Genomic DNA, 55,837 nt, shown 5'->3' on the forward strand with positions numbered 1-55,837 from the left:
ACGCGGAGGTGGCGCCGGACGGCGCCGCCGAGGGCCGCATCAGCCTCGACGGGCCGGCGATCGACCTGCCTTCCGAGGTCGCGGTGCCGATCGGGATGGCGATTCACGAACTCACCACCAACGCCGCCAAGTACGGGGCGCTGTCGAACCGCACCGGGCGCGTCGCGGTGGAATGGTCCCTGGAACCGGGCGGGCCGGCCGGGATCCTGCGCTTCTCCTGGCGCGAGACCGGCGGTCCCCCGGTGGAGCCGCCGAGCCGCCAGGGCTTCGGCTCGCGCCTGCTGCAGCGGGTTCTGATCACGCAGGTCCAGGCCGAGGTGACGACCGATTACGCCCCCGGCGGCTTCGCCCTGACCATGCGGGCGCCGATCCCGCCGCGCAACGACAGCCTCAACCCGCTGGTGTGAGCCGGGTTCGCGAGCGCGGGCTTCGGTTCGGCCGCCGTCCCTGCCAACGCTGATTTCGAGGTGCCGCGGCAGCGGGCCTCGAAGGAGGGCGCGGCCGGCCGCGCGATCCCCGGCGGGTTCCGTCGAGGCCTGCGCGGCGGCACCTCGGGGTGAGGGCGGGGGCTGGAGGGCCGCCCGCCCGAGACGTCGGTGTCGTCAGGCGGCGCCGCGGGTCCCGGCTTCGCCGCCGCCGTCCACGAACGCCTTGAGTTCGTCGAGCGACGCGAAGGTGAAGCGGCCCTGCGGCGTCTCGGCCTCGATCGAGCCGTCCTCGAACATCACGTAGGTGTTGCCGCCCGAGGCGTAGCGCCCGACCACGGTGCGCGTCACCGGTTTCGGGGTCGGATCGGGCACCGGGTCGAGGCTCGAACGCAGTGGCGGGGCCTTCGATCCCGGCTGACCTTCGGGCGCGGCGAACAGATCGTCGTCCGACGCGATGGCGCTCGGGGGCATCGACGCCTCAGGCCGGGCCTCGCCGACCGGGTCACGCGCGACGGGCGCCGGGACCGGCAATTCCGGCTCCGTCCGAAGGGGCTTGGTCAAGACCGGCATGGATGAAGTCGACGGGGATGAGGCCGGTTGGGGAGACGCCGACGGGGATGACGGGGAGCGCGCGGGGGCCGAAACGGGTTCGCGCGGACCGTCCACCCGCGGCTCCAGGCTCGGATCGAGCCGCGACCGATCGGGATCGAAGGGCGGCTCCACCACCGGCGGGACGAGGAAGGCGGGGGCAGCGGGCAGAACCGGCGGCAACCGGGTCCGGCCCTCGTGGGCGGATCCCGCGTCGGCCTCCGGTGCGCGCACCGCGGGATTCCGCCCGATCGCCCGCTCGACCTTGCGGAAAGCGAGGGTGAGCACGCCGAGCCCGAACAGCACCGCGCCGGACGAGGCCGCCACGGAGCCGGCGATCACCATCGCCAATCCGCTCTCCAGGCGTACATACGGGAAGCCCTGGATCACGGCGGCGCAGCCCCCGATGACCATGGCGGCGGCGAGCGCGAACAGCGCAGCGATCATGATACTCTCTAGCACGGGCCGGCTAACCGCCGGCGCTCAAGGCGGGGCGCACAGTAAGGCCTAGCCGCCATATTGCAAAACAGCGTCGTGATCGCACCCGGGATACCGGATATCAACGATTATCCGCCGGGCGAACCCGGGGCGGGCCGTTCCGCCGGCGTCTCGACGTGCCGCTCGGCGATCCGGCCCGATATCCCGCGACTTCGCGCGTGGTCGGGCCGGAACGGCGTTGCCGTCCCGCGGCCCCCGACTTACCTAGCGGGCACTCGACTCGGGTCCCCAGCCGGGGACGAGGCCGCCCCCTGCTAAGCGGAGACAGACGCCATGACCTTCACCCTGCCGGAACTGCCCTACGCCTACGACGCGCTCGGGCCGTACATGTCGAAGGAGACTCTCGAGTTTCACCACGACAAGCACCACAAGGCCTATGTCGACACGGGCAACAAGCTGCTTGAGGGCACGGATCTCCAGGGCAAGAGCGTCGAGGAGATCGTCAAGGCCGCCTACAACACCAATCAGCCGCTCTTCAACAATGCCGGCCAGCACTACAACCACATCCACTTCTGGCAGTGGATGAAGCCGAACGGCGGCGGCGCGATCCCGGGCGCGCTCGCCAAGAAGATCGATGAGGATCTCGGCGGCGCCGAGAAGTTCAAGGCGGACTTCATCCAGGCGGGCATCGGCCAGTTCGGCTCCGGATGGGCGTGGCTCGCCGTCAAGGACGGCAAGCTCGCGATCATGAAGACCCCCAACGGCGAGAACCCGCTGGTCCACGGCGCCAAGCCGATCCTGGGCGTCGACGTGTGGGAGCACTCCTACTACATCGACTACCGCAACCGCCGCCCCGACTACCTCAAGGCCTTCATCGAGAACCTCGTGAACTGGGAGCACGTGGAGAAGATGTACGCCGAGGCGAACGCCTGAGGCGTCTCCGCTGGTGCCGCGGGCGCTGTGTCCGCGGCACCCTTGAGATGGCCGACGAAACTGGCTCTTGATGCGCCCGACGCCGGACGACCCGGTGCAAAAGGGTCCGGCTATTTTCTTCCAGCGCGACGATACCCTCTTCACGCTCTCCCCCCGCCGCGGGGGCGGGCGGCCCCTGCCTCGGCAGGGGTCGGGCCGGGCTGAAATCCCCGACGGGGGGAGCCCGGCTCCAGGGTGTGGTGCCGCCTCCCTGAGCGCCGGTGCGCCTTCCGGCACCGTCGCTCCCCGCTCCCGACCGGCTTCGCAGGCCCTTCGGCCCGGCAGCGAGACGAAGGGGAGGCGCGGGGCGGGTCGTTCCGATCGCTCGGCCTCGGATCTTTCCGAAGCCCGGCAAGGCGGATCGCCACCGTCCGGGCGGCGTGTCCCATGATCCGCTCCATCCTCTCCGTGGGCGGCTGGACGCTGGTCTCGCGGGTCACCGGCTTCGCCCGCGACGTGGTGATGGCCGCGGTGCTGGGCGCCGGGCCGATGGCCGACGCCTTCGTGGTCGCGTTCCGGCTGCCCAACCATTTCCGCGCGATCTTCGGCGAGGGCGCGTTCAACACCGCCTTCGTGCCGGCCTATGCCGGGCTCGCCGAGGCGGGCGCGCCGGGTGAGGCGCACCGCTTCGCCGACCGCGTCTTCACCCTGATGCTGATCGTGCAGCTGGTGCTGCTCAACCTCGCCCTGCCGGCGATGCCCTGGGTCGTCCACGCCCTGGCGCCGGGCTTTCCCGAGGACGGGGAGCGCTTCCAGCTCGCGGTGGCGCTGACGCGCATCACCTTCCCGTACCTGCTGTTCATGACGCTGGTGACGCTGCTGTCGGGCATCCTCAACGCCCACCGGCATTTCGCCGTGGCGGCGGGAGCGCCGGTGCTGCTCAACCTCGCCATGCTGGCGGCGCTCTCGGTGAGCTTCCTGTTCCCGAACGCGGCCTACGCCGCCGCCTGGGGCGTCGCGGTCTCGGGTCTCCTGCAGTTCGGGCTGCTGTGGTGGGGCTGCCGCCGGGCCCGCGTGATGCCCGATCTCGCCGTGCCGCGCCTGGATCCGGCGCTGAATCGGTTCTTCGCCGTGCTCGGGCCGGCCGTGATCGGCGCGGCCGGGTTCCAGATCGCCGTCTTCGCCGACACGATCATCGCGAGCTGGCTGCCGGTCGGGGCGGTCTCGGCGCTCTACTACGCCGACCGGCTCTACCAGCTTCCCTTCGGCGTCATCGCCATCGCGGCCGGGACCGTGCTTCTGCCCGAGATGAGCCGGCGGATCGCCGCCGGGGACGTCGCCGGGGCGCATGCGGCGCAGAACCGGGCGGCGGGGTTCTCCCTGGCCCTGTCGGCGCCGTTCACCGTGGCCTTCCTGACCATCCCGGGCCTGATCATGGCGGCCCTGTTCCAGCGGGGCGCCTTCAGCCCGGAGGATGCGGCCCGCGCCGCCTCGGTGCTGGCGGCCTACGGGCTGGCGCTGCCGGCCGTGGTGCTGGTGCGCAGCGCGGTGGCGAGCTTCTACGCCCGCCAGGATACCAAGACCCCGCTCTGGGCCTCGTTGACGGCGATCGCGGTGAACGTCGCCCTCAAGCTCTGGCTCACCGGCCCCTACGGCGTCACCGGGCTGGCGCTCGCCACGGCGGTGAGTCAGTGGGTCAACCTGCTGCTGCTCGTCGTCCTGGCCAAGCGCCGGAACTGGACGGCGCCGGGGCGCACCCTCGGGCTCACCGTCGCGGGGGTCGCGCTCGCCTGCCTCGCGCTGGCGGCGGTGGCCCTCTACGGCCAGGGTCTCGTCCAGGCGCTGGTGCCGGCCCTGCCGCACGGACGCGACCTCGTGGTCCTGGCTCTGCTCGGCATGATCGGGGCGGCAGTCTACGGCGGCCTGCTGGCCGGCCTTCTGCACCTCTTCGGCCTGCGCCTGCGCCGGACCTGAGGAGATCCGGCCGGGCTCGCATTCCCGCGGTCCCGGCCCCAAGATCGCGCGACATCACCCGGAGAGGAACGCCATGACCGACGCACCAGGACCGCTCGCGGGCGTGAAGGCCGCGGTGTTCGACGCCTACGGCACGCTGTTCGACGTGAACGCCGCGGTCCAGCGCTACGCCGAGGCGGTCGGGCCGGATGCGGCCCATCTCTCCGAGGTCTGGCGCAACAAGCAGCTCGAATACAGCTGGACCCTGTCGCTGATGGGCCATTACGCGGCCTTCTGGGATCTCACCGTGCGGGCCCTGGATTACGCCCTGGCGGTCCACCCGAACGTCGATCCCGGGCTGCGCGAGCGGCTCCTCGACGCCTACCGCGACCTCGACGCCTATCCCGAGGTGCCGGGCGTGCTGGCGGCCCTGCGCAAGCGCGGGATCCGCACGGCTGTGCTCACCAACGGCAACGCCGCCATGGTCGACCGGGCTGTGGCCTCGGCGAACCTCGCCGACCACCTCGACGCGGTCCTGTCGGTGGACGACGCGCAGGTGTTCAAGACGCATCCCGACGCCTACCGGATCGCCCTGACCCGACTGGCGGTCGGGCAGGGCGACGTGCTGTTCTGCTCGTCGAACCGATGGGACGTGGCGGGGGCGGGGGCCTTCGGCTTCAGGACCGCCTGGGTGAACCGCAAGGGGCTGCCCGACGAGTACGCGGCCCTGGCGCCCACCGTCGTGGTCGGATCCCTCGACGGGCTGCTCTGACGGGCGGCCCGCTCAGCCTGCCCGCAACACCGCCCTCCGATGCTGCGCTGCCCCGGGGGGCCGTCGCTGCCCGCACGGACCGGAGCGCGTCGCGGCAACCGGCGGGAATCGCGGAACCGGCATAACGGGCGCACGATTCAATCGTCCCACTTCGGGGATTCTTAATCCTCCCGGTGTTGGATCATCCTCAACACGAACGGGAGATGTTTCGCGTGTCCTTGAACGGTTCCTTCACGACGATCCGCGCTGGGGCCGCAGCCCTCGCGGCAACCCTGGCGCTCGGGGCCGTCGCCCCGGCCGCCGCCCGCGACCAGACGGGTGCGATCGTCGGCGGCCTCGCGGCCGGCGTCGTCGGCGGCATGGTCGGCGGCGCCCTCGTCAACGGCGCGAACCAGCCGCCGCCCCCGCCCCCCGAGTACCGCCCGCGCCGCGTCGTGGTCGAGGAGCCCGAGACCATCGTGGTGCGCGAGCGTCGCGGCCCGATCTGCCACTACGAGCGCCGCAAGGAGTGGCTGGGCGACGGCGAGTTCACCTACCGCCGCGTCGAGGTCTGCGAGTAAGTCACCCGCGCGGTGACACGATCGGCGCCGCGTCCCCCCGGGGGCGCGGCGCTTCTCATTTCACCACCAGCCAATCCTCGACCACGAGGGCGTCGAGGCCGGTGGTGTAGAACATCAGGATCGCGTCCTCCGCGCCGTGGAGGATCGGCTTGCCCATCACGTTGAAGCTGGTGTTGAGCAGGATCGGCACCCCGGTGATCTCCGCGAAGGCGCCGATCAACGCCGCGTAGGCCGGGTTTCGGTCGGCCGTGACGCTGTGGAGCCGGCCTGTGCCGTCCGCGTGGACGACCGCCGGCACACGGGCGCGGACCGCGTCCCGCCAGACCAGGGTGCGCTCCATGTAGGGGCTGTCGGCGTAATCCGCGAACCAGTCCGGCCCGGCCTCCGCCAGGATCGACGGCGCGAAGGGGCGGAACGCCTCCCGGTATTTCACTTTGGCATTGAGGGCGTCCTTGGCGCCCTCCGGCCGCGGATCCGCCAGGATCGACCGGTTGCCGAGCGCCCGCGGCCCCAGCTCCGCCCGGCCCTGCACCCAGCCGACCAGGCCGCCCTCGGCCAGGATCCGTGCCGCCGCGCGGGTTGCCTCCGCGTGACCGACGTGCCTGGCGCGGGGTTCCTGCTCGGCGAGCCGCTCCATCGGGGCGGTCGACACGGGGGAGCCCAGATAGGGGGTGAGCGGTCGCTGCGCCGGCGGCGGCCCGGCCCAGCCCGGATGATCCTCCGCGTAGGCGAGCCACGCGGCTCCGACCGCGTTGCCGTCGTCGGCCGGCGCCGAGGGCACGTGCAGCCGCGTGAAGCCGGATCGGCCGAGCACCCGTCCATTGTAGGACGAGTTGAGGCCGCATCCGCCCGCGATCACGAGATTCTCGGACGGTGCCAGGGCGTAGGCCTCGGCCACCAGCGCGTCCATGAGGGTGCCGAAAAGATCCTGGCCGCAGCGGGCGAGGTCGGCCCAGCCGTTCTCCAGGGCGTCGGCGGGACGGCGGGCGCGGATCTCCGCGGCCACGGAGCGGATCGTGTCCGTATCGCCGTAGCGCAGGCGGAGGCCTTCGACCGTGCAGAGCCGGGCCAGCAGCGCGACGAGGTCCGGATCGGGGCAGCCGTAGGAGGCGAGGCCCATGATCTTCCACTCCTCGCCCTTCACTTGGTCGAAGCCCGCGAGATCGGTGATCAGCCCGTACAGGAACCCGAGCGAGCCGCGCCCGCGGTGGCGACGCAGCTCGGTGATCCGGCCGCTCTCCAGGCGGTGGATCGCCACCGCACCGGTCTCGCCCATCCCGTCGACCACCAGGGCGGTGGCTGCGTCGAAGGGGCTGCCCCAGAGGCCGTAGGCGGCGTGGCAGAGGTGGTGCGGGTAACGCCGCTGCCCTGCGATCGACGCCCGGGGCGCCGCGCCGGTGATCCGCGCTTCCTGGTTCAGGGCCAGCAGGGTGCCGTGCCCGGCCCGCTCCTGCGCGCCGTGGAGATCGGCGATGAACACCCGTTCGGCCTGCTCGGGCACGAAGGAGCGGTTGAGGGCCGTGGTGTGGGCCGCGAGCGCCATCAGGTCGAAGGCGCCGGCGCCGGCCTGCCCGCGCAGGAAGTCGGTGAATTGCGCCCCCCAGGTCGAGGCGACGACGAGTTCGGAGCCCGGCGGGACGTACTCCTTGAGCAATGGCGCCATCACGGCCGGGAGGTCGGGCTCGCAGTTCGGGGCGCGCTTGTACTGGAGTGCGCGCTCCGCGGCCTCGGCGAAGAGCAGGGTGCCATCGGGCCCGACCAGGGCGACGGCGGGGTCGTGGAAGGTGGTGGCGAGGCCCAGATAGAAGCGCATGTCGACGCTGGGGTAGCGCATTTTCGCCCCGGGCGGATCCCGGTTCGTGCGAGAGGCGTCCTCCGGCAGCGGCTGCGCCTGGACTTCGGGAGGGGGCGAGACCCAGGCGCGGATCGCGCAGGCTGCCGCCGGCCTGTCGACCGGTCGGCCCGTCTCCGCGAGCGCGGCGCAGCAAACCGGGGCGGCGCGGTGTCGGCGCAGGGGCGCCGCTACGCCCTCGCGGTCCGCGGCTTGGCCAGCATGAGAATCGCCGCGCCGGCCAGCCCCGACAGGGCCGAGCCCGCCAGAACGCCGAGCTTCACGGCGGTCTCCTGCTCCGGATCCCGGAAAGCGAGTCCGCCGATGAACAGGCTCATGGTGAAGCCGATGCCGCACAGCACCGCGACCCCGTAGACCTGCCCCCAGCCGGCCCCGGCCGGGCGCTTGGCCAGCCCCAGCGCCACCGCCAGCCGCAGGCTCGCGAACACGCCGGCCTGCTTGCCCAGGAACAGCCCGGCCGCGATGCCGAGCGTCACCGGCTGGAGCAGGGCCTCGGGGGTGAGGCCGGAGAGGTCCACGCCGGCATTGGCGAAGCCGAAGACCGGCACCACCCCGTAGGTGATCCAGGGGGCGAGGGCATGCTCCAGCCGGTGCAGGGGCGAGTGCGCGTCCTCCGGCCGGCCCGGGCTGACCCGGATCGGGATCGTGAGCGCGAGGAGCACGCCCGCGAGCGTCGCGTGGATCCCGGAGCGCAGCACGAGGACCCAGAGCACGAGGCCGAGGAGGCCGTAGACCGGAAGCGATTCGATCCCCGCCCGGTTGAGGCCGTAGAGGCCGGCGAGCACCAGCGCGGCGAGCCCCAGCATCGTGAGATCGAGGCCGGCGCTGTAGAACAGCGCGATCACCACGACGGCGCCGAGGTCGTCGACGATGGCGACCGCGCTGAGGAAGATCTTGAGGGAGACCGGCACGCGGGATCCGAGGAGCGCCAGGACTCCGAGCGCGAAGGCGATGTCGGTGGCCGCCGGGATCGCCCAACCGCGCAGGGTGCCGGAACCGAGATTGGCCAGGGCGTAGAAGGCGGCCGGCACCGCCATGCCGCCGAGCGCCGCGAAGCCGGGCAGGACCCGGTCTGGCCAGGTGCGCAGCTGCCCGTCGAGCGCCTCGCGCTTGATCTCCAGCCCGACCAGCAGGAAGAACCCGGCCATCAGGCCGTCGTTGATCCAGTGCTGCACGCTCATCGGCCCGAGGGCGGCGTGGAGCGCGTGCGCGTAGGGCTCGGCGAACGGCCCGTTGGCGACGAGGAGGGCCAGGGCGGCCGCCGCCATCAGGATCAGCCCGCCCGCCGCCTCGCCGGCGAGCAGCGTGCGGATGATCGAGAGCGGGCGCCGGCCCCGCTTCGGCGACTGGTCGGGGGAGGGGGACATCATCGCGGCAGGCCTTGCCGCGCATCCGAGGCGGGTGCAAGCGCCCCGCCGTACCCGACTAGGACGTCCGCCCCAGGGCCGCGCGGATCAGGGCCAGCCCGTCCGGGCTCGCCCACGCGGCCGGCCCCTTCATCACCCCGAGGGTGCAGCCCTGCGCGTCGACCAGCAGCGTGGTCGGCAGGCCCGGCGATTGCGTGTCGCGCTGGATGACCGGCAGCACGCGCCCGCCGGGATCGGCGTAGAAGGCGAGGTCGTGGATGCCCGCCTGCTTCAGCCATTCCGGCGGCTTCTCGAGGTTGCGCGTGTCAACGTTGATGGCGACGACCTGGAAGTCGGGCCCGCCGAGCTGCGCCTGGAGCCGGTCGAGGGCGGGCATCTCGGCCTTGCAGGGGGCGCACCACGTCGCCCAGAGGTTCACGAGGAGCAGCCGGCCCTTGAGGTCGGCGAGGCCGATCTCGGTGCCGTCCGGCCCCTTGAACCGGATGTCGGGGGCGGGCCGGGCCTGCGGCAGCGCCTGCATGGCGGCGACCTCGCCCCTCGCGGCGGCGTCGACCCGGGCGAGCGTCGGCTTGGCGGCGGCGCACGGCCCCGAGCCCGCGCCCGTGTTGCCGGGCAGGAGACCGCTCCCGTATAGGGCGAGGCCGAGGACGGCGAGCGCGGCGACGCCCGCGCCGGCCAGGATGGGCGTGCGGCCGGGCATCAGGCTCGGCCCTCGGGACGGTCAGGGCGCGGAAGGATCGACATGAGCAACCGGATGTGGGGCGGCCGCTTCGCGAGCGGCCCGGCGGAGATCATGGAGGAGATCAACGCCTCCATCGGATTCGACAAGCGCCTCGCGCCCCAGGATATCCGCGGCTCGCTGGCGCATGTGGCGATGCTGGGCGCTGCCGGCATCCTGCCGGCGGAGGATGTGGCCGCAATCGAGGTTGGGCTCAAGTCCGTCCGCGACGAGATCGAGGCCGGCACCTTCGTGTTCAAGCGCGAGCTCGAGGACATCCACATGTCCGTGGAGAGCCGGCTGACCGAAATCGTCGGCCCGGCCGCCGGGCGCCTGCACACGGCGCGCTCGCGCAACGATCAGGTCGCCACCGACATGAAGCTCTGGGTGCGCGACACCCTCGATTCCCTCGACCAGCAGGCCGCCGACCTGCAGCGGGCCCTCAGCCAGGCGGCGCTGAAGCACGCCGGGACCGTGATGCCGGGCTTCACCCATCTCCAGTCGGCCCAGCCGGTGACCTTCGGGCACCACTGCCTCGCCTACGTGGAGATGCTGGCCCGGGACCGGGGCCGGTTCCGCGACGCGCGGGCGCGGCTCAACGAATGTCCCCTCGGCGCCGCGGCGCTCGCCGGCACCTCCTTCCCGATCGACCGCCACGCCACCGCGGCGGCGCTCGGCTTCGACCGGCCGACCGCGAACTCCCTCGATTCGGTGGCCGACCGCGACTTCGCGCTGGAATCCCTGGCGGCGGCCTCGATCTGCGCCGTCCACCTGTCGCGCTTCGCCGAGGAGCTGGTGGTCTGGACCTCGGCCCAGTTCAACTTCGTCCGGCTGTCGGATGGCTACACCACCGGCTCGTCGATCATGCCGCAGAAGCGCAACCCCGATGCCGCCGAGCTGGTGCGGGCCAAGAGCGGCCGGATCATCGGCGCGCTGACCGGCCTGCTCATCGTGATGAAGGGCCTGCCGCTCGCCTATTCGAAGGACATGCAGGAGGACAAGGAGGGGACCTTCGACGCTCTCCAGGCGCTGTCCCTGTGCCTCGCCGCCCTGACCGGCATGGTGCGGGACCTGGAGCCCAACGCCGAGGTGCTCGCCCGGGCCGCCGGCTCCGGCTACGCCACCGCCACCGACCTCGCCGACTGGCTGGTGCGCGAACTCGGCCTGCCGTTCCGGCAGGCCCACCACGTCACCGGTCGTCTCGTGGGCGTCGCCGCCGCCAAGGGCGTCGGCCTCGAGGAGTTGTTGCTGCTGGAGATGCAGGAGGCCGAGCCGCGGATCACCGACGCGGTCTACGCGGTGCTGGGCGTCACGAATTCGGTGGCGAGCCGCACCAGCTACGGCGGCACTGCGCCCGACAACGTCCGCAAGCAGGCGCAGGCCTGGATCGCGCGGCTGGCCTAACGGAAGGCCTGAGCGGCAGGGCCTCGGCGGTTGATCGACGGGGCGACGCCGCCCCGCGCGTGCGGCGGGATCGCTGCCGGGAGGTCGGCGCCGCTGCACGACCGGGGGCAGCACGCCGACACGATCGGGGTGGCGGAGGGTCACCGGCTTCCCCGGGCGATCGGATCCGCCTGCCCCTCGCGCCCGCGTCGCGCAGCCGGATCTCGGGCGAGCGCCGCGGGGCGCTGACGTGCACGGACCCCGTGCCGTCTCCGATGCCCGCTGCGGCCGGGTCGCGGCACGAGGGATGCCACCAACAGGCCCCGGATCGAGCGCACCGGCATCCCCCTTGTCCACAGGCCGCATCGAAATTGTGCGTTGCAACCTTATTCCGACCCGCGCGTTCAGCGTCTGGCTAAGTCCCCTCAGCTACAAGCTTCGCCGTTAGGATCGGAGTTCGCAGTATGCCTGTCGAGAATTGGCTGAACCCGGAGGACGTGCCGGACTTCGCGGCTCACGCCACGGCCATGATCGATGCCGCTTTGACGGGTTCGGGCCTGACGCGGGAGTCCTACTGGGCTGCGGTGCGCAAGGGCTACAACACCCCCTACAACGACCCGCCCCGCAGGGGCGCCGCGCCGGCTCAGCCGACCGTGATAGCGACGATCGCGGGTCCGGCCGAGGAGCCCATGGCCGTGCCCGCCGCGGTCATCGCGGCCTTGGCTACCGAAGCCCGGGCCCTCTGAAAGGTCCTCCAGTATCGGCGCGTAACGCGCATCGCCATCTTGCCGACGTTTTACGCAAGCTTCACTACTTCCGAATCCCGGTGCGGCGCCTGAGGGAGCCGCCCGTCGTCAGGAAGTGAAGATGGTTCGCGTTACCCGCTTGCTCCCGGTCGGAGTTTTTGCCCTGTTCGCCTCCGGGCTCGCACCGGCGCTCGTCGGGGGGCTCGGCGGTGTGGCCCTGTCCGCCACCGCGCTGTCGGCCCAGGAGGCCGCGCCCGCGGCCGACGACGGGGCGCCCGCCCGGCGCGGCCGCCGGCGCGGTCGCGAGCGCGCGCGGCCGGCCGAGAAGAAGATGGGCACGCCGCCCGGTATGCAGCAGGCCACGCCGGTGGCGATCTTCGGCGACTGGAACGTCTTCGTGAACGGCGACGGCCGCAACAAGCTCTGCTACGCCATTGCCCAGCCGCAGACGCGCTCGCCCAAGACCCTGAAGCGCGACACCGCCTACCTGTTCGTGAGCGTCCGCAAGGGCGAGAACGTGCAGAACGAGGTGGCGGTGATGCTGGGCTTCCCCTCGAAACCCGCGGCCTCCCAGGTGAAGCCCGGCTCGGCCGCCGCGCCGGGCGACCCGAGCCTCAATCTCGGTGCCAGCCGCTACGGTCTGGTGGTGAAGGACGGGAATGCGTGGCTGCAGAACCCGGCCGAGGAGGCGCGCGTCGTCTCGGAGATGAGCGCGCGAAACCCCAAGCTGATCATCAAAACCACCTCGCTGCGCGGGAATCCGACGAGCGACGAGTACGCCCTCGGCGGGTTCGCGGAGGCCATGAAGCGCACCCGCGACGAGTGCGGCCGGTAGCGCGCCGGGTCGAAGCCGTCGTAGATCCGTCGGGTTCGTGACCGGTGGTTCAAGCCCGCTCGACGCGGCTCCTCCGAGCTCAGACCCGATCGCCGCATGCGGCACCGCGGCCTGCGCCGGGGGCTCCATGCGGGACGAGGGTTGTGGGTCGGACCGCCCCGTGTCCTAGGCGCGACGGAGACGCCGCTGCCCCGGCCGAACGGCCGAGCGGGCCCGGACGCTCACGCGTTCACGAGCCGCGCGGGCCGCCTGCTCGGCCGTGCGGAACACGGCCCCGTCGAGGCCGTCGAAATCACGCGCCGATGAGAAGAACCGCACGCCGCGACCTTCCGGCACGGCAATCCCGGCGGTGATCTCGCCCACCTCGATGACCCGCGCCGGTGCGGCGTCGAGGCGGTCTCCGGGCGCGAGTTCTGCGTGAAGATCGGACATGAACTTAGGACTCCCTGGGCAGGCGTGAGGCCCTGCCAAATCGCGATGAAGGCTGCGTGATGGTCGGCGGGCTAGCGTCGACAGCGCCGATGGTGGGCGCGGGAGCAGGTCGCGGTCGGGGAGACGTGTACGAAGGAAGTGGGTCGGCTCACCATGAGAAGTCCTCCAGACTGAAGGACCGCGCGGCACGGATGCCGTCGCAGTGCTTTAGCGTTTGATGACGCGGCGCAAGCTACGCTCCTCAAATCACCGCGGCCGGGAAGGACGCACCTCCGTGTTCGGTCCGCACCGGCATCCCTGAAGATGGAGGCGCCGCGGTGCTCCGTCAACGGAACGGAGTTCCGATTTTCGGGCTCTCCTTGGCAGGAAGGCGGGCTCGAACGGTGGGCGGGGAGGCGGGACCGCTCAGGCCTCGGCGAGCACGGCCGGGAGGTCGGAGAAGTCCGAGAAGATCCGGGCCGCGCCGGCCCGCAGCAGGTCGACCCCCGCGGGATCGTGATCCCAGTGCCCGCCGCCGGTGAAGCCCGCGACCTGCATGCCCGCGCTCCGCGCCGCGGTCACGCCCGGCACGCTGTCCTCGATCACCAGGCAGGCGGCGGGTTCGACGGCCATGCGGTCGGCGGCGAACAGGAACAGGTCGGGGAAGGGCTTGCCCCGCGCCACCTGTGCCGAGGAGAAGACGCGGTCGCCGAACAGCGGCAGCAGCCCGGTGAGGCTCAGGGAATGGCGCAGCCGCACCGGATCGCTGCTCGACGCCACACAGACCGGCGGATCCAGGGACGCCACCGCCTCGGCGACGCCGCGCATCGCCCGCAACTCCGCATCGAACAGCGCCAGCGTCTCCGCCTTGACGGTCTCGACGAAGTCCGGGGGCGCCGCGACCCCGTAATCGTGGGCGATGTGCCCCATGATCGACACCATGGAGGTGCCGGTGAAGCGCGCCCGCACGGTGGCGAGGTCGATCGCCACGCCGATGCGGTTGAGGTTGGCGGTGAGGCAGGCGAGGCTCAGGGGCTCGCTGTCGACCAAGACGCCGTCGCAATCGAAGATCACGAGGCCGAGTTTCGTCACGCGCGCGTCCAAGGCCGACCGTCCCACACGGCCTGCCGCCGCCGCGCGATCCTGTGGCACGGGCCCACCGCAGCGGCAACCGCACCGCGCCGGCGGGGCAGTCGGGCGCATCGGACGGGCGCGTCGGGCCGGCGGGCGCAGGTCGCGCTTGCACCGGGCGGTCCGCGCCCATACTCCCTGGCGGGCGTCCTCCGGCGGGCGCAGGCACGGCTCACACGGCAAGGCTGACCCCGCGATGCTCCGCTTCCTGGCCCGGGTCCTGGGTTTCCTGCTGATGGCCGGCGGCTTCGTGGCGCTGGTCTATGATGGCGCTCGCTCGATCGCCAACAACGGCCTGCGGGTGACGCCCCTCTCGGACGTGATCGCCACCCTGTTCAAGGACAGGGCGGGCGCGCTGCAGGGCAGCGTGGAGGGGGCGGCGCCCTGGCTCTGGCACATCCTCGGCCTGCCGCTCACCCTGGCGCCGGCCTCGCTGATCGGACTCGGGCTCGGCGCGGTGCTGCTCTGGCTCGGCCAGCCCGGTCGGGAGCCGATCGGCTTCCTGACGAAGCCCTGAGCGCTCGAAGCCTGAACGACCCTATCGGTCGCCGCGCGCGCCCCGCGCCTCGGCGAGCTCGCGCTTCAGCCGCGCGACCTCGGCGGTCAGCGCGTAGTGCTCGCTGACGTCGATCTGCGAGGCGAAGTAGTAGTTGACCCTGCCGTCCGCGTCCCGCACGGGCCCCACATACAGGGCGTTCTGAAAGGTCGAGCCGTCCCTGCGGTAGTTGAGGAGATCGATCCGGATGTCGGTCTCCCGGCGGATCGCCTCCCGCAGGCGCTCGACGGCCACGGGATCCGTCTCGGGCCCCTGGAGGAAGCGGCAGTTGCGGCCGGTGACCTCCATCCGGGTGTAGCCGGTGAGCTTCAGGAAGGAGTCGTTGGCGAAGACGATCGGGTTGTCGAACTGGCGCGGGTCGGTGACGATCATCGGCATCCGCGTCGCCCGGACGGCGGCAGCGAACGGATCGCCCGGGTGCGAATCCGCCTTCAGATTGTCCAGCACGCGGCTCGTGACGGCCCAGCCCGTCGCCATACGGTGTCTGCCCCTCATCCGGCGACACGGGGCCGCCATTTCCACCGGGGTACAAGCCGGAAATTGTGCGCGAGGTCCAGCCCCTCACTCCAGGTTTCATAACCGCGACGGCACCCCCGGCCTGTCAGAGGAAGCGCCGGCCGCTTCCGCGGTCCTGGTGCAAGCCCCATATCCGGTGCGAGCCCAGAAACCCGGAAGGCAAGCCGATGCTCCTGTTCCGCAAGCGTCCCGTGATGCCGAGCCCCGCGGAGGCCTTGCCGGGCCGGCCGACGCCACTCCCCACGTCCGAGGCCCACTTCGTCAACGGCAACCCGCTCAAGGGTCCCTATCCGCCGGGCACGGAGACGGTCGTGCTCGGGCTGGGCTGCTTCTGGGGGGCGGAGCGGCGCTTCTGGCAATTGCCCGCGGGCGTGTTCGTGACCGCGGTGGGCTACGCCGGCGGCTTCACCCCCAACCCCACCTACGAGGAGGTCTGCACCGGCCAGACGGGCCACAACGAGGTGGTTCTGGTCGCCTTCGATCCGGCGGTTCTGCCGCTGGAGGCGCTGCTGCGGACCTTCTTCGAGAGCCACGACCCGACCCAGGGCATGCGCCAGGGCAACGACGTCGGCACGCAGTACCGGTCCGGGATCTACACGAACAATCCCGAGCAGGAGGCGACCGCCCGGGCGGTGCGGGGGGCCTACGCCGAAGCGCTGCACGCCCGCGGCTTCCCGAACGTGACCACCGAGATCAAGCCCCTGGAGCACTTCTACTTCGCGGAGGGCTACCACCAGCAGTACCTCGCCAAGAACCCGGCGGGTTATTGCGGCCTGGGCGGCACCGGCGTCAGCTGCCCGGTCGGGACCGGCGTCGTCGCTTGATCTTCACGGGTTGCCGCCGGTCCGCGGCTGCGCGGCCGGTGCTGCCGGAGTCGGGACGTTGCCCGTCAGCGGCGGCGTGCTGTTCGGGCTGCGCAGCACGATCAGGACGCTGCCCAGGACCGAGAGGGCGACGGCGGTGGCGAGGAGGAGGAAGAGCCAGCGGGGCATCCCGGGGCGTTAGCACATCGGGACGACGGGACGAACAGCGTCCCGCCCTCTTCGCAGACCCTGCGACCCAGGCGCGCATTATTCGGGCGCGGGCGGTCCCGATCAGCGCGGGCGCGCCTCGCTCTGCCCGCGACGGCGGACCTCCGGGCCGGGCTACGGCGCCTTCAGAACGGCCCGGCAGGCGGCCGGGAGCGCGGCCATGGTCATGGCGGGCTTCGGCTTCGGCGCCACCTTCGGGGGCTTCGGGTGGAGCACGGCGTCCGAGAACCAGTAGCCGAGGTCGTCGCAGCCGTCGCCCGAGGGCGGCGCGCCCTGCGGCTGGCAATTCTCCTGGCCCTCCGGGCAGGAGAGCCGGATATGGTAGTGGTAATTGTGCCCGTACATCGGGCGCACCTTGGACATCCAGCGGCTGCCCGAGGCGTCGCGGCAGAGCGCCTTCTTGATCGCCGCGTTGACGAAGATGCGCTCGACCTCCGGCTGTTCCGCAGTGAGCTTGATCAACTGCAGATGAGTCGGCGTCCAGACCTGGGGGTCGATGTCGAGGCGGTCGGGGCGGACCATGTCGGTGGCCGAAGTCTCCTCGCGCTCCGCCCGGCTCATGCGGTGGCCGGGCATCGGCGTCAGCCAGACGTCGGCGTCGATGCCGATCTGGTGCGAGGCGTGGCCGGTGATCATCGGGCCGCCCCGGGGCTGGGCCATGTCGCCGACGAGCAGGCCGGGCCAGCCGACGCGGGCGGCCTTCTGCGAGAGGCGCTCGACGAAGTCGACGAGATAGGGGGTGCCCCACATCCGGTTGCGGGAGGGGCGCATGACCTGCCAGTTCGGCCCGTCCAGAGGCAGGGCCTCGCCCCCGGAGAAGCAGCCTTTGGCGTAGAAGCCGTAGATGTGCGCCGGCCCGGCGGAGCCCCGGGTGACGCGCCCGAACAAGGCCTTGGCGGGCGTCGAGGGCGCGTCCGGATGCTCCAGCGGCGGCAGCGGCTTCGGGTTGACGCTGCCGCGGTCCTGGGCCTGCGCGGCGACGGGCAGGAGCAGGACGGCGAGCGCGAAGCTCGGGGCGATACGCGGCATCGGCATGCGGGGGCTGTTCGTCCTGCTGGAGGGTCGAGCGCGGGCGCGCACCGGAACGTCGCCTGCCGCCGGGGCGTTTTTCGGGCAGCCAGGCCGTGTGCGCAGGTTCGGCAGCGACGGGACAGGGAGGCGACGATGACGGCGATCGGTCAACCCCCCGGGGGAGGGGCGCGACCCGGAAACCCCGCACCCTGATCGCCAGCGACCGGGTCATCGGGACGGACGTCCGCCGGCCGGACGGGACCCGGATCGGCCGCATCGAGCGGCTGATGCTCGACAAGGCCACCGGCCGGGTCGCCTACGCGGTGATGAGCTTCGGCGGCTTCCTGGGCCTCGGCGAGGAGTTCCACACGCTGCCCTGGTCGATGCTGCGCTTCGAGCCGCATCGGGACGCCTACGTGGTCGACATCACCGAGGAAAAGCTGCGCGCCGCCCCCGCCTGCACGACGGAGGGCACCGATCCGGCCGAGGACGGCGCCTGGGAGGAGCAGATCCACCGCTACTACGACGCCGCACCCTACTGGGGGATCTGAGATCCGCCCCGGCTCTCAGTGCTGGCGGCGGGTCACCGGTCCGCACCAGCCCGGCAGGTAGTCGGCGTCCTTGGACTTGGCGAGGGACATCGCCGTCTCCAGCGCGGCATCGAAGTCGTGCTCGATGCGCTTCCCCTTGATGTTCCGCCGCAGGAAATCGGCCCACAGGAACTCGCTGAACGGTGTGGTGTCCTTGGCGAAGCCGCCGGCCCGGCGCAGCTCGCCGGCGAGGCTGCGATAGGGATCGTCGAGGAGGGCATCCACCGATTTCGGGATGTCCTTGAACTGTCGGCGCACGCCCTCGGCATCGTAGGGATGCGTCCACGATTTGTGGTCGCACACCGTCCAGAAGGCATCCTTGTCGAGGTAGTGCAGGTCGGCCACCACGGTGACGAGCACGCTCTCGACGCCCTCCTCGTACAGGGCGCGGGAGAGGTGGTGATGATCGATGATGTAGTGGTGCTTCTTGGGGCCGAGCAGGGTCGGCATCATGTGGGCGCCGAGGAATTCCTTCTTCTTCTCGCCGTCATATTCCTGCCAACGCCGCCGCTTCTCCGCCACCTCCCGGTAGCCGACCGTCATCTGCGTCGGGCGCAGCTCCGCGATCGGGAGTGTCTTGAGCAACGGCTCTCGGTTGGCCATGGGCTGTCCTTCCTGCGTGGATTTGTCACGCAGATGTCACAGGCCGCCGGGGATCAGAAGTCCGGAGCGGTCGGGGCGCGCTCACGTTTCCGGTATCGGGCCGGCGCGCACCGCCTCCAGGACGAACACGCGGATCGCCGAGGACAGGTTCTGGCCGCCGCGCCCGGCATCGATCGTCCCGACCAGCGCCTGAACCGATTGGCCCCGGGCCTCGGCGATATCCCGCAGCGCCACCCAGAACGGATCCTCCAGGGACACGCTGGTCCGGTGGCCGGCGATCATCACGGAGCGCTTGGTCACGCCTGCGCTCATGCGGAGATGGCCCTGCGGGTCGCGCGGCCCGTCTTCGCGCGCGGAGCGTCCCGGCCCGGCGCGGGGCGGCGAAGGGCGGCGTCGCGCCGCCGGATCGCGACACTCCGCCGGCGTGGGCGGCCGGGCCGGCCGGACTGCGACGGCCTCATCCCGCCGGATCGGGATCCGGCTCGTTCCGCTCCAGGCGGTGGCCCTCGTGGCGCTCGGTCTCCATTGCCTTGCGCCGCTGCTGGAGGGTCTTGGCCTTCTTCGGCCGGCCGAAGGCGATGCGGTTGGTCTCGGCCTGCGCGTCGGCCTCGGCGCGAGCCTTCGCCTTCCGGACCTGACGCAGGTTGATGATCTCGGCCATGGATCGCCTCCCAGTGTCCCGCCTCCGGCGCGAGGGAGCCCGCGCCGGCCCGTCCCCAACGATCAGTCGGCGCTGGGCGCCAGCATGGTCTCCGGCCGGACCACGCGCTCGAACTCCGCCTCGGTCACGTAGCCGAGCCGCAGGGCCTCCTCCTTGAGGGTGGTGCCGTTCTTGTGCGCGGTCTTGGCGATCTCGGCGGCCTTGTCGTAGCCGATCGAGGGGGCGAGCGCGGTCACCAGCATGAGCGAGCGGCTCACCAGGTCGGCGATCTTGTCCTCGTTGGCCTTGATGCCGACCACACAATTGTCGGTGAAGCTCACCGCCGCGTCGGCGAGCAGCCGGATCGACTGCAGCACCGCGTTGGCGATCACCGGCTTGAACACGTTGAGCTCGAAATTGCCCTGGGAGCCCGCGAAGCTCACGGTGGTGCCGTTGCCGATCACCTGGGCGCAGACCATGGTCAGCGCCTCGCACTGGGTCGGGTTGACCTTGCCGGGCATGATCGAGGAGCCGGGCTCGTTCTCGGGCAGGGACAGCTCGCCGAGGCCGGAGCGCGGCCCCGAACCGAGGAAGCGGATGTCCTGGGCGATCTTGAACAGGCCGGCGGCGAGCGCCGACAGCGCGCCCTGCGTGAACACCAGGGCGTCGTGGGTGGCCAGCGCCTCGAACTTGTTGGCGGCGCTCGTGAACGGCAGGCCGGTCAGCTCCGCAACCTTGGCGGCGAAGCGGTCGGCGAATTCCGGATGCGCGTTGAGGCCGGTGCCGACCGCCGTGCCGCCCTGGGCGAGCGCCAGCACCCCCGGCAGGGTCGCGGCGACGCGCGATCCGCCCAGCGCCACCTGCGCGACGTAGCCGGAGAACTCCTGACCCAGCGAGACCGGCGTCGCGTCCTGCAGATGGGTCCGGCCGATCTTGACGATCGCGTCGAACGCCTGGGCCTTGGCGTCGAGGGCCGCGTGCAGGTGGCTCAGGGCCGGCAGGAGGCGTCCCTGGATCTCGCGCGCCACCGCGATGTGCATGGCGGTCGGGAAGGTGTCGTTCGAGGACTGGCCGCGGTTGCAATGGTCGTTCGGATGGACCGGCGACTTGCCGCCGCGCTGGCCCCCGAGCCGCTCGTTGGCGAGGCTCGCGATCACCTCGTTGGCGTTCATGTTCGACTGGGTGCCCGAACCGGTCTGGTAGATGACGAGGGGGAACTCGTCGTCGTGGCGGCCCTCCACCACCTCGGCCGCGGAGGCCGCGATCGCCTCGGCGAGCCGCGGTTCGAGGGCGCCGAGGTCCTGATTCACCAGGGCGGCGGCCTGCTTCACGAGGCCCAGCGCGTGCACCAGCGGCGCCGGCATCCGGTCGGTGCCGATCTTGAAGTTCTGGATCGAGCGCTGGGTCTGCGCGCCCCAGTAACGATGGGCCGGGACCTCGATCGGGCCGAACGTGTCGGACTCGGTGCGGGTGGCGGTCTCGGTGGGCGACATCGTGGCCTCTACGTCTGGTGCAGTGCGGTGCCTACTTAAATGAGCCGTGGGGGAATCGCGATGCCGGTTTTCCCGGCGTGCCGACAAGGGCGGAGCTCTGTTTCCGCCGGACAAGGAGCCGATGAGCGCGACGATCGATCTCTCCGAGCCCGCCACCCGGTTTCGCCCCGCCGTGCCGCCGCCGCTGACGGAGCCGCTGGGCCTGTTCGAGTTCCTGCGGGCCGCGCGGAAGAATCCGATCACCACCTGGATGGACGCGCATTTCAAGCTCCCGGTCGTGGCGGCCGACGGTGCGATGGGCCGGATCACCGTGGTGAGCGACCCGGCGTTGATCCGCTACCTGCTGATCGAGAATGCCGACGGCTACCGGAAGGACGACCTCCAGCGGCGTGTGCTCGCCCCGGGCCTCGGGAATGGCCTGCTCAGCGCCGAGGGCGACGAGTGGCGGCTCCAGCGCCGGACCCTGGCGCCGATCTTCAACGCCCGCACCGTCCAGGGCTTCTCCGAGGCGATGAACGCCGCGGGCGCCCGCCTCGGTCGCCGCCTCGCCCGTCGGGCCGGCAAGCAGGTCGACGTCGCCCTCGAGATGACCCGCGTCACGCTGGACGTTCTGGAGCGGACGATCTTCACCCACGGGCTTCCGAGCGATCCGGACGCGCTGGGCCGCGCGATCACGCGCTTCCTGGAGGCGGTGGGGCCGATCGATCCCCTCGACGTGTTCGGCGTACCGGACTTCGTGCCGCGGATCGGCCGCCTCCGTGCCCGCCCGGCGGGGCGGTTCTTCGCCGAGGTGGTCGATGAGCTGATCGCGCGGCGCAAGACCCTGATGGAACGGGGCGAGGCGCCCCGCGACCTGCTGACGCTGCTGCTGGCCGCGCAGGACCCCGAGACCGGCACCGGCCTCTCGGACTTGGCCGTGAAGGCCAACATCGTCACCTTCATCGCGGCCGGTCACGAGACGACGGCCAATTCCCTGACCTGGACGCTCTACTGCCTGTCGCAGGATCCCACCGCGCAGGCGCGGATCGAGGCGGAGGTCGACGCGGCGGGGCCAGGGGATTTCGCCGCGGAGCGCCTGCCCTTCACCCGGGCCGTGATCGAGGAGGCGATGCGGCTGTTCCCGCCGGTGCCGTTCCTCAGCCGTCAGGCGGTCCGGGACGATCGGCTGGGCCGGATCAAGGTGCCGCGGGGCTCGCTGGTCCTGATCGCCCCCTGGGTGCTTCACCGTCACCAGCTGCTGTGGGAGGACCCGGAGGCCTTCGTGCCGGAGCGCTTCCTGCCCGAGAACCGGGACGCGATCGCGCGCTTCGCCTACCTGCCTTTCGGGGCGGGTCCGCGCGTCTGCATCGGCCAGAGCTTCTCGATCCAGGAGGCGGTGATCGTGCTGGCCCACGTGGTCCGGGCGGTGCGGTTCCGCCTGCCGGCCGATCATCCGCCGGTCACGCCCCTCCACCGGGTGACGCTGCGGCCGGAGCACGGGTTGCGGATGGAGGCCGCGGCGCGGAGCTAGGGCCGGGCTCGGCCGGAGCGTCACCGTGCCGGACGGCGCCGTATCGCGGCCGACGCGCGAGGCCGAAACTCCGGTTTGCCGAGGCTTGCGTCAGCGGATCAATCCTCCGGACGCGGGGATCGGATCACGCGCCGACCCATCGGAGGCCGGGCGCTCGCCGCAGGCAGCCGTGTCCCCCATCATCGGCACGCAGTCCGGATGCCGCTAAGCGGGGATCGAGCACCGCGATTCGGATCGTCGCGATGGCCGACGCCTTCAGCCGGGGCGAGACCCGCGTGAGGCCCTCGTTGACGCGCTTGGCACGGTGATTCCGCTCAGCGACCGACGGCCTCGGCTGCGCGAGCGCGTCGTCCGCCGTGTGACCCCCCGGCCGTCGCGTCGGGCCGGGGACAGGTCAGCTCTTCTTCCGGAACGCGTCCAGGCTCACGACTTCGGCGCTGCCCTCCTCGCCCTCCTTCTTGGCGGCGGGACGGGGGGCCTTCTCATCGGACTTGTCAGACTTGGCGGGTTTCTCACCCTGGGCCGCAGGGGCCGGAAGGCCCTTCGGGGGGCTCGAACCGATCGTGGCCAGCCCGGAACTCTTGGGCCGCACCTCGCCGGGCTCGGAGCCGGCTCCGCGCGGACCCGGCTTGGCCGGCGCGGCATTGGCCTCCTCCGGCGTCTCGCCGGCCTCGCTGAGGTCGAACTTCAGGCCGAACTGCACGGAAGGATCGAAGAAGCCCGACAGCGCGTCGAACGGGACCAGCAGTCGCTCCGGGACCCCCGAGAAGGACAATCCGACCTCGAAGGCATGCTCGGTGACGTTCAGGTCCCAGAACTGGTGCTGCAGGACGATCGTCATGTCCTGCGGGTACTTCTCCCGCAGGGCCTGCGACATTCGCACGCCGGGCGCCTCGGTGCGGAATGAGACGTAGAAGTGGTGCTCGCCCATGAGCCCTTCGCGGGCTGCGTCGGTCAGCACCTTGCGCACGACGCCGCGAAGGGCGTCCTGCACCAGGAGGTCGTAGCGGATCAGGTCGTCTGCCATCTGCGGTCGCGCTCTAGCCCGGTCTGCCCGGCGCCCCGCCGCGGATGGCTGGACCGAGGAATTGATGTGACGGCTTCCGTTGCCAGGTGCCTGCCTACCCCGCCTGTCCGGTGCGACCCGGCAGGACTTCAAGTCGCGGTCTCGGAGCCGCTTACGCGGCCGCCGCCACCGCAGCAAAGTTGTCGTTGGCAACTGTTGCAAAGGCCCGATAACGGCGGAACCATGCCGAGCGAAAGCTCAACCTTTACGCCCTCGTCGATCCTACTTCGCCCCCGCCGAAGCCCAGGCTTCCGATCATGCGCCTTGCGGCAGCATGTCCTGGGCTCGGGTGGAGGCGCCGGGTACCGCCCCCGGGTCCGATAGGTTTATTGCGAAGAACGTTTATCGCCATAGCCGGCCTCGCGACCGGCACCCGAGATATAGAGGGGATCGGTCCGGTTTTGAAGCCCGATCGTGTCGCGCCGCCGCCTCATTTGAAGCCTCCGGGCGAGGCTGTTGCCGGAAGTGCGCAGTCGCGCGCGCCCGCCTCCGATCGCCGGGGCGTTCCCGGCCGCCTCTGGACGGCGACGTGGCAGCTCGGGGCCCTGGTGGCCCTCGTGGTCCTCTACCTCGGTGCCGCCAGCCTGCTCGCGCTGGTCGCCGTGCGGGTCGGGTTCGACCTGTGGAAGGGGATCGACCCGTTCCTGCCCCCGGAGCAGCGCCCGTTCATCGGCGCGGTGGAGCTCGCCCACCGGGCCTTCGCCATCGATGCCCTGCGCCAAGTCTTCCTCGCCGCCCTCGTGCTCGGCGGCGCGTGGTGGCAGGACCGGACCGGCTGGCGGCGGCGCCTCGCCCTGGACCGCGAGCGCCTGAACGGAATGCGGCCGGTCGCGCTGCTGGCGCTTCTGCTCGTCTGGCCGGTGCTGCACATCGCCTGGGTCACCGGCACGGCCGAGCTGTTCGGGGCGAGCTTCGGGCAGCACGTCCGGCTGTCGCCGTTCATGAGCCAGGCCGCGGTGGCGGCGTGGCTCGCCTACCTGGCGATCCTGGCTCCGGTGGCCGAGGAGCTGCTCCTGCGCGGCGAGGCCTTCGCCCGCGCGCAGGCCGCGGTGGGCCCCCTGGCGGCGATCCTGGTCACCGCCCTCATCTTCGCGGCCGCCCACGTCTCGTCCTGGGGGCTGGCCCGGCCGGTCTCGCTGCTGCCCCTGGCCCTGGCGCTCGGCTGGCTGCGCTGGCGCACCGGCCGGCTCTGGCCCGGCATCGCCCTGCACGGCTGGTCGAACCTCGCGTTGGTGACGTACCTGCTCTGGCCGGCCTGAGTCCGCCGCCGGGCGTGACGGCGGTGGACAGATGTCGGCGACGAACTTGCCGTGCGGGCCGCCGACGCGCAGGAATGGCCGATGGACGCTTACCAGGACCTGCTCCGGCGCATCCTCGACGAGGGCGCGGCCAAGGATGACCGCACCGGCACCGGGACGCTCTCGGTGTTCGGCCACCAGATGCGCTTCGACCTGTCGGCGGGCTTCCCGCTCGTCACGACGAAGCGGCTGCACCTGCGCTCGATCATCCACGAACTGCTCTGGTTCCTGGCCGGCGACACCAACGTGGCCGCCCTGCGGGCGAACGGGGTGACGATCTGGGACGAGTGGGCCGACGAACGCGGCGACCTCGGTCCGGTCTACGGCCGGCAGTGGCGGTCCTGGGAGAAGCCGGGCGGCGGCACCGTCGACCAGATCGCCTGGGTCCTCGACGAGATCCGGCGCAATCCCGATTCCCGTCGCCTGATCGTCTCGGCCTGGAATCCGGCCGATCTCGACCGGATGGCGCTCGCCCCCTGCCACTGCCTGTTCCAGTTCTACGTGAGCGACGGCCGCCTCTCGTGCCAGCTCTACCAGCGCTCGGCCGACGCCTTCCTGGGCGTGCCGTTCAACATCGCGAGCTACGCGCTCCTGACCCACATGATCGCCCAGGTGACCGGTCTCGGGGTCGGCGACTTCGTCCACACCTTCGGCGACGCGCATCTCTACCGGAACCACATGGAGCAGACGCGCACCCTGCTGAGCCGGACCCCGCGTCCGTTGCCGCAACTGCGGCTCAATCCGGAGGTGCGCGACCTCTTCGCGTTCCGGTACGAGGATATCGTCATCAAGCAGTACGACCCGCACCCGGCCATCGCGGCCCCGGTGGCGGTATGACGCCGCGCGTGGCGCTGGTGGTGGCCGTCGCCCGCAACGGCGTGATCGGCCGCGACAACGGCCTTGCGTGGCACCTGTCCAGCGACCTGAAGCGGTTCAAGGCCCTGACCCTGGGCAAGCCGATGCTGATGGGCCGGCGCACCTGGGACTCGATCGGCCGGCCGCTGCCGGGGCGCCGGACCCTGGTCCTCACCCGCGATCGCGGCTTCCGGGCCGAGGGCGCCGAGGTCGTCCACGGCTGGGACGCCGCGCTGGCCGCCACGTCCGGCGCGGAGCTGATGGTGGTCGGCGGCGCAGAGATCTACGCGCTGGCGCTCCCGCACGCCGACCGCCTCCACCTCACCGAGGTCGAGGCCGAGCCGGACGGCGACGTGCGATTCCCCGACTTCGACCGGGCGCACTTCCGCGAGGCCTTCCGCGAGGCGCATCCGGCCGGCCCGCGCGACGAGCACGCCTTCACGTTCATCGACTGGGAGCGCGTGCGCTGAGGCGCGCCGCCGCGGTTGCCTTTGCCGCCCCGCGTGCCCACCTGCCAGCCTTGACAGCACGGGGCGCGCGCCCGCAGGTGCCTGTCGGGTGTGCGCTCGGGCGGAGCGCGCGTTTGGCGGGAAGATGCGTGCGCACAGGCTCTTAGGCCATCGATCGGGCAGGGTCGCGCCGAGGCCGACCCGGCGGGTCGGGACTAGGTGGGCGAGCGTGGCCGTTCAGGCAGGGGGCGCGGGTCGGAAGCAGGACCGGGCGCGGACAGGCGGGAGACGACGGCTAGGATGCCTTGGAGCAATCAGAGCGGCGGCGGGGGCCCTTGGGGCCGGCCCGGCGGCAACGGCGGCGGTCCCTGGGGTGGTGGCGGCGGTGGCGGTGGCGGCAAGACGCCGCCCAACCTCGAGGACCTGCTCCGGCGTGGGCAGGACCGCCTGCGCAACCTGATCCCGGGCGGCGGCGGTAGCGGCGGCTACGGTGGCGGCGGCTCGACCGGCCTCGGGGGCGGCCGCAGCGCGGCGGTGATCGCGTCCCTCGCCCTGGCGATCTGGCTCGCCACGGGCTTCTACACCGTCTACCCGCGGCAGGTCGGCATCGAGACGATCTTCGGCCGCTACATCGGCACCAAGGGCGAGGGCCTGCGCTACAACTTCCCCTACCCGATCGGCGGCGTGGTGAAGCCGGATGTCGGCTCCCAGAACTCGATCCAGATCGGCTTCCGCTCCGGCCCCGGCGGCCAGGGCCGCAACCGCGACGTTCCGGACGAGAGCCTGATCCTCACCGGCGACGAGAACATCGTCGATCTCGACTTCGAGGTGCAGTGGCGGATCAACCCGCTGAAGGCCTCCGACTTCGTGTTCAACCTCCAGAATCCGGAGGGCACCATCAAGGCGATCTCCGAGAGCGCGATGCGCGAGGTGATCGGCCGCCGCAACATCCAGGCGATCCTGACCAACGAGCAGTCGAGCATCGCCCAGGAGGTCAAGGAGATGGTCCAGAAGGCGCTCGACGAGTACGGCGCCGGCGTGCGCATCGAGGTGGTGCAGCTCGTCTCGGTCAACCCGCCGCCGGAGGTGCGCCCCGCCTTCATCGACGTGAACGCCGCCCAGCAGGACGCCGACACGGCGCAGAACGAGGCCAAGACCTACGCCAGCCGCGAGGTGCCGCAGGCCCGGGGTAAGGCCTCCCAGATCGTCCAGCAGGCCGAAGCCTACCGGACCAAGGCGACCGCCGACGCCACCGGCCAGGCGGCGCGCTTCAGCGAGGTCTACGCCTCCTACAAGGCCGCCCCGGCGATCAGCCGCGAACGGATCTTCCTGGAGACGATGGAGAAGGTTCTGGGCTCCGTGAACAAGGTGATCATCGACCAGAACGGGACGCAGCCCGGGACGGCTGCGGCGGCCGGCGTGCTGCCGGTGCTGCCGCTCTCCGAGTTCGGCCCCCGCGCCCAGACCCAGACGGGAGCCGCCCGATGAAACAGGCTCTTCGCACCGGCCTGATCGCCGTCGCGGCGATCGTCGCGATCGGGCTCTACGCCTCGATCTTCACCGTCGGCCAGATGCAGCAGGCCCTGGTCCTGCAGTTCGGCCGCGTCCGCGCCGTGCTCAACGCCACCGGCGAGGAGAAGCCCGGCCTCTACTTCAAGATCCCGTTCATGGAGAACGTGGTCATCTTCGACAAGCGGGTGCTCGACCTCGACCTGCCGGTCCAGACGGTACTCACCGCCGACCGGCAGAACCTGGAGGTGGACGCCTTTGCCCGGTACCGGATCCTCGATCCGCTGCGCTTCTATCAAGCGGTCGGCAACAAGGAGCTGGCGAACCAGCGCCTGGCGAGCTTCACCAATTCCGGGCTGCGCAACGTGCTGGCCCGCTCGACCCGCGACGCCATCGTCAAGACGGATCGCGGTCAGCTGATGCACCAGATCCAGGAGGACGTGAACCGGCAGGCCAAGGCGCTCGGCATCGAGATCGTGGACCTGCGCATGACCCGGGTCGATCTGCCCGCACAGAACTCGGCCGCAGTCTACAAGCGGATGAAGACCGAGCGCGAGCGCGAGGCGGCCGACATCCGCGCCAACGGCGACCAGATCGCCGCCACGATCCGCGCCAAGGCCGACCGGGAGGTGACGGTGATCCTGGCCGAGGCGACGCAGAAATCCGAGCAGCTGCGCGGCCAGGGCGACGCCGACAAGAACCGGATCCTCGCGGAGGCGTTCGGCCAGGATGCGGACTTCTTCAGCTTCTACCGCTCCATGCAGGCCTACGAGGTGGGGCTGAAGGGATCGGATACGCGCCTGGTGATCAGCCCGAGTTCGGACTTCTTCCGCTACTTCAGCGATCCGCAGGGCCGGGCGGCGGCCTCTTCGGCGGCCCCCCGCAACCCGCGCGGACCCGCGGATCCGAGCGCGACCACCGGTTCGACGACCGGGGCGGCGCGCTGATCGACCGCGTGTTGGCGCCATGGCGCCGGCGGACTACCTTGCGCGACAATGAGCGGGCCCCGATCTCGGATCGCGGGCCCGTAAATCGGGAGACGCGTTCTTGAAGAGGTCGATCATGTACCCCGTCGCGAGCGCCCCTGGGGCGCCCATCGGCCGCGCCAAGGCGCAACCCCGCTCCCGCGCCCGCGCGCTGATGGCCTCGATCCTGGTCGGCGCGTCCGTGGCCACCGCCGCCCTGCCGGTTCCGGCCTTCGCCAAGGGGCCGGCCTCCCTGGCCGACCTCGCCGATCAGGTCACCGACGCGGTGGTGAACATCTCGGCCTCCACGACGGTCGAGGCGCGCAGCAGCCGCGCCGGGCCGCAGGTCCCCCCGGGTACGCCCTTCGAGGATCTGTTCGAGGAGTTCTTCAACCGTCGCGGCGGCCGCGGCGGTGGCGGTGGCGGTGGCGGAGAGCGGGGCGAGAGCGACGCGCCGCGCCAGCAGCGCAAGTCCAATTCCCTGGGCTCCGGCTTCATCATCGATGCCTCCGGCATCGTGGTGACCAACAACCACGTTATCGGCGACGCGAACGACATCCAGGTCATCCTGCACGACGGCACCAAGCTGAAGGCCGAGATCGTCGGCAAGGATCCGAAGATCGACCTCGCGGTGCTGCGGGTGAAGCCGACGGCCGAGCGGCCCCTGAAGGCCGTGCCGTTCGGCGATTCCGACAAGATGCGGCCGGGCGACTGGGTCATCGCCATCGGCAACCCGTTCGGGCTCGGCGGCTCGGTCTCGGCCGGCATCGTCTCGGCCCGGGGCCGGAACATCGAGTCCGGACCGTACGACAACTACATTCAGACCGACGCGGCCATCAACAAGGGCAATTCGGGCGGTCCGCTGTTCAACATGGACGGTGAGGTGATCGGCATCAACACCGCCATCCTGTCGCCCACCGGCGGCTCGGTGGGCATCGGCTTCGCGGTGCCGTCGGGGACGGCCAAGCCCGTGATCGACCAGCTCCGCGACTTCGGCGAGGTTCGCCGGGGCTGGCTCGGCGTGCGCATCCAGAACGTCGATGACGCCACCGCGGAGGCCCTCAACCTGAAGGGTGGGCCGCGGGGGGCCCTGGTGGCCGGCGTCGACGAGAAGGGCCCGGCTAAGACCGCCGGCATCGAGGTCGGCGACGTGATCCTGAAGTTCAACGGCGCCCCCGTGAAGGCCTCGGGCGACCTGCCGCGCATCGTCGCCTCCACGCCGGTCGGCCAGAAGGTCGACGTGGTCGTCATGCGCAAGGGCGAGGAGGTGACGAAGCCCGTCACCCTCGGCCGTCTGGAGGACGGCGACAAGCCCCAGCTCGCCAACCTGCGCCAGCCGGAGCCCGAGAGCGCGACCCGTCAGGCGCTCGGTCTCAACCTCTCCGGCATGACCGACGACCTGCGCAAGAAGTACTCGATCAAGGACACCGTGAAGGGCGTGGTCGTGACCCGCGTCGATCCGAACTCGACGGCGGCCGACAAGCGGATCCAGCCCGGCGAGGTGATCGTCGAGGTCGGCCAGGAGGCGGTCAACACTCCGGCGGACGTGACCAAGCGGGTCGACACCCTGAAGAAGGACGGCCGCAAGTCGGTCCTCTTGCTGGTGGCGGGCGCCACGGGCGACGTGCGCTTCGTGGCGATCGGGCTGGACTGAGCGCCGTCAGGCGCGCGATCGAGGGCCGTCGCTTCGCGGGGAGCGGCGGCCTTTCCTGTGTTCAGGGCACGCCGCCTGGACGCGGCGCCACGGGGCGGCATACGGGTGCCGCGGGTCGGTGCGGCTCGGACGATCCGCGATCCGTGACGGCCGTCGCCTTCGATACCCCGAAATTCGCCCCCGCCCCGGTGAGAAGGCGAGGCTGCCGCCCGGGCCGGACGAGGGCTTGGCCGACGCGCAAGTGGATGTCGCCGACTGCCCTCCCGCTACGATGGCCCACATCCGCGATGTTCAGGTCGACACGGGCATCTCGACACGTGCAGATCGACATCCGGATCGTGTGGAGCGACATCGAGGCCGTGAAAGGCGCCGGCGCCTCCGCGGAGGACGAGACGGTGGGCTGGCTCATGGGGACGCACGGCCGTCAGACCCGGGCGGTTCCGGGGGCGGTCATCGCCCCGCCTCGCCCCCTGCGCTGAGCGCTCACCCCACGAACTCCGCCGCCGCGTAGCCCTGCAGGTACAGGAGCGCGGTGAGGTCGCTGTGCTCGACCCGGACCCGCGCCGCGGCCGCGACCGCGGGCTTCGCCCGGAACGCCACGCCGAGGCCGGCCTCGCTCAGCATGTCGAGATCGTTGGCCCCGTCGCCCACCGCGAGGGTCTCGGCGGCCCCGAGGCCCAATTGGCCGCGCAGGGCGATCAGCGTCGCGCGCTTCTCGGCCTTCCCGACGATCGGGGACTCGACGACTCCGGTGAGCCGCCCGTTCGCCACGCCGAGCACGTTGGACCGGTGCTCGTCGAAGCCAATCATCGCGGCGATCGGGCCGGTGAAGACGGTGAAGCCGCCCGAGACCAGGCAGGTATGGGCGCCGTGCGCCCGCATCGTCCGCACCAGCGTGCGGCCGCCCGGGGTCAGGGTCAGGTGCTCGGCGATCAGTCCGTCGACCGCGCCGACCGGGATGTCCTTCAGGAGCGCCACGCGCTCGCGCAGGGCCGGCTCGAAGGCGATCTCGCCGCGCATCGCCCGCTCGGTGATCGCCGCGACATGGTCCTTGAGGCCGAGCGTCCCGGCGAGCTCGTCGATGCATTCCTGCTCGATCATGGTGGAATCCATGTCGGCCAGGAACAGGCGCTTGCGCCGGTGCGCGTCGGCGGGAAGCACCGCGAGATCGACCGGCTCGCCCGCGAGGGCCGTGCGCAGCCTCTCCGCGAGGGACGCCGCCGCGGCGGGCTCGCCCGGCACCAGCAGCTCGGCGGCGACTTCCCCGTGCAGGATCCGGGGCTGATGCTCCGTCCGCAGCACGGCGCGGGACTCGGCCAGGACCGCGTCGGTGATGGACGGCCGATCCGGGTTTGCTATCAGGACCGCGACCAGCATCGTGGAGGTACGCCTTGCCAGACCGGGAGGAGGCCGGGGGGCGCCCGGCCGCGATCCTCATCGCAGGGCCCACCGCGTCGGGCAAGTCGGCGCTCGCCGCGCGGCTGGCCCGACGGCACGAGGGCGTGGTGATCAACACCGATTCGATGCAGGTCTACGCGGACCTGCGCCGCCTGACCGCCCGGCCCGACCCGGACGAGGAGGCGCGGGTGCCCCACAGGCTCTATGGCCATGTCGACGGCGCCGTGAACTACTCCGTGGGGCATTTCTCGCGGGACGCGGCGGCGCTGCTGGGGACGCTCGGCGGGCGCTTGCCGGTCTTCGTGGGCGGCACGGGCCTGTATTTCCGGGCGCTGGAGCAGGGGTTCTCGGAGTTGCCGCCGGTCCCCGAGCCGGTGCGCGCGCAGGTGCGGACCGAGGCCGAGGGACGACCGACCGCAGCGCTCCACGCCGAACTCGCCCGGCACGACCCCGAGGGCGCCGCCCGCCTGCGCCCGAGCGACCGGATGCGGGTGATGCGCGCCCTGGAAATCTTTCTCGCCACAGGCCGGCCGATCGCCAGCTTCTACGGCGATCCGGTCCCCGGCCCGCTCGCCGGCTGGACGCTCGACAAGATCTTCCTGGCGCCCGACCGCGCGGTGCTGCGCGCCCGCATCGACACCCGCTTCCGGGCGATGATCGCTGCGGGCGCCCTGGACGAGGTCGCCCGTCTGCGCGCCCGAAACCTCGATCCATTGCTGCCGGTGATGCGGGCCCACGGCGTGCCGGGCCTGATCGCCCATCTCGACGGGGCGATCGATCTGGAGGCGGCGATCACCCGCGGGCAGGCGGATACGCGGGCCTATGCGAAGCGCCAGTTCACGTGGTTCCGCCACCAGATGGGGACGGGCTGGCGCTGGCTCGATCCAGAGGCTGCGGCGGGCGACGCGCTACTGTGACGGGTGAGCCCGATCCGCCGGGCGGAGCGGGCTCACCCGTCACCGGCCCTAGGCTGGGTCTTCATCTCCAGTGCGGGCGGGGGACAGGGCGAGGGAGCAAGTCCTTCCGGAAGTGCCCCCACCGCCCGCGCGCTCACGGAAGAGCACGAAAGAGCCGGTATGGCGCGTCTCGCCCCCGCGCCGCGGCCCGGGGCGACGCTTCAGCGCTCCAGGCGCGCCACCAAGCTCGACGTGTCCCAGCGGTTGCCGCCCATGGCCTGGACCTCGGCGTAGAATTGATCGACCAGGGCTGAGACCGGCAGCTTGGCGCCGTTGCGGCGGGCCTCGTCCAGCAGGATGCCGAGATCCTTGCGCATCCAATCCACGGCGAAGCCGAAATCGAACTTGCCCTGGTTCATGGTCTTGCCGCGGTTCTCCATCTGCCAGGAGCCGGCGGCCCCCTTGGAGATCACGTCGAGCACGGCCTCCACGTCGAGGCCGGCGCGCTTGGCGAAGTGGACGCCCTCGGAGAGGCCCTGGACGAGGCCGGCGATGCAGATCTGGTTGACCATCTTGGTGAGCTGGCCGGAACCCGCCGGGCCCATCAGCCGGCAGGCGCGGGCGAACGAGCCGATCGCGCCCTCGACCTTGGCGTAGGTCGCCGGATCGCCGCCGCACATCACGGTGAGCACGCCGTTCTCGGCGCCGGCCTGGCCGCCGGAGACCGGCGCGTCGACGAAGCCGAGTCCCTTGGCGTCCGCCGCGGCGGCGAGCTCCCGGGCGACCTCGGCGGAGGCCGTGGTGTGGTCGACGAAGATCGCGCCGGGCTTCATGCCGGCGAGCGCGCCGTCCTCGCCCAGCACGACGCTGCGCAGGTCGTCGTCGTTGCCCACGCAGGCGAACACGATCTCGGCGCCCTCGACGGCCTGCCGGGGCGTGGGCGCGTGGGCGCCGCCGTAGGTCTTCACCCAGGCCTCGGCCTTGGGCGTGGTGCGGTTGTAGACGGTGACGTCGTGGCCACCCTTCTTGGCGAGGTGTCCGGCCATGGGGCCGCCCATCACGCCAAGACCCAGGAATGCGACCTTCGCCATTGTTGTGCGCTCCTCGCAGGCCCGGTCGGCGCCGGCGCCCTTCCTTCGCTCACGGCAGGCGGCGACAAGACCCGGCCGCCGGTTCGTGAGAGTGATCGGGGCCGTGCCGAAGACCGGACGTGACAGATCGGGCATCGTGCCGCCGCCGACGCTGCATCACAGCTCGGATCGCTTGCGTCAACGTCGGACCAATAGGATAAACCGCCCGTGTAGCCCGGGACCCGCGAGTCCCAGCCGGAGCCCCCGCGGCCCCGCGCGCGAGGTGGTCGGTCAGGGAGTGGGACATGGGTTCGGCGATCGGCAGGCATGGGCCCTGGGCCCTCGTGGGGGCACTCGGCGCCGCGGCTCTGGCGATCGTGGCGAGCCAGCGGGGCGAGACCATCAACGCCCTCTGGATCGTGGTCGCGGCGGTCTGCACCTACCTGATCGCCTACCGCTACTATTCCCAGTTCATCGCCGACAAGGTGATGCGCCTCGACCCCAAACGCCTGACCCCGGCGGTCCGCCACAATGACGGGCTCGACTACGTCCCCACCAACCGCGGCGTCCTGTTCGGCCACCACTTCGCGGCGATCGCGGGCGCGGGCCCGCTGGTCGGCCCGGTGCTGGCCGCCCAGATGGGCTACCTGCCCGGCATGCTGTGGATCCTGGCCGGCGTCGTGCTGGCCGGCGCCGTGCAGGACTTCATGGTCCTGTTCGTGTCGATGCGGCGGGACGGGCGCTCGCTCGGCGAGCTGATCCGGGCCGAGCTCGGCACCGTGCCGGGCATCATCGCCCTGTTCGGCACCTTCCTGATCATGGTGATCCTGCTGGCCGTGCTGGCGCTGATCGTCGTCAAGGCGCTCGCCGAGAGCCCCTGGGGCACCTTCACGGTGATGTCGACGATCCCGATCGCCATGCTGATGGGCGTCTATTCGCGCTACATCCGCCCGGGCAAGATCGGCGAGGTCTCGATCCTCGGCTTCGTCCTGCTGATGCTGGCGATCGTCGCGGGCGGCTCGGTGGCGTCGAGCCCGGTCTGGGCCCCGGCCTTCACCTTCACGGGCCCGCAGCTCTGCTGGATGCTGATCGGCTACGGCTTCGTCGCCTCGATCCTGCCGGTCTGGCTGCTCCTCGCCCCGCGCGACTACCTGTCGACCTTCCTGAAGATCGGCACCATCGTCGGGCTGGCGCTCGGCATCGCCTTCGTGGCCCCGCACATGCAGATGCCGGCGGTCACCAAGTTCGTCGACGGCACCGGTCCGGTCTGGGCCGGCAGCCTGTTCCCGTTCCTGTTCATCACCATCGCGTGCGGCGCGGTCTCGGGCTTCCACGCCCTGATCTCGTCGGGCACCACGCCGAAGCTGATCGCCAGCGAGGCCGATGCCCGCTTCATCGGCTACGGCGGCATGCTGATGGAATCCTTCGTGGCGATCATGGCGCTGGTCTCGGCCTGCGTGATCGACCCGGGCGTCTACTTCACCATGAACTCGCCCGCCGCCTTGGTCGGCACGACGCCCGAGACGGCCGCCGCCGCGGTGTCCAAGCTCGGCTTCGCTACGACGCCCGAGGTGATCACCCAGACCGCGGCCGACGTCGGCGAGCACACGATCATCTCGCGCGCGGGCGGCGCGCCGACGCTCGCGGTCGGCATGGCCCACATCATTTCGTCGGCCGTCGGCGGCAAGGCGATGATGGCCTTCTGGTACCACTTCGCGATCCTGTTCGAGGCGCTCTTCATCCTCACCGCGGTGGACGCGGGTACCCGCGCCTGCCGGTTCATGGTGCAGGACCTCGTCGCGCTCGCCGTCCCGTCGTTCAAGAACACCACGTCGTGGGGTCCGAGCATCGCGGCGACCGCCATCTCGGTGGGGGCCTGGGGCTACTTCCTCTATCAGGGCGTGACCGACCCGCTGGGCGGCATCAACACCCTGTGGCCCCTGTTCGGCATCTCGAACCAGATGCTCGCTGCGGTGGCTCTGACCCTCTGCACGGTGGTGATCTTCAAGATGAAGCGCGAGCGCTACGCGTTCGTGACCATCATCCCGACCGCGTGGCTGTGCCTGTGCACCCTCACGGCCGGCTGGCAGAAGATCTTCTCGGCCGATCCGAAGATCGGGTTCCTGGCCCATGCCGAGCGCTACGCGACGGCCGCCGCGGAGGGCAAGATCCTGGCACCGGCCAAGAACGCCGATCAGATGAGCCAGATCATCCTCAACGACCGGATCGACGCGGTCCTGGCGGCCCTGTTCATCGGCCTCGTCGTCGCCATCGCGGGCTTCGGCATCGCGGCCTGCCTGAAGGCGTGGCGCGCCGATCGCTGGACCGCGTTGGAGACCGAGCCCCGCATGGTCGCCGCGGAGTAGGAACACCATGCAGCAGACAAACCTGCGGGATCGACTCCGGACGCTGTCGAAATGCGTCTGCGACGGCGCCCGGCTGATGGTGGGGCAGGGGGATTACGCGACCTATGCGGAGCATATCCGCCGCACCCATCCCGACCGGGCGCCCATGACGGAGGTGGAGTTCTTCCGCAACCGGGAGAATGCCCGCTTCGGCGTGGGCAACACCTCGGGCTTCCGCTGCTGCTGAGCGGTGCGGCGGGGCCGGGTGACGGGCCGCCCGGTCGGGCCTGCCGGCCTTCGGCGGCGCGAAGCGGCCGAGGGAAGCGACGGAGGGGGGTAGCTGCGGACAGCGCGCGATCGGTGCGCGCCGCGCTGCTGAGCGGCGTCGCCCCGCTCCCGGACGGCGCGCGCCTGTCCCGGGCGGGGGACCGCCTCGACCGGGCTCGATCCGCGAAGGGGCGCCGCCCGCCGCCGCCATCCGGACCGATCCGGCGCCACCGGCGTTTACCCTGCCGGAGGGCGGTTCGGCCCTCATCTGCGAGCAGGGAGCCGATGACCGACGACAACGCGCAGGACCCGGTCGAGCCGAAGGCCGTCAACACAGCGCACGCCTGGGAGCGGGCCTACTGGGCACGCCGCCTCATGGTCCCGGTGGAGCAGGTCGAGGCCGCCGTGGCGGCGGTCGGCGACGATCCGGCCCGCGTGGCGGCCCATCTCGGGCGGGACTGGCCCGGCCACGAGCCCGCGACCTGAGCCGGCATCCCCGGCCCAAGCTCGACCGCATCTTGACTCGGCGGCCACAATGTCCGCCATCTCCGACCTGACGGGAGGCCGGCATGAGCATTTTCCAGGACGCCATCCTTCGGTTCGGCCGCACGATCATGTCGTACGCGGGCGACGCCGTCTTCCTTCAGGCCGCGGTCTCCGCCGCGGCCAACGTCATCGTGGCCGACGGGGACGTGGCCGAGGAGGAGATCGAGTCGGCGATCAGCGGCATCCGCGCGAACCCGATCCTCGAGAAATCCTACGACACCCTGCGGGTCGAGCAGGAACTCTATGAGGCCATCGCCCGGGCCAAGACCCGGGCGGGGCGCCTGGAGAACCTGCGGCTCGTCGGCGCCATCGCGGAGCGGCCGATCGAGCAGCGCCAAGACGTGTTCCTGATCGGCGCGGACGTGGCTGATTTCGGCGGCATCAGCGCGGTCGAGCACAAGGCGCTCGACGAGATCGCCGGGGCTCTGCAGGTCGACAAATCCGCGCTCCTGCGGTGATCCGGCGGGCGAGGCTTCCCCGCGCCGATCTTGTCCGAGGCGCACGCTCATCCTGAGGTGCCGGAGCGCGGAGGCTCGAACGAGCCCGCCAGCCGGCCGGTTGAACCCTGGAGTCCGTCCTCGAGGCCCGCTCCGGCGGGCACCTCCCCGTGAGGGTGCGGGCGATCCATCCCGGGCGCCAAGGGGGCCCGCCCTGCGGCGACGCGGCCCGACCCTTGCCTGCTCCCTTGCCGATCCGGACGTGATAGCGAAACAGTCCGGGTATCCGGTGCGCCGGTATGCAACGCGGAGTTGCCGGCCCGCCGCCGGCCGGCGGAGACCGCATGGGCCTCGTCCTCTACGCCCTCAAGTTCCGGATCACGACCTACGTGCTCGCCGTGCTGATGATGCTCGGCGGCGTCGGCGCGATCGTCGTGATGCCCAAGGACGTGCTGCCGGTCGTCGACATCCCGGTCGTCGTGGTGGTCTGGACCTATACCGGCCTGTCCGCGCCGGAGATGGAACAGCGCATCACAACCTACGCCGAATACGGGATCTCCAACAACGTCAACAATATCCGCCGCATGGAGTCGACGACGCTCCAGGGAACGGCGGTGCAGCGGGTCTACTTCGACCCGTCGGTCAGCCTGGATCTGGCCATCGCCCAGGTCGTCTCCTCGACCAACTCGATCCGCGCCGTGATGCCCACCGGCACGCAGCCGCCGGTGATCGTGCGCTACTCCGCCTCCTCGGTGCCGGTGATCCAGCTTGCCCTGACCTCGGCCAAGCAGAGCCTCAACGAGGTCTACGACTACGCCCAGTATCGGATCCGCCAGACCCTCGCACAGGTGCCGGGCTCGACCCTGCCGTCGCCCTTCGGCGGCGCACCCCGGCAGATCATGGTCGATCTCGACCTCAACGCCCTGCAGGCGCTCGGCCTGACGCCGCTGGACGTCACCAACGCCATGACGGCCCAGAACCTGACGGTGCCGTCCGGCCTGACCAAGATCGGCGAGCAGCAATACCCCGTCCAGCTCAACGCCACGCCGCCCTCGATCGAGACCCTGAATCTCGCGCCGATCAAGGTCGTGGCCGGGCAATCGGTCCTGATGCGCGACGTCGCCTACGTCCGCGACGGCGGTCCGCCGCAGGTCAACGTCGTCAGCGCCGACGGCCAGCAGGCCGTGCTGATGCAGATCATCAAGAACGGCAACGCCTCGACGCTCAACGTCGTCAACAACGTCAAGGCGGCGATGCCGACGATCCGCGCGGCCGCACCCGAAGGCCTGTCGATCAAGCCGCTGTTCGATCAGTCGGTCTTCGTGTCGAACGCCATCGAGGGCGTGCTGCACGAGGCCCTCACCGCGGCGGCGCTGACGGGACTGGCGATCCTGCTGTTCCTCGGCTCCTGGCGCTCGACGATCATCGTGCTGATCTCGATCCCGCTCTGCGTGATGACCTCGCTCGCCGTGCTGGCGGCGCTGGGCGAGACCATCAACGTCATGACGCTCGGCGGCCTCGCCCTGGCGGTGGGCATCCTGGTGGACGACGCCACGGTGGCGATCGAGAACACCTACCGGCTGTTCGAGGAGGGCGAGGAATTCCGCGAGAGCGTGGTTCACGGCGCCGCCGGGATCGCCAAGCCGGCGCTGATCTCGACGCTGGCGATCTGCGCGGCCTTCACGGCGGTGTTCGCGCTCACCGACACGCCGAAATACCTGTTCACCCCGCAGGCGCTCGCGGTCGTGTTCGCGATGCTGACCTCCTACCTGCTGTCGCGGACCCTGGTGCCGCTGCTGATCGACGTGATCGTCGCGCCGGAATACCGGCAGAAGCACGCCAAGGACCGGGCGCAGCATGAGGCACCCCGGCGGGGCCGGATCGCCCGGGCGCTCGGTCTCGTCGGCGCCCCCCTGATGCGGCTCGCCGGCCGGATCCACGCCGGCTTCGAGCGGGGCTTCGCGCGGTTCCACCGGGGCTATGTCGGCCTGCTGCACGCGGTGCTGCGCCATCGGATCGTCACCCTCGGGATCGTCGTCGGCGTGCTGGCCATGACCGGCGTGCAGTTCGCCTTCGTCGGCCAGGACTACTTCCCGCAGATCGAGGCGAGCCAGATGACCCTGCATCTGCGCACGCGCACGGGCATGCGCATCGAGACCGCCCGGCAGGTCTTCGCCGAGGTCGAGGACACCGTCCGTGAGGTCATCCCCCCGGGCGAGGTCGATCAGGTCCTCCAGAATATCGGCCTGCCGTCGAACAACTACAATTTCGCGTTCTCGGACGGCTCGTTCGTGTCCTACAACGACGGGCAGATGCTCATCAGCCTCAAGGAGGGGCACGGCCCTGTGGCGGGCTACATGAAGCGCCTGCGCGCGGTGCTGCTGAAGCGCTTCCCCGACGTGATCGCCTATTTCCAGCCCGCCGACATGATCACCCAGATCCTGAACTTCGGTGTCCTCACACCGATCGACGTGCAGGTCTCCGGCCGGAACAAGGAGAAGGACCTGGAGGTCGCCCAGCGCATCGTCCAGCGGCTGAAGCACACCAAGGGGCTCGTCGACGTCCACCTGCAGCAGATCGTCAACGAGCCGCAATTCTACGTCGACGTCGACCGGCGCCTCGCCTCCGAACTCGGGCTCACCGAGCAGCAGGTGGCGCAGAACATGAACATCTCGCTGTCCGGCAGCTATCAGGTGACGCCGAACTTCTGGCCGGACCCGAAGACCGGCATCCCCTACCAGCTCTGGGTGCAGACGCCCGAATACCGCAACAGCTCGCTCACCGACCTGCGCAACACGCCGATGTTCGTGCGCGCGGCCGCGACCTCCGGCTCCGGTCCGGGCGTGCTGACGCTGCTCTCCAGCCTCGCCGACATCCGCCGGGTGCCGACGCAGACCATGATCAGCCACGTCAACATCCAGCCGACCTTCGACATCTTCGCCTCGGTCCAGGACCGGGATCTCGGCTCGGTGGCGCGCGACATCGACGCGATCGCGCAGGAGGAGCAGAAGAACCTGCAGGCGCCCGACAAGATCGCGGTGCGCGGGCAGATCGAGAACATGCGCTCGGCCTTCCTCCGCCTGGAGATCGGCCTCGGCATCGCGCTGATCGCCGTCTACCTGCTGATGGCGGTGAACTACCAGAGCTGGGGCGACCCCTTCGTGGTGATCGCGGCCCTGCCGATGGCGTTCTGCGGCATCACCTTCGCGCTGTTCATCACCGGCACGACCTTCTCGATCCCGTCGATCTTCGGGGCGATCATGTCGGTGGGCATCGCGTCGGCGAACTCGATCCTGCTCGTCACCTTCGCCAAGGAGCACCGGGAGGCGACGGGCTGCAACGCCCTGGAGGCGGCGATCACCGCGGGCGAGACCCGCCTGCGGCCGGTGCTGATGACCGCCTCGGCGATGTTCCTGGGGCTGATCCCGATGGCGCTCGGCACCGGCGAGGGCGGCGAGCAGAACGCGGCGCTCGCCCGCGCCGTGATGGGCGGCATCGCCTTCGCGACGCCCGCGACGCTGCTGCTGGTGCCGTTCCTCTACGTGCTGATGCGGGGCGGGCCGGCGCGGCCGGTGCAGGATTACCTGGAGCCGGAGGGGCAGCCGGCGGCCTGAAACGGGAGCCGGTCCCGGCGGGTGGAGTGCGGCTCGGCGAGGCTGCTTCTCCGGCCGTTTCTCCGGGAGGGGGCGACGGGCGGCCCGGGCCACCCGCGCCCTCATCCTGACGTGTCAGGGCGGAGCGTAGCCCGCGCGGGAGCTCTCCAGGGATCGCGCGCCGTCCGGAGGGCGCCTTCGAGGCCGGGCGATCGGGGATCGCCCGGCAACCCGGGACGAGGGCGCGTTCCGGATTATCCGGACCTCCTCGACGGTCACCCCTCCTTGAACCCGTATTCCGGCGTATCGTCGTCGTTACCGTAGTACTTGTACGGCAGGAACTTGCCCGACATGGTGAGCCGCACCCGGTCGCCCTTGTTGTTGGCCTCCCGGGCCATGTCCATGTTGAAGTCGATCGCCGACATGATGCCGTCGCCGAACTCCTCCTGGATCAGCTCCTTGAAGGTCGTGCCGTAGACCATCACGAGCTCGTAGAACCGGTAGATCAGCGGGTCGGTGGGCGGCATCGACGGGATCGAGCCGCGATAGGGCGCCTCGTTGAGCATCCGCTCCTCGGCCTCGGTGAGGCCGAACAGCTCGGCGGCCCGCTTGGCCTGCGCCTTCGGCAGCTTCATCTGGCCCATGCAGGCCGCCGTGATCAGGAACGGCGACAGGCCACCGATCGCCTCGTGGATGTGCTTCCAGCTCCACCCCTTCTCGCGCTTGATGTCGAGCAGCTTCTCGGTGAGGTCCTCGCGTTTCATCGTTTGCTCCCTGTTCGATGGATCGGCTCGTTCCGACCCGGTTTCAGCCCGGATCGGCGATGTGCCCGGGCCGGGCGGGCAAGCCGTATGCCAAGCGCGAGGCCGGAACGGCCGACGTCGGCGGTCGACCGGGAGCGTGCTTTCGATGCACCGGGCGGTCGGGAAGCGCACAACCGCGATCGGAAACGCTTGCATCCGTGGCGTGTTTCCGGACCATGCGCCCTCTGGTCTCGGAGGCGGGCTTTGGGCGGAGACGATCGGGACGGGCAGACGGCCGATGGGACGGCGGGCGCATCCGCGCCGCCGGCCCCGTGGGAATTTGTGCTGCCGGAGGAGACCGCCACCGAGGATCTCGGGCTGTTCCTCTCCGAACTCCTGCTCCCGGGGGACGTGGTGGCGCTGTCCGGCGGCTTGGGCGGCGGCAAGACGACGCTCGCCCGCGCGGTGATCCGGGAACTCGCCGGCGACCCGCGTCTGGAAGTTCCCAGCCCGACCTTCACGCTGGTTCAGCCCTACACGGCCCGCGATGGCCGCGGGATCATCCACGCCGATCTCTACCGTCTGCGCGACTCCGACGAGCTGGTGGAGCTCGGCTTCGACGAGATGGCCGAGGACGCCATCACCCTCGTCGAGTGGCCTGATCGGATGCCGCCCCGCGCCGGCCCGGTGCTCACCGTCGACCTGTCCCTGCGGGCCGAGTTCGGCCCCGAGGCGCGGTTCGCCCGGATCGACGGCTCCGGAGGCATGCGCGCCCGCCTCGACCGGGCCCGGGCGGTGCGCCGGCTCCTCGACCGCAGCGGCTGGGATCTCGCCGAGCGCGTGCTGATGCAGGGCGACGCCTCCTCGCGCGCCTACGAGCGCCTGACCAAGCCCGACGGCACCAGCGCGGTGCTGATGATCGCACCGCCCCGGCCGGACGGACCGCCGGTGCGCGACGGCAAGCCCTACAGCGCGATCGTCCATCTGGCCGAGAGCGTCCACGCCTTCGTGGCCCTCGACCGCGGCCTGCGGGCGCTGGGCTTCTCGGCGCCGAAGATCTACGGCGAGGACCTCGCCGAGGGCCTGCTGATCCTGGAGGATCTCGGCAGCGAGCCGGTGATCGAGGCCGGCGCCCCGCGCCCCGAGCGCTACGCCGAGGCCGTGCGCCTGCTCGCCAAGCTCCACGCCACCCCGCTGCCGGCGGTTCTACCGGTGGCGGACGGGATCGAGCACGTGCTGCCGGCCTACGACACGGAGGCGCTGCTGTTCGAGACGGAGCTGATGCCGGACTGGTACGCCCCGGCGATCCGGAACGTCACCCTGTCCGACGCGGCGCGCGCAGACTTCGTCGACCTGTGGCGCGAGGCCCTGGCGGGGGCGGTTCCGGACCGGCCCACCTGGACCCTGCGCGACTATCATTCTCCGAACCTGATTTGGCTGCCCGATCGGGATGGGCTGGAGCGGGTCGGGCTGATCGACTTCCAGGACGCCGTGATGGGCCATCCGGCCTACGACGTGGCCTCGCTGCTGCAGGATGCGCGGGTCGACGCCAGCGCGGAGTTCGAGCTGCGGCTGCTCGGCCTCTACGCCCGCGAGCGCCGGGGGAAGGACCCGGCCTTCGATGTCAGCGCCTTCGCCACCGCCTACGCGCTGCTCGCCGCGCAGCGGGCCACCAAGATCCTCGGCATCTTCGCCCGGCTTGACCGGCGCGACGGCAAGCCCGGCTACCTCGCCCACCTGCCGCGGATCGAGGGCTACCTCGCCCGCAACCTCGCCCATCCGGCGCTGGCCGGGCTGCGGGCTTGGCATGCGGAACACCTTCCGGGCCTCGTCCCCCCCGCTCCCGAACCCTGACCACCGGATCCTTCACCGCATGAGCGAGCCCCGCCCCGCCGTCAGCCGCGCCTTCGTCCTGGCCGCCGGCCTGGGCAAGCGCATGCGACCGGTGACCGCCACGGTGCCGAAGCCCCTGGTGGCGGTGGCCGGCAAGGCCCTCCTCGACCACGCCCTGGACCGGGTCGCCGAGGCCGGAATCGACCGCGCGGTGGTCAACGTCCACTACCTCGCCGACCAGATCGAGGCTCACCTCGGCCGCCGGGCCGGGGGGCCGGTCATCCAGGTCTCCGACGAGCGCGCTGCGCTGCTGGAGACGGGCGGAGGCATCCGCAAGGCGCTGCCGCTGCTCGGCGATCAACCCTTCGTGGTGCTGAACTCGGATTCGTTCTGGCTCGAGGGATCGGTCTCCAATCTGCGCAGGCTGGTGGAAACTTGGGACGGGCGCTGCATGGACGGGCTGCTCCTGGTGGCACCCACCGCGTCCAGCCTCGGCTACGAGGGCGCCGGCGATTTCGTGATGGACCCGGATGGCCGCCTGGAGCGCCGTGGGACGCGCGCGGCGGCTCCCTACATCTACGCCGGCGTGGCGATCCTGACCCCGGGCCTCTTCGCCGATGTGCCGGAGGGGGCGTTCTCGCTCAACCTGCTGTTCGACCGGGCGATCGCGGCCGGGCGGCTGTTCGGTATGGCGCTCGACGGCCAGTGGCTCCATGTCGGCACGCCGGAGGCGATCCGGGCCGCGGAGGAGCGCGTGACGGCGAGCCGGATTTCCTGACCCGCCCCTGGTCGCGGCGGGCGTCTCGCACGGGACCGACGTCTCGCCCGATTCCGTGTCGTGAGGTGTCTTGCCAAGCCCGATCCGAGCCTCTAGAAGCCCCTGACACCGGCGAGCCAAGAGCTCGCCGCCGTGTCAGGCGCCCGTAGCTCAGCTGGATAGAGCACCAGACTACGAATCTGGGGGTCAGAGGTTCGAATCCTTTCGGGCGCGCCATTAGCTTCACGCACTCAGCAGATACTGTCCTGATCCGCGCTTTTCAGAAGGCGCGATTGGGAAGCGGCTGGGAAACGCACTCACCCATAGCGGTTTAGACGGCGACGCCCGTGCGGGGCGTGGTCAGGACGGCTCGGTCACGTCCTTGATGCCGACCTGCGTGAGGAGCGTCGGCAGCGCGTTCTGCGGGCCGACATAGGCGTTGACGGGCTTGTACCACGCGGAACGCGAGTGCGAATTCCCGCCCTCGCCGCCGCCGCTGAGGATCACCGCCGGGACGCCGGGCGACATCGCCACGTTCGAGTCCGTATGTTCCCCGGTCACGTTGACCGTGGCATCCGTCAGGACCGAGGCGATCGACCGGCGCGCCGTCCGGACGACCGGGGACGCCAGGGGCGTGAGGCCCGCCCGCCGGTCGCCGATCAGCTTGACCGCCACCGTGACGGCCGTCGAGTTCCAGCGCCGGTTCTCCTCCTCGGCCGCCTGCCTCACGAGCCCGAGGACCTGCTCCGCTTCCCTGAGCAGCGCGCGCTCGTCCTTGGAGCGCATGTCGAGGCAGACCCCAGCGCGTGGACCGCGCTGGGCAAACCGAATTGCGTGAAGCTGTGGCCGCCCGGCGCCCTCAAGGTGATCTCGCAACGGTGGCTGCCGGTGCCGCGGTTGAGCAGGCGGCTGATGTCGATCCCGTCGACCGGAACAAAGCCATCGATGTCCGTCTGGTCACGAAACAGCGCGTGCGCACCGCGCAGGTTGCCGAACTCCTCCTCGCCGACGAAGATCACATCGTCGACCGTCGCGAGCGAGTTCTGGTTGAGAGCGTCGCTCACGGAGAGCAGGACCGCCAGCCCGCGCGTCGTCGCCGATTCCCGGGCCATCGAAGGAGGCGCAGAACGGGAGTGGGCTCTGGCAGAACACCGACGACCGCGTGCGTGCGCACTCGTGCCTGGGCGATCGGCCGCCCGCGCCCGGCACCTTCCCGGATCGAGCCTTCCGGCCCCCATGACTGCCGCCACGCCGTAGCCTCACGTCCGGCTCGGTCCACAATACCGGTCCGGTCAGCTGCCGCGTCAGGTCGGCGACCCGCCCATCGCGGCTCGTGTCAGCTGCGGGCTCTGAGCGCTGAGCGGGTCTGATGACGTGAAGGGCCTATATATTTTCTCGCGCGGCCTGTTCGGAGCAAGCCTTTGCGACCTCCGAGATCGGCAGATTCGAGTGGCCGGACGTCTTCGAGGTGTCGTCAAGGCAAGAGCGCACACGATCGCGCGAAGCATTTCCGCCGCTCGACGTATCCAGCTTGCGCAGAAGATTGTCCTTGTCCGCGGACGATGCTCCCGCCCAAGCTTGCATCGTATCGCCTCCGTCCAACGCTGAAGCGGGCGCTGCCATGACGACGAGGACGAACACACTGGCGGGAAGAAAGCGCATTGTTACAGCCTCGCATGGCGAAAGGTCGGCAGCTGCTCTCGGGGTTCGTTCAGGCGGCGGCCGCGGTCGCAGCTCGGCCCGCACGGATTTCCGGCTTGCGAGCAAATGAAGGTGCGACTGAAATAGGTCCTGAAGCGCCGTCGCGGATTGCCGACTACTTGGGGCAAAAACGCACAGCTTCGACGAACGGGCGCGTGTTCGCCGGCGTGAGGCGCCTGGGATTGTCCATCCGCGCATCGGCCTGCCCCGGACATCGCCGCGGCAGGGTGGGATCCTTGGGGCGAGGGGCGGCCGGGCCTACTGCGCGGCTTGGATGTTCGGCGGTCCCAGGTGCTGAAGGAAGTCGGGCTTGCCGAGGCTCACGCCGGCACTGCGCAGGATCGCGTAGGCGGTGGTGGCGTGGAAGAAGAAGTTCGGCAGGGCGAAGCCGGTGAGATAGCGCTGCCCCGTGAAGCGATAGCCCATACCGTTCGGGAACTTCAGCTCCACCTCGCGCTCCGCACCCGAGGCCAGCGCGGCGGGATCGACGCCTTCGACGAAGGCGATCGTCTTAGTGCAGCGCTCCTTGAGTTCGGCGAAGCTGGCCTCGACATCCGGCATTGCAGGCGCCGCGATCCCGGCGAGCCGCGCCACGGCGTTCTTCGCGCTGTCCGATGCCATCTGATATTGAGCCGGCAGGGGGCGCATGTCCGGAGCGAGACGACCGAGGAGCAACTCGGCCTCGGGCTTTTCCAGCGCCGCCTTGTCGAGCCAGGCGCTCATGCTACGAAGCGCATTGACGAAGACGGGGACGCTGACGTCGCGGATGCTGATGCTCATGCCCACTGCCTAGGGCACCTCTCCCCCTTGAGGCAATGCGGATGCACGTCGGGACGGAAACGCCTCGGCACCCCCTGTCCCGCTCGCGAACCTGTCATGCGGCCTGAGCCGATGTCCGCTTCCAAGATGTCGGGAACGGCCCGCGAACTGCCGAGACGGGCGGGCAGCCATCCTGCGCCGCGATCCGAGCGGACGTCCGGTTGCCCAATCTTGTTTCCCCGAAGCAGTCCGGCGGCAAACCACCCAACCCGGATGCGCGGAAGAGCGAGGCAGCGTGTCTCGCGGTGGCCTGGAGCGGCCCGTTCGCTTCAGAAAAGCGCGCTTGAAAAAGCGGACTGACTTCTACCGCGCCATGGCATGTACGGGAAGCCGCTGAGTGCTCGCGCTTGGCGAATGAAGGGTTCGGAGAAGGTCTGCGACCGGCATCGGTTTGCCGATCAGGTAGCCTTGGATGTAGCGGCAGCCATGGCGGTGAGCGGCCTCGAGCTGGTCAAAGGTCTCAACCCCCTCAGCGATGCCGTCGAGCCCGAGATTCTGACAGAGATCCAGGATCGTAGACACGAGACTGCAGCCTCGGTCCGTGTCGATGTCGGCCATGAAACTACGGTCGATCTTGATCTTGTCGAGCGGCAGGCGATGCACATAGCCGAGGCTGGAATAGCCCGTCCCGAAGTCGTCCAGCGCAATCTTGATGCCGAGAGCCCGCAACGCGTTGATGGCCGCCTTCGCCTGATCGAAGTCCCGCATCAGAGCGGTCTCGGTGAGTTCCATGGTCAGGCGACGAGGGTTCAAGCCGCTCTCGGTGACGGCGGCGAGGATCGCGACCATGGTCTCAGGCGAGGCGAGATCATGGGCGGACAGGTTGAAAGACAGGCCGATGTCGGGGGGCAGTCGTGCGCAATCGGCCAGCGCCTTGCGCAAAAGCAGCAGGGTCATGGCATGGATCATACCGCAGCGCTCCGCCGCGGCGATGAACCGGTCTGGCGGGATGCGGCCCAGCGTCGGGCTGGTCCAGCGCGCCAGACCTTCCACGAGGGCGATCTCGCCCGTCTCCGTGTCGAGGATCGGCTGGTAATGCATCTCCGTCTCGGCGGCGAGGTCGGCCGTACGCAGGGCGGCCTCGACGGCTCGCTCGGCGCGGATCGCGTCCTCATGCTCTTGGGAGAACAAAGTCGTCATACCGCGCCGATGCTCTTTCGAGTGGTACAGCGCGTAGTCGGCGCGGTCGAACAACTCGTCCGCCTCGCGTCCTGCTCTCGGGAATTTTGCCAGGCCGCCCGAGCAACCCGTGATGACGCGAATGTCCCCGAGGAGGATCGGCTTCTGCAGCGCCGCGCATATGCCGTCACAGAAGGCGATGATCTCTTCGGGCGACCCGGGCGAGAGGACGAGGACGCCGAATTCATCGCCGCCGAGGCGGGTCACAATCACGCCGACGCGCGCGAACGCGGCCAAGCGCCGGCCGGTTTCCGCCAGGACGCGATCACCCACGTTATGGCCATAGGTATCGTTGATCGGCTTGAAGCGGTCGAGGTCGAAGATCGCCAGCGCGAAACGCGTGTCGCTCGAAGTCGAGTCTCGGATGGCTTCGTCGAGGCGCAGGAAGAAGTAGCGCCGATTAGGCAGTCCCGTGAGGCTGTCGGTATGGGCAAGGCGCGCGTTTTCCTCCGAGAGCCGGCTGGCCTCGGCCTGGGAGGCGACGAGCTGGACGAAGGCGCGGTAGTTGTTGCTGAGAACACGCATCATCACGGCTGTCACGAAGGTGGTGTTCACGGCGATCGCCAGGAAGACTGGGTTCCCGCTTGCGATGCAGCAGAACAAGAACACGCTCATGACGATGCCCGTCACGAGGAAGGCCGCGATCGGCAGGTGCGTCAGGCAGAAAATGCAAGCGATGACCGTTATGGCTACGAAGATCGCGACGTGACCCTGTTCATAGGGGCCGCCATAGACATTCAGGGCCATCGCCCAGCTTACGAAGGCGACGGAGAAGATGGCCGTCAAGACACTGGTCCGTCGGAGCTGGCGGGTGGCTTGCGCCGCGCTGAGTGTCTCAGGGCGCAGGCGCCACCACTGTAACCCCCGCGTCAGGCAGACTACGATCAGAGCGCCGGGTAATCCGAGCGTCAGGGCCGGAGGTGCGAAGGGGTAATGCGTTGCCGCGAGCGCGCAGGCGTTTGCGGACAGCAGCCCATAGAGCGTCGGGATCTGCTTCTGGAGTTCCACCAATTGACGGGTCGGGGGCATGTTGGTGGCGGATCTAAGCATCCCAGTCAGCGTCAGGCGGAAGTAGTTCGAGGGTTTCATCAGGGCTGCATCCGAACCAGGGCTGCAACCCTAACGTGAGTTGATTAAGAGCGGCTTGCCTCGGGACCTGGGGTGTCCGAGTTCCGCCTTCAGAGACGATATTCGGTCCTACATCGTGAATCCCGCTGCTGATCGCGTGACTCGTCAGCAAGACTGCCCGGCATCTGCGATGCGAAAGGCTGATGCGCGCCGGAATTCAGTTTCGGTCGTGCACTGGACGCCACGCTGATCATGAACGCGCCCGCTATCGCGCTTCGTCAGCAGGAAAAATTCGATAGGGAACTGTCAGTCCGAGTGGACCCGAAACCGGCCTCCGGAAGGAAGGCGCGCTCGATCGCGCTGCCCGTGATCTCGACCTCTGAGAGCGCAGTCAGGCCTGCATCGGTGATGGTCCATTCCACGACCAGGTAGCCGCGCAGATGGTGCGGCCATGCATCTCCCGTCCGCGCGATGAGACCGAGTCGCTCCAGAAGCAGGTTCCTCGCGTCGTCGGCCGCCATCGCGCGATTGCGAGTGGCGATCAGGCCGAGGCGTTGGCCCTGCGTCTTCTTCAGAAGCTCGCTCACAGGCTGGCCTGTGGGCCTGCGGCGGCCGGCCCGATCGGGACATCCCGAACCGGGCCGCGCGCCGCGGGACTGTCGATGCGCCGTGTTGTTCGAGGCCTCTCGCCGGGCCAGCGTGTTGGCCTGAGGGATCGAGCGCGGTCCTTCGCCGGCCATGATCATCGGCTTCGCACGGGCAGGTCTCCCGGGTGACGGGCGGCGTCCGCCGGTCCGAACCTCGGGGGTCTCCGCGGAGCGGTCGTTGGGCTGAGGAGGTCTGTCATGGGGGCCCTACGCGGCGCGGATCCTGGAGAGGAACTTGGTGACCTCACCGCCCAGGTGCTCAGACTGCCGGGACAGGTCCGATGCGGCCGTGAGGACTTGGGCGGCGGCCGCCCCGGTTTCCTCCGAGGCACTGGCGACTCCGGCGACGTTGCTCGTCACCTCACCGGTTCCGGTCGCCGCCTCCGTCACGTTGCGCACGATCTCCTGCGTCGCCGCGCCCTGTTCCAGCACGGCCGCGGCGATGGACGAGGCGACGCCATTGATCTCCTGAATGCGGTGGCGGATGCTGTCGATGGCGCCCACGGCGCCCGCCGTCGCCCCCTGGATCCGGCTGATCTGACGGGTGATGTCCTCCGTCGCCCGTGCCGTCTGGCTCGCCAGCTCCTTCACCTCGGCGGCGACAACCGCAAAGCCCCGTCCCGCCTCACCTGCGCGCGCCGCTTCGATGGTGGCGTTCAGTGCCAGCAGGTTGGTTTGGCTGGCGATAGCCGAGATCATGGCGACGACATCGCCGATCTTGCGCACCGCCTCGCTGAGTTCCTGCACGAGCGCCGCCGTCTGCGCGGCCTCGGTCACCGCCTGACCCGCGAGTTCCTCGGAACCGGCCACCTGCCGCCCGATCTCGTTGACCGACGCGCCCAGTTCCTCCGCGGCCGCCGCCACCGTGGCAACGTTGGCGGCGGCTTGGTTGGAGGCCGCCGCCACCGCGGTCGACTGCCGCGCGGTCTCGCTGGCGATGCCCGACATGCTGGCGGCGGTAGCCTGCAGTTCGGTCGCGGCGGACGCAACGGATCCCAGCACGGCGCCGACCGTCTGCTCGAAGGCGTCGGCCAGCCCGGCCAACTCTGCCTTGTGTCGCGTCTCGGCCTCGGCCCGCTCCTGAGCCGCCGCCGCCTCCAGGAGCCTGACCCGCTCGCGCTGCTCGACCTGCGCGGTGACGTCGATGGCGAACTTCGTCACCTGCACCGGACGCCCGTCTGCGTCGAAAACGGGGTTGTAGCTGGCCTCGATCCAGACCTCGCGGCCGCCTTTGCCCAGGCGACGGAACTGGCCGGCCTGGTACTCGCCGCGCCGGAGCGCCTCCCAGAACCGGGCATATTCGGGACCGGCGCGGTAGTCCGGATCGACGAACATCCCGTGGTGCTGACCGACGACCTCGGCGGCCGCATAGCCGATTGCCGCGAGGAAGTTGGCGTTCGCCTCGAGCACACGGCCGTCAAGGTCGAAGCTGATCACCGCCTGCGACTTGCGGATCGCCTCGACCTGACCGCGCAGCGCCAGAACCTCCACGGTCTGCGCGGTGATGTCGAGGGCGTACTTGACCACCCTCGTAACCTGTCCGGTCTCGTCGCGGATCGGGTTGTAGGAGCCCTTGATCCAGACCGTCCTCCCTCCCTTGGCGACGCGCTTGAAGGCGGCGCTCTCGGGGCGCCCGGCGCGGAGGCCATCCCAGAAGGCGGCGTAGTCGCGGCTGTCCCGGTGGGCGGGCTCGACGAAGATGGCGTGGTGGCGGCCGCGGATCTCGTCGAACTCGTAGCCCATGAGCGCGAGGAAGGCGGGGTTGGCCGACAGGACGGTGCCGTCCAGCGCAAACTCGATGACGGCTTGCGAGGCTTCCACGGCGGCGAGGCGGCGCGTCGCATCCTCGCCGCGCAGGCGCTGGGCGGCGTCGCGCCATTCCAGAATGTACCCCGACGGCCTGCGCCCCTTGGACGCCGCGATCACGGCGACGTCGAAGCGGTGCGTGCCGAGGGTCGTCGTGAGCTCGTGCCGCGGCCCCGATCCCGCAACGCGGATCTGGCTCGCCAGGTCGCGGCAGAGGCTGTCGATGGGCCGCCCGACGAGGTTCTCCTGCCGGATGTTCGAGGAGGTGTCCCCGCAGCGGCCGAGCAGAGCAGTCATTGCGGGGTTCACGGCAGTGATGATCCCGTCATCGTCGAGGTTCATCACGGGTGTGCCGATCGCGCCGAGCGTGGCATCCGCGCGGTCCGCTCCGCCGCGACCCAGGGTTAATCGAAGCATGATCGAATCCTCTGTATCGATGATCGCCCGGAGCCCGAGGACATTTCGTCCGGACCCGAAGTTGGCACATTGTCGAGCATCGCGATTGAAAAGAACCAAATTTAATGTTCGAAAGTACAGGGAAAACCTGTCATTTCGACATGAGTATTAGTTAAGGATGTATTTCGGAGATTTTCCGAGGGCCGAAAAGAAAGAAATCTCCTCATTCCACCCATGCTGGGGGACTTGGCTGGTTGCTCACCTGTCTGGCCGCTGCGTGGCCCCGGCAGAGATCGCCCGTCATCCCGCTTCGGTTCGGCGCGCGGGCGAGCCTTGCGGGTCGGCAGACCAGAGGCGCCAGGGGCGGACCCGTGGAGAAGAGCCGGGTCATCGGAGAGCAACTCGCCGTTTCACGGCCGCTGCCTGAGACCGGCTCGGCGGATGTGGAAGGGCTGAACCGGAAGGCCCGGGTCGACACAACTCGCGGTGGAAGATAACGCGCGGCGACTTCGGCCGGACCGCATTGCCGCCGTTGGCGCGCCTCCGCCAGGGAGGGCGAAACCGCGCGCGGCTGATCCGCCCCCCGATCGGTACGGCTTGAGAGGGTATTGGCCGGGACATGTCCGCGCCTGCTGGGCGCTTTCGGGCAGGTCGATGAATCCCGTTCGGATCGTTCTCGGGCTGACCTGGGCGCGTGCACGAACGCGACGTGGTGCCTGTCACGTCCTGTCTCTGAAGGCGTGATCGCGACCTAGGATCGGCCGTACACGGCGAGCGACCGCGCACGATCTCGGGACGGCTCACGCCTCGAACGTCCGCCCGGGCGGCGTTCAACGGGCCGTCGCACAGGCCGCGATGGTTCGCCCCTCGGGAACGCCGGGATCCGGGAGGCTCGGCGCCGTCGGAATCGATTTTGCGCCGGCCTGAGCATCAGGCACGGGGCCGGTCGACGCTATCGACCCAATCGACTGCGCGGGAGCGAGCCCTGGCGCGGAGGGAGGATGGACGTCTGCCCTCCGCGCGCGGACCGCGGTTTCAAGTCACGAGAGCAAGGGGCTCTGGTCTGCCGAGGAAGTAGCCCTGCACTTCGTCGCACGCTTCAGCATCAAGGAAGTTGAACTCCTCCGCCGTCTCGACGCCTTCCGCCAGAACGGGCAGACCGAGCCCGCGACCGAGACCCAGCACGGCGCGAACGATCGCGGCACCCTGATAGTTCTGATCGACCGCCCGCACGAAGGACCGGTCGATCTTGATACGGTCGAAGGGAAACATCTTCAGGTGCGACAGGGACGAGTAGCCCGTCCCGAAATCGTCCATGGTGACCTGTGCGCCGAGGGCCTTGATCTGGCGCAGGGTCGTCAGCGCCCGATCGAAATCACGGATGAGTGCGGTCTCGGTAACCTCGATTTCGAGGCGGTCTGGGGGGAACCGCGTTTCCGCGAGCACGTCACGGACCAGACCGGCAAAGTTCGCGCTGTGGATCTGCAGAGCGGACACATTCACGGCCACGCGCAGATCATTGATCGCGATCATCTCCCTGCAGGCGCAGCGCAGTACCCAGGCGCCGATCGCGTGGATCAAGCCGCTCTCCTCCGCGATCGGGATGAAGTCGGCCGGCGCCACCTCTCCGCGCAGCGGATGCCGCCAGCGCAGCAGTGCCTCGAACCCTGTTACTGCACCGGTGCGAACGCTCTTCTGAGGCTGATAGGCAAGGTAGAATTCATTGCGCTCGAGCGCGAGGCGGAGATCCCGTTCGAACAGCCTGCGCTCCCGCGCCTTCTCGCCCATGGCCGCCTGGAAGAAGCGGTATACGCCGCGACCGTCGGCCTTGGCTTGATAGAGCGCGAGGTCGGCGTGGTTGAGTAGGGTCGAGCGGTCGAGAGCGTCGTGCGGGTAAACCGCGATGCCGACGCTCGTCCCGATGACGCCGCCGGCCGGTAGGGAATCGGCGGCGGCGCGCACGGTTTCTATGATGTGGCCGGCCACCCGCGCCGCAGTCGTGGCATCGGTGAGGCCAGGCAGGATGACGGCAAACTCGTCGCCCCCCAGGCGCGCCAGCATCTGATCGGGGTCCAGTACGCTCGTCACGGCGCGCGCCACGGTCAGGAGCAACTCGTCGCCGGCCGCATGCCCGAACGTGTCGTTCACCTCCTTGAAGCGGTCGAGATCGAGGAAGAGGAGGGCGACGCTGCGCGAGCCGGTTTTGGCCAGCGCCAACTCCTCCTCCAGGCGAGCCGTGAAGCTCGCCCGGTTCGGTAATCCGGTCAGAACATCATGATGCGCCAGATGCCGGATGCGGTCCTCGGCGTACCGGCGCGCGCGCAAGTCGCGCACGGCGATCGCATGCTGGTGCCGGCCTTGTAGTGAGATCTCGTGCCGGATGACTTCGACGGGTACGACGGACCCATCCATCGCGACGAGTTCCTGCTCGGCCGCATGCCCGACCGCGCCCGGCAGCCTCGGAATGATGTCCGAGAGAGGCCTGCCGATCACCTCGGAAGCGGCCTGGCCGATCAGGGCCGCGAAATTCTCGTTGGCCGCGATGACCGTGTTGTCCTCGCAAACGAGGATGCCTTCGACGGCGGCGTTGGCCAAGCTGAGGACGAGGCTGAATTGCTCCCGCCGGAGGCGCTCACGCGTGTCGAGGGTCAGGGCGATCGCCGCGTTGCCCAGTATGCCGAGGCTCGCGCCACCGACGAGTACGGCAAGCCAGTGCCGGGACAGAGTCGCGACGGGGAGCGCCATGGTCGGGTCCGGCGCGACGGTGATCGACGCCATGGACACGAAATGCATCGTGCAGACCGCTGACACGAGCAAGAGCGCACTCTTCGTTCGGACGTAGCTGCGCCCTCCGCGCACCTTCAGGGCGATGGACCACGCCGCCAAACCAAGTCCGAGGGCCACCGCGAGGGTGGCCAGCCCGGGATCCAGCTGGATGCGGCCCGTCGTGACATAGGCGGCGAGACCGACGTGATGCATGGCCGCGAGGCCGAGGCCGACCACCGCGCCACCGATCCAGGGCATCGCAGGGGACCCGCTCCGCAGCGCGAGCCAGCATCCGGAGGAGGTGAACGCCAGCGCCGTAAGAAACGACGCGCCCGTGAGCAGCATATCGTAGCCGGTGGGCAGGCCGCTATCGAAGGCCATCATCGCGATGAAGTGCGTGGCCCAAATCCCGACGCCTCCCACGAAGCCCGCGAAGAGAAGCCAGCGCTTCTTCTCGTTCGGCGCGCCCGTCTTCGCATGATGGATGAGGTCGACGGCCGTATAGCAGGCCAGGAGGCACGTGATGACGGCGAGGATGGCCAAGGCAGTATCGTGCTGCCCGGCGAAGCATCCTATGACCTTGAACATTGTTCGGACCCGCCCGCGTCCGGAAGCTTGCGAGCCCCCGATTCAAGCCGCGTACTTAGAGTCGATTCTATTGGCGATCTCTTGCGGCCAATGACCACTTTTCAAGTCTTCATCGACATCGATGCGATGAATCTCCTCATTATCGAAAATTTGAATGGGGGTGCTATGACAGGTTTCCGCCCACGCGGTGACCATCCAAGGGCAAGCCCACGTTCCAAGGCCTGCGTGCCATCCCGGGGGCCGAACGGGCTGGCAAGCCGGTCCGCCCGACGCTTTCGCACCCACTGGAAGTCTTCGCCCTGAATCTGTCGTGCAGCAGCTATCGCTGCGTCCCGCCACCTCTGATGACGAATTTGAGGGCAGAGCTTCGACAACGTTCGGATGCGCCACCACGGCGCTAAGATTGTTTGACAATGCCGCACTGTCCGAAGGAACGCCGTGGATAAGAGCGGCACTGCTTAGCCTCGGTTGCCCTCGCACCGGATCTGCGACGGGCCTTCGTGAAGGCGGGCGATGAGATTGGCGCCTCAGCCTCCGTGACTCACGGCGGCCGAAAACTCGACGGTGACTGGCACCTGCGACTTGTCGGTCCCTCAATCTCTTGGCGAGCCGGTCTGGATGCCTTCGCCGTTTTGGCGGAGCCTCCGTCAGCTTCCAGTTGAATTGTAGGGATTCATACATTAGGCAGCCGCCGCCGGCCTCAGGCTGGCCGTCCACGCCCGCCTACCGTTCGCCCCTCAGCGACAAAGGCGGGCGTGGATGCATGTTTCTTGCAGGGCCGAGCGGTCGGACCCTCCTCTCGACCGCCACGCCCGCCCCAACGTTCGTCCCCCTCAACCGTTGGGCGGGCGTGGATGCCGAGGGGATTCGCAAAACGCTCCCCACAGGGCCGCGCAGCCCGTGACGGCAGATCCGCCCGCGCTGGCGAGCACCATCGGCGGCGCGGACCCGGCCGATTTGCCCCGTCGACGTGACGTCCACTTCAGCCGGTCCCAGGTTCGAGAATGGTGTGACGATCATCGACACGCCCCGGATCGACATGCGCGTTTCGCGGCGTCGGCAGTTCGCCAGCCTGGCCCCCGATCTGCCCGCGGGCGGCGCTGCCCTCGATCCCGCCAGCGATGAGTCAGGCCGATACGATC

Annotated in this window: 51 protein-coding genes, 1 tRNA gene and 1 other RNA gene; 28 read left to right on the plus strand and 25 right to left on the minus strand. The window is 70.1% G+C overall.

The annotated features are described in order from the left end of the window. On the plus strand, window positions 1-407 hold a 407-nt coding region (locus tag MKK82_RS09560), incomplete at its 5' end, for a sensor histidine kinase (protein WP_243985466.1). 195 nt (window positions 408-602) lie between these two features. Here the strand turns inward: MKK82_RS09560 and MKK82_RS09565 are convergent. Next, complete coding sequence (locus tag MKK82_RS09565; RefSeq protein WP_238285805.1) at window positions 603-1,463, minus strand: hypothetical protein; 861 nt, start codon at window positions 1,461-1,463, stop codon at window positions 603-605. Window positions 1,464-1,787: 324 nt separating this feature from the next. Between MKK82_RS09565 and MKK82_RS09570 the strand changes: the two genes are divergently transcribed. The 4 genes from MKK82_RS09570 (at window position 1,788) to MKK82_RS09585 (ending at window position 5,651) form a co-directional block, all read left to right on the plus strand. Further along, a complete protein-coding gene (locus MKK82_RS09570; RefSeq protein WP_238285806.1) occupies window positions 1,788-2,387 on the plus strand; it encodes a superoxide dismutase in 600 nt (199 codons plus the stop codon). 426 nt (window positions 2,388-2,813) lie between these two features. Beyond that, on the plus strand, window positions 2,814-4,340 hold the full coding sequence (gene murJ, locus MKK82_RS09575; RefSeq protein WP_238285807.1) for a murein biosynthesis integral membrane protein MurJ: 1,527 nt from the start codon (window positions 2,814-2,816) through the stop codon (window positions 4,338-4,340). A 73-nt stretch (window positions 4,341-4,413) separates the two neighbouring features. Next, window positions 4,414-5,091: a haloacid dehalogenase type II gene (locus MKK82_RS09580; RefSeq protein WP_238285808.1), complete on the plus strand. Its 678-nt coding sequence runs from the start codon at window positions 4,414-4,416 to the stop codon at window positions 5,089-5,091. A 203-nt stretch (window positions 5,092-5,294) separates the two neighbouring features. After that, on the plus strand, window positions 5,295-5,651 hold the full coding sequence (locus tag MKK82_RS09585) for a hypothetical protein (protein ID WP_238285809.1): 357 nt from the start codon (window positions 5,295-5,297) through the stop codon (window positions 5,649-5,651). Between the two features lie 55 nt (window positions 5,652-5,706). On the opposite strand, the gene MKK82_RS09590 is transcribed toward MKK82_RS09585, so the two are convergent. The 3 genes from MKK82_RS09590 to tlpA form a co-directional block, all read right to left on the minus strand. Continuing rightward, the gene (locus MKK82_RS09590; RefSeq protein WP_238285992.1) at window positions 5,707-7,464 is read right to left on the minus strand and encodes a carbamoyltransferase; all 1,758 of its coding nucleotides are present in this window, start codon (window positions 7,462-7,464) and stop codon (window positions 5,707-5,709) included. A 209-nt stretch (window positions 7,465-7,673) separates the two neighbouring features. After that, entirely contained in the window at window positions 7,674-8,873 is a 1,200-nt protein-coding gene (gene nhaA / locus MKK82_RS09595) for a Na+/H+ antiporter NhaA (protein ID WP_238285810.1), read from the minus strand. 55 nt (window positions 8,874-8,928) lie between these two features. Continuing rightward, window positions 8,929-9,570, minus strand: coding sequence for a thiol:disulfide interchange protein TlpA (tlpA, locus tag MKK82_RS09600; protein ID WP_238285811.1), 642 nt, complete (start codon window positions 9,568-9,570; stop codon window positions 8,929-8,931). Between the two features lie 42 nt (window positions 9,571-9,612). Here tlpA and argH point away from each other — a divergent pair, with 42 nt between their 5' ends. The 3 genes from argH to MKK82_RS09615 all read left to right on the plus strand — a co-directional run bounded on the left by argH (window position 9,613) and on the right by MKK82_RS09615 (window position 12,552). Then, window positions 9,613-10,992 (plus strand): argininosuccinate lyase, encoded by a 1,380-nt coding sequence (argH, locus tag MKK82_RS09605; protein ID WP_238285812.1) that lies wholly within the window; start codon window positions 9,613-9,615, stop codon window positions 10,990-10,992. Between the two features lie 443 nt (window positions 10,993-11,435). Then, on the plus strand, window positions 11,436-11,717 hold the full coding sequence (locus MKK82_RS09610) for a hypothetical protein (RefSeq protein ID WP_238285814.1): 282 nt from the start codon (window positions 11,436-11,438) through the stop codon (window positions 11,715-11,717). 121 nt (window positions 11,718-11,838) lie between these two features. Beyond that, on the plus strand, window positions 11,839-12,552 hold the full coding sequence (locus MKK82_RS09615) for an invasion associated locus b family protein (RefSeq protein WP_238285816.1): 714 nt from the start codon (window positions 11,839-11,841) through the stop codon (window positions 12,550-12,552). 165 nt (window positions 12,553-12,717) lie between these two features. On the opposite strand, the gene MKK82_RS09620 is transcribed toward MKK82_RS09615, so the two are convergent. Both MKK82_RS09620 and MKK82_RS09625 read right to left on the minus strand, forming a co-directional pair. Next, window positions 12,718-12,984: a hypothetical protein gene (locus MKK82_RS09620; protein ID WP_238285818.1), complete on the minus strand. Its 267-nt coding sequence runs from the start codon at window positions 12,982-12,984 to the stop codon at window positions 12,718-12,720. 405 nt (window positions 12,985-13,389) lie between these two features. Further along, entirely contained in the window at window positions 13,390-14,067 is a 678-nt protein-coding gene (locus MKK82_RS09625; RefSeq protein WP_238285820.1) for an HAD family hydrolase, read from the minus strand. Between the two features lie 223 nt (window positions 14,068-14,290). On the opposite strand from MKK82_RS09625, the gene MKK82_RS09630 reads away from it, so the two are divergent. After that, window positions 14,291-14,611 (plus strand): PetM family of cytochrome b6f complex subunit 7, encoded by a 321-nt coding sequence (locus MKK82_RS09630; protein ID WP_238285822.1) that lies wholly within the window; start codon window positions 14,291-14,293, stop codon window positions 14,609-14,611. Between the two features lie 21 nt (window positions 14,612-14,632). Here MKK82_RS09630 and MKK82_RS09635 read toward each other — a convergent pair whose 3' ends face one another. Next, the gene (locus MKK82_RS09635; protein ID WP_373323277.1) at window positions 14,633-15,127 is read right to left on the minus strand and encodes a PAS domain-containing protein; all 495 of its coding nucleotides are present in this window, start codon (window positions 15,125-15,127) and stop codon (window positions 14,633-14,635) included. A gap of 206 nt (window positions 15,128-15,333) precedes the next feature. On the opposite strand from MKK82_RS09635, the gene msrA reads away from it, so the two are divergent. Beyond that, window positions 15,334-15,990: a peptide-methionine (S)-S-oxide reductase MsrA gene (msrA, locus tag MKK82_RS09640; RefSeq protein WP_238285823.1), complete on the plus strand. Its 657-nt coding sequence runs from the start codon at window positions 15,334-15,336 to the stop codon at window positions 15,988-15,990. A 3-nt stretch (window positions 15,991-15,993) separates the two neighbouring features. Here msrA and MKK82_RS09645 read toward each other — a convergent pair whose 3' ends face one another. Further along, window positions 15,994-16,158 carry a hypothetical protein gene (locus MKK82_RS09645; RefSeq protein WP_238285826.1) on the minus strand — a complete coding sequence of 55 codons (165 nt, stop codon included), beginning with the start codon at window positions 16,156-16,158 and terminating at the stop codon, window positions 15,994-15,996. Between the two features lie 153 nt (window positions 16,159-16,311). Continuing rightward, window positions 16,312-17,232 (minus strand): penicillin-insensitive murein endopeptidase, encoded by a 921-nt coding sequence (mepA, locus tag MKK82_RS09650; RefSeq protein WP_238285828.1) that lies wholly within the window; start codon window positions 17,230-17,232, stop codon window positions 16,312-16,314. A 185-nt stretch (window positions 17,233-17,417) separates the two neighbouring features. Between mepA and MKK82_RS09655 the strand changes: the two genes are divergently transcribed. After that, entirely contained in the window at window positions 17,418-17,759 is a 342-nt protein-coding gene (locus MKK82_RS09655; protein ID WP_238285994.1) for a PRC-barrel domain-containing protein, read from the plus strand. A 15-nt stretch (window positions 17,760-17,774) separates the two neighbouring features. On the opposite strand, the gene MKK82_RS09660 is transcribed toward MKK82_RS09655, so the two are convergent. From MKK82_RS09660 to fumC, 4 genes are all read right to left on the minus strand, one after another. Next, complete coding sequence (locus tag MKK82_RS09660) at window positions 17,775-18,401, minus strand: ParB-like protein (RefSeq protein ID WP_238285830.1); 627 nt, start codon at window positions 18,399-18,401, stop codon at window positions 17,775-17,777. Window positions 18,402-18,482: 81 nt separating this feature from the next. After that, a complete protein-coding gene (locus MKK82_RS09665) occupies window positions 18,483-18,713 on the minus strand; it encodes a ribbon-helix-helix domain-containing protein (protein ID WP_238285831.1) in 231 nt (76 codons plus the stop codon). 145 nt (window positions 18,714-18,858) lie between these two features. After that, a complete protein-coding gene (locus MKK82_RS09670; protein ID WP_238285832.1) occupies window positions 18,859-19,062 on the minus strand; it encodes a DUF4169 family protein in 204 nt (67 codons plus the stop codon). 62 nt (window positions 19,063-19,124) lie between these two features. Further along, a complete protein-coding gene (gene fumC, locus MKK82_RS09675; RefSeq protein WP_238285833.1) occupies window positions 19,125-20,534 on the minus strand; it encodes a class II fumarate hydratase in 1,410 nt (469 codons plus the stop codon). A 121-nt stretch (window positions 20,535-20,655) separates the two neighbouring features. Here fumC and MKK82_RS09680 point away from each other — a divergent pair, with 121 nt between their 5' ends. After that, window positions 20,656-22,044, plus strand: coding sequence for a cytochrome P450 (locus tag MKK82_RS09680; protein ID WP_238285834.1), 1,389 nt, complete (start codon window positions 20,656-20,658; stop codon window positions 22,042-22,044). A gap of 394 nt (window positions 22,045-22,438) precedes the next feature. Here the strand turns inward: MKK82_RS09680 and MKK82_RS09685 are convergent, their stop codons facing one another. Together MKK82_RS09685 and ssrA are read right to left on the minus strand one after the other, a co-directional pair. Beyond that, window positions 22,439-23,071: an SspB family protein gene (locus tag MKK82_RS09685; RefSeq protein ID WP_238285835.1), complete on the minus strand. Its 633-nt coding sequence runs from the start codon at window positions 23,069-23,071 to the stop codon at window positions 22,439-22,441. Window positions 23,072-23,136: 65 nt separating this feature from the next. Then, window positions 23,137-23,520, minus strand: a transfer-messenger RNA (tmRNA) gene (ssrA, locus tag MKK82_RS09690). Here ssrA and MKK82_RS09695 point away from each other — a divergent pair. From MKK82_RS09695 to MKK82_RS09725, 7 genes are all read left to right on the plus strand, one after another. Next, window positions 23,512-24,369: a CPBP family intramembrane glutamic endopeptidase gene (locus MKK82_RS09695; RefSeq protein ID WP_243985468.1), complete on the plus strand. Its 858-nt coding sequence runs from the start codon at window positions 23,512-23,514 to the stop codon at window positions 24,367-24,369. The genes ssrA and MKK82_RS09695 overlap by 9 nt on opposite strands. 81 nt (window positions 24,370-24,450) lie before the next feature. After that, entirely contained in the window at window positions 24,451-25,245 is a 795-nt protein-coding gene (locus MKK82_RS09700) for a thymidylate synthase (RefSeq protein WP_238285837.1), read from the plus strand. Continuing rightward, window positions 25,242-25,733 carry a dihydrofolate reductase gene (locus tag MKK82_RS09705; RefSeq protein WP_238285838.1) on the plus strand — a complete coding sequence of 164 codons (492 nt, stop codon included), beginning with the start codon at window positions 25,242-25,244 and terminating at the stop codon, window positions 25,731-25,733. Before MKK82_RS09700 ends, MKK82_RS09705 begins: the two co-directional genes overlap by 4 nt. Window positions 25,734-26,012: 279 nt before the next feature. Further along, window positions 26,013-27,200, plus strand: a complete 1,188-nt coding sequence (hflK, locus tag MKK82_RS09710; protein WP_238285840.1) for an FtsH protease activity modulator HflK — start codon at window positions 26,013-26,015, stop codon at window positions 27,198-27,200. Next, window positions 27,197-28,168: a protease modulator HflC gene (hflC, locus tag MKK82_RS09715; RefSeq protein WP_238285841.1), complete on the plus strand. Its 972-nt coding sequence runs from the start codon at window positions 27,197-27,199 to the stop codon at window positions 28,166-28,168. The genes hflK and hflC overlap by 4 nt, the downstream gene beginning before the upstream one ends. 115 nt (window positions 28,169-28,283) lie before the next feature. Further along, window positions 28,284-29,840, plus strand: coding sequence for a DegQ family serine endoprotease (locus tag MKK82_RS09720; RefSeq protein ID WP_243985470.1), 1,557 nt, complete (start codon window positions 28,284-28,286; stop codon window positions 29,838-29,840). 317 nt (window positions 29,841-30,157) lie between these two features. Continuing rightward, window positions 30,158-30,319, plus strand: a complete 162-nt coding sequence (locus tag MKK82_RS09725) for a hypothetical protein (protein ID WP_238285845.1) — start codon at window positions 30,158-30,160, stop codon at window positions 30,317-30,319. 4 nt (window positions 30,320-30,323) lie between these two features. Here MKK82_RS09725 and serB read toward each other — a convergent pair whose 3' ends face one another. Beyond that, the gene (gene serB, locus MKK82_RS09730; protein WP_238285847.1) at window positions 30,324-31,217 is read right to left on the minus strand and encodes a phosphoserine phosphatase SerB; all 894 of its coding nucleotides are present in this window, start codon (window positions 31,215-31,217) and stop codon (window positions 30,324-30,326) included. Window positions 31,218-31,231: 14 nt separating this feature from the next. Between serB and miaA the strand changes: the two genes are divergently transcribed. Continuing rightward, the gene (gene miaA, locus MKK82_RS09735; protein WP_238285849.1) at window positions 31,232-32,155 is read left to right on the plus strand and encodes a tRNA (adenosine(37)-N6)-dimethylallyltransferase MiaA; all 924 of its coding nucleotides are present in this window, start codon (window positions 31,232-31,234) and stop codon (window positions 32,153-32,155) included. 200 nt (window positions 32,156-32,355) lie between these two features. On the opposite strand, the gene MKK82_RS09740 is transcribed toward miaA, so the two are convergent. Then, the gene (locus MKK82_RS09740; RefSeq protein ID WP_238285850.1) at window positions 32,356-33,225 is read right to left on the minus strand and encodes an NAD(P)-dependent oxidoreductase; all 870 of its coding nucleotides are present in this window, start codon (window positions 33,223-33,225) and stop codon (window positions 32,356-32,358) included. A gap of 284 nt (window positions 33,226-33,509) precedes the next feature. Between MKK82_RS09740 and MKK82_RS09745 the strand changes: the two genes are divergently transcribed. From MKK82_RS09745 to MKK82_RS09765, 5 genes are all read left to right on the plus strand, one after another. Further along, entirely contained in the window at window positions 33,510-35,570 is a 2,061-nt protein-coding gene (locus tag MKK82_RS09745; protein WP_243985472.1) for a carbon starvation CstA family protein, read from the plus strand. Between the two features lie 7 nt (window positions 35,571-35,577). Then, window positions 35,578-35,796, plus strand: coding sequence for a YbdD/YjiX family protein (locus tag MKK82_RS09750; protein WP_238285852.1), 219 nt, complete (start codon window positions 35,578-35,580; stop codon window positions 35,794-35,796). A 305-nt stretch (window positions 35,797-36,101) separates the two neighbouring features. Beyond that, the gene (locus MKK82_RS09755; RefSeq protein ID WP_238285853.1) at window positions 36,102-36,302 is read left to right on the plus strand and encodes a DUF3606 domain-containing protein; all 201 of its coding nucleotides are present in this window, start codon (window positions 36,102-36,104) and stop codon (window positions 36,300-36,302) included. A gap of 83 nt (window positions 36,303-36,385) precedes the next feature. Then, a complete protein-coding gene (locus tag MKK82_RS09760) occupies window positions 36,386-36,820 on the plus strand; it encodes a tellurite resistance TerB family protein (RefSeq protein ID WP_238285854.1) in 435 nt (144 codons plus the stop codon). A gap of 323 nt (window positions 36,821-37,143) precedes the next feature. Beyond that, window positions 37,144-40,413 (plus strand): efflux RND transporter permease subunit, encoded by a 3,270-nt coding sequence (locus tag MKK82_RS09765; protein WP_243985473.1) that lies wholly within the window; start codon window positions 37,144-37,146, stop codon window positions 40,411-40,413. Window positions 40,414-40,667: 254 nt separating this feature from the next. Here the strand turns inward: MKK82_RS09765 and cynS are convergent, their stop codons facing one another. Next, window positions 40,668-41,156, minus strand: a complete 489-nt coding sequence (gene cynS, locus MKK82_RS09770) for a cyanase (protein ID WP_238285856.1) — start codon at window positions 41,154-41,156, stop codon at window positions 40,668-40,670. A 243-nt stretch (window positions 41,157-41,399) separates the two neighbouring features. On the opposite strand from cynS, the gene tsaE reads away from it, so the two are divergent. The 3 genes from tsaE to MKK82_RS09785 all read left to right on the plus strand — a co-directional run bounded on the left by tsaE (window position 41,400) and on the right by MKK82_RS09785 (window position 43,962). Then, window positions 41,400-42,989, plus strand: a complete 1,590-nt coding sequence (gene tsaE / locus MKK82_RS09775; protein ID WP_238285858.1) for a tRNA (adenosine(37)-N6)-threonylcarbamoyltransferase complex ATPase subunit type 1 TsaE — start codon at window positions 41,400-41,402, stop codon at window positions 42,987-42,989. A gap of 19 nt (window positions 42,990-43,008) precedes the next feature. Continuing rightward, a complete protein-coding gene (locus MKK82_RS09780) occupies window positions 43,009-43,746 on the plus strand; it encodes a nucleotidyltransferase family protein (protein ID WP_238285860.1) in 738 nt (245 codons plus the stop codon). A gap of 139 nt (window positions 43,747-43,885) precedes the next feature. Continuing rightward, window positions 43,886-43,962: transfer RNA gene (locus MKK82_RS09785), tRNA-Arg, on the plus strand. Window positions 43,963-44,085: 123 nt separating this feature from the next. Here MKK82_RS09785 and MKK82_RS09790 read toward each other — a convergent pair. The 7 genes from MKK82_RS09790 to MKK82_RS09825 form a co-directional block, all read right to left on the minus strand. Next, on the minus strand, window positions 44,086-44,454 hold the full coding sequence (locus MKK82_RS09790; protein ID WP_238285896.1) for a hypothetical protein: 369 nt from the start codon (window positions 44,452-44,454) through the stop codon (window positions 44,086-44,088). Further along, entirely contained in the window at window positions 44,451-44,789 is a 339-nt protein-coding gene (locus tag MKK82_RS09795) for a hypothetical protein (RefSeq protein WP_238285898.1), read from the minus strand. Before MKK82_RS09795 ends, MKK82_RS09790 begins: the two co-directional genes overlap by 4 nt. An 895-nt stretch (window positions 44,790-45,684) precedes the next feature. Beyond that, window positions 45,685-46,206: a DUF1993 family protein gene (locus tag MKK82_RS09805; protein WP_238285900.1), complete on the minus strand. Its 522-nt coding sequence runs from the start codon at window positions 46,204-46,206 to the stop codon at window positions 45,685-45,687. Between the two features lie 342 nt (window positions 46,207-46,548). Next, on the minus strand, window positions 46,549-48,513 hold the full coding sequence (locus tag MKK82_RS09810) for a putative bifunctional diguanylate cyclase/phosphodiesterase (protein WP_238285901.1): 1,965 nt from the start codon (window positions 48,511-48,513) through the stop codon (window positions 46,549-46,551). Window positions 48,514-48,770: 257 nt separating this feature from the next. Then, entirely contained in the window at window positions 48,771-49,079 is a 309-nt protein-coding gene (locus MKK82_RS09815) for a hypothetical protein (RefSeq protein WP_238285902.1), read from the minus strand. A gap of 267 nt (window positions 49,080-49,346) precedes the next feature. Next, entirely contained in the window at window positions 49,347-51,362 is a 2,016-nt protein-coding gene (locus tag MKK82_RS09820; protein ID WP_279602902.1) for a PAS domain-containing methyl-accepting chemotaxis protein, read from the minus strand. A 1,014-nt stretch (window positions 51,363-52,376) separates the two neighbouring features. Further along, window positions 52,377-54,650 carry an EAL domain-containing protein gene (locus MKK82_RS09825; RefSeq protein WP_238285903.1) on the minus strand — a complete coding sequence of 758 codons (2,274 nt, stop codon included), beginning with the start codon at window positions 54,648-54,650 and terminating at the stop codon, window positions 52,377-52,379. Between the last annotated feature and the right edge of the window lie 1,187 nt (window positions 54,651-55,837).

It is taken from the genome of Methylobacterium sp. E-046, assembly GCF_022829625.1.
Taxonomy (GTDB): domain Bacteria; phylum Pseudomonadota; class Alphaproteobacteria; order Rhizobiales; family Beijerinckiaceae; genus Methylobacterium; species Methylobacterium longum.

What these genes read in the sequence shown, in the direction of transcription:
- MKK82_RS09565 (WP_238285805.1), bottom strand. Translation starts at nt 1,463, where the DNA reads ATGATCGCTGCGCTGTTCGCGCTCGCCGCCGCCATGGTCATCGGGGGC.
- MKK82_RS09570 (WP_238285806.1), top strand. Translation starts at nt 1,788, where the DNA reads ATGACCTTCACCCTGCCGGAACTGCCCTACGCCTACGACGCGCTCGGG.
- murJ (WP_238285807.1), top strand. Translation starts at nt 2,814, where the DNA reads ATGATCCGCTCCATCCTCTCCGTGGGCGGCTGGACGCTGGTCTCGCGG.
- MKK82_RS09580 (WP_238285808.1), top strand. Translation starts at nt 4,414, where the DNA reads ATGACCGACGCACCAGGACCGCTCGCGGGCGTGAAGGCCGCGGTGTTC.
- MKK82_RS09585 (WP_238285809.1), top strand. Translation starts at nt 5,295, where the DNA reads ATGTTTCGCGTGTCCTTGAACGGTTCCTTCACGACGATCCGCGCTGGG.
- MKK82_RS09590 (WP_238285992.1), bottom strand. Translation starts at nt 7,464, where the DNA reads ATGCGCTTCTATCTGGGCCTCGCCACCACCTTCCACGACCCCGCCGTC.
- nhaA (WP_238285810.1), bottom strand. Translation starts at nt 8,873, where the DNA reads ATGATGTCCCCCTCCCCCGACCAGTCGCCGAAGCGGGGCCGGCGCCCG.
- tlpA (WP_238285811.1), bottom strand. Translation starts at nt 9,570, where the DNA reads ATGCCCGGCCGCACGCCCATCCTGGCCGGCGCGGGCGTCGCCGCGCTC.
- argH (WP_238285812.1), top strand. Translation starts at nt 9,613, where the DNA reads ATGAGCAACCGGATGTGGGGCGGCCGCTTCGCGAGCGGCCCGGCGGAG.
- MKK82_RS09610 (WP_238285814.1), top strand. Translation starts at nt 11,436, where the DNA reads ATGCCTGTCGAGAATTGGCTGAACCCGGAGGACGTGCCGGACTTCGCG.
- MKK82_RS09615 (WP_238285816.1), top strand. Translation starts at nt 11,839, where the DNA reads ATGGTTCGCGTTACCCGCTTGCTCCCGGTCGGAGTTTTTGCCCTGTTC.
- MKK82_RS09620 (WP_238285818.1), bottom strand. Translation starts at nt 12,984, where the DNA reads ATGTCCGATCTTCACGCAGAACTCGCGCCCGGAGACCGCCTCGACGCC.
- MKK82_RS09630 (WP_238285822.1), top strand. Translation starts at nt 14,291, where the DNA reads ATGCTCCGCTTCCTGGCCCGGGTCCTGGGTTTCCTGCTGATGGCCGGC.
- MKK82_RS09635 (WP_373323277.1), bottom strand. Translation starts at nt 15,127, where the DNA reads ATGGCGACGGGCTGGGCCGTCACGAGCCGCGTGCTGGACAATCTGAAG.
- msrA (WP_238285823.1), top strand. Translation starts at nt 15,334, where the DNA reads ATGCTCCTGTTCCGCAAGCGTCCCGTGATGCCGAGCCCCGCGGAGGCC.
- MKK82_RS09645 (WP_238285826.1), bottom strand. Translation starts at nt 16,158, where the DNA reads ATGCCCCGCTGGCTCTTCCTCCTCCTCGCCACCGCCGTCGCCCTCTCG.
- mepA (WP_238285828.1), bottom strand. Translation starts at nt 17,232, where the DNA reads ATGCCGATGCCGCGTATCGCCCCGAGCTTCGCGCTCGCCGTCCTGCTC.
- MKK82_RS09660 (WP_238285830.1), bottom strand. Translation starts at nt 18,401, where the DNA reads ATGGCCAACCGAGAGCCGTTGCTCAAGACACTCCCGATCGCGGAGCTG.
- MKK82_RS09665 (WP_238285831.1), bottom strand. Translation starts at nt 18,713, where the DNA reads ATGAGCGCAGGCGTGACCAAGCGCTCCGTGATGATCGCCGGCCACCGG.
- MKK82_RS09670 (WP_238285832.1), bottom strand. Translation starts at nt 19,062, where the DNA reads ATGGCCGAGATCATCAACCTGCGTCAGGTCCGGAAGGCGAAGGCTCGC.
- fumC (WP_238285833.1), bottom strand. Translation starts at nt 20,534, where the DNA reads ATGTCGCCCACCGAGACCGCCACCCGCACCGAGTCCGACACGTTCGGC.
- MKK82_RS09680 (WP_238285834.1), top strand. Translation starts at nt 20,656, where the DNA reads ATGAGCGCGACGATCGATCTCTCCGAGCCCGCCACCCGGTTTCGCCCC.
- MKK82_RS09685 (WP_238285835.1), bottom strand. Translation starts at nt 23,071, where the DNA reads ATGGCAGACGACCTGATCCGCTACGACCTCCTGGTGCAGGACGCCCTT.
- MKK82_RS09700 (WP_238285837.1), top strand. Translation starts at nt 24,451, where the DNA reads ATGGACGCTTACCAGGACCTGCTCCGGCGCATCCTCGACGAGGGCGCG.
- MKK82_RS09705 (WP_238285838.1), top strand. Translation starts at nt 25,242, where the DNA reads ATGACGCCGCGCGTGGCGCTGGTGGTGGCCGTCGCCCGCAACGGCGTG.
- hflK (WP_238285840.1), top strand. Translation starts at nt 26,013, where the DNA reads ATGCCTTGGAGCAATCAGAGCGGCGGCGGGGGCCCTTGGGGCCGGCCC.
- hflC (WP_238285841.1), top strand. Translation starts at nt 27,197, where the DNA reads ATGAAACAGGCTCTTCGCACCGGCCTGATCGCCGTCGCGGCGATCGTC.
- MKK82_RS09720 (WP_243985470.1), top strand. Translation starts at nt 28,284, where the DNA reads ATGTACCCCGTCGCGAGCGCCCCTGGGGCGCCCATCGGCCGCGCCAAG.
- serB (WP_238285847.1), bottom strand. Translation starts at nt 31,217, where the DNA reads ATGCTGGTCGCGGTCCTGATAGCAAACCCGGATCGGCCGTCCATCACC.
- MKK82_RS09740 (WP_238285850.1), bottom strand. Translation starts at nt 33,225, where the DNA reads ATGGCGAAGGTCGCATTCCTGGGTCTTGGCGTGATGGGCGGCCCCATG.
- MKK82_RS09745 (WP_243985472.1), top strand. Translation starts at nt 33,510, where the DNA reads ATGGGTTCGGCGATCGGCAGGCATGGGCCCTGGGCCCTCGTGGGGGCA.
- MKK82_RS09750 (WP_238285852.1), top strand. Translation starts at nt 35,578, where the DNA reads ATGCAGCAGACAAACCTGCGGGATCGACTCCGGACGCTGTCGAAATGC.
- MKK82_RS09755 (WP_238285853.1), top strand. Translation starts at nt 36,102, where the DNA reads ATGACCGACGACAACGCGCAGGACCCGGTCGAGCCGAAGGCCGTCAAC.
- MKK82_RS09760 (WP_238285854.1), top strand. Translation starts at nt 36,386, where the DNA reads ATGAGCATTTTCCAGGACGCCATCCTTCGGTTCGGCCGCACGATCATG.
- MKK82_RS09765 (WP_243985473.1), top strand. Translation starts at nt 37,144, where the DNA reads ATGGGCCTCGTCCTCTACGCCCTCAAGTTCCGGATCACGACCTACGTG.
- cynS (WP_238285856.1), bottom strand. Translation starts at nt 41,156, where the DNA reads ATGAAACGCGAGGACCTCACCGAGAAGCTGCTCGACATCAAGCGCGAG.
- MKK82_RS09780 (WP_238285860.1), top strand. Translation starts at nt 43,009, where the DNA reads ATGAGCGAGCCCCGCCCCGCCGTCAGCCGCGCCTTCGTCCTGGCCGCC.
- MKK82_RS09805 (WP_238285900.1), bottom strand. Translation starts at nt 46,206, where the DNA reads ATGAGCATCAGCATCCGCGACGTCAGCGTCCCCGTCTTCGTCAATGCG.
- MKK82_RS09810 (WP_238285901.1), bottom strand. Translation starts at nt 48,513, where the DNA reads ATGAAACCCTCGAACTACTTCCGCCTGACGCTGACTGGGATGCTTAGA.
- MKK82_RS09820 (WP_279602902.1), bottom strand. Translation starts at nt 51,362, where the DNA reads ATGCTTCGATTAACCCTGGGTCGCGGCGGAGCGGACCGCGCGGATGCC.